Origin of the sequence: Nanhaiella sioensis (genome assembly GCF_046557775.1) — a bacterium.
Lineage (GTDB): Bacteria > Bacillota > Bacilli > Bacillales > SM2101 > Nanhaiella > Nanhaiella sioensis.
Genome location: NZ_JBKAEG010000001.1, coordinates 1,211,101 through 1,268,771, shown reverse-complemented (window position 1 = coordinate 1,268,771; position 57,671 = coordinate 1,211,101). Strand labels below are relative to the sequence as shown.

Genomic DNA, 57,671 nt, shown 5'->3' with positions numbered 1-57,671 from the left:
ATCAGCGTCTCATTTTAATTGATAAGCAAGGAGTAACAGGGAAGAAAACAGAATTTCATTCAATCCCATACAAAAGTGTAACTCATTTTAGTGTGGAAACAGCTGGTACATTCGATATCGATTCAGAATTGAAAATATGGATCTCAGGTTCAAGCCAACCAATTTCAAAGCAATTTAAAAAAGACAAAAACATTTATGATATTCAAAAGGCTTTAGCCACATATGTTATGAAATAACTAGCATAAAAGTAAATGAGGGGCTCAAATTTATAGAGCTTCTTTTTTACGACTAAAGAAGTAAGGGTATTTACGACTAATTTCTATCGATCCAGCAGTTGTTCATTGCTATAATTAGTAATAACTTTAGCTAGTCATTATAAGGGGATGAGGTGAGTGAACATTGACAGATGAACAGCGAATTCAAGAATTACATACACTTAAAACAATTGCTGAAACGTTAAATCAAGCTAATGATTTGTATCTCATGTTGGCTGATGTTTTAAAAGAGCTCCTTCAAGTAACGGGCCTCGATACTGGATGGATATTCTTTATAGATGAGAAAGAAAATTTTCAGCTCGTTGCAGATTATAATCTTCCACCTGGTTTAGTGTGGAAGAAGAAAAAGCCAATGTGTGAAGGTGGGTGCTGGTGCTTAGATCGTTATAATGATGGCCGACTTCAAAGAGCAGCAAATATTATTAATTGTAAACGAATTGAAGATGCAATTGAATATGACTGGGGTGACACTGAAGGGATTACGCATCATGCTACAGTACCTTTACGAGCAGGTGAGGAAAAATTTGGGCTGCTTAACATCGCTTCCCCATATAAAACTCATTTTACAGATGAAGAACTAGCTTTACTCGAAGCCGTGGCTTATCAAATAGGCTCAGCAATTAAACGTATTAAGCTTGTTGAAAAAGAGCAACAAGTTGCACTTATTGATGAGCGGAACCGTCTAGCGCGAGATTTACATGATTCAGTTAATCAACTTCTTTTTTCTTTACAATTAACTGCTCGTGGAACAAAGGAAATGACAGATGACCTGAAAGTGCAAGAAATGCTTACATATATGCAGGAAGTATCGCATGAAGCATTGCAGGAAATGCGTGCTTTAATTTGGCAATTGCGTCCACAAGGATTAGAGAATGGTATTGGTAGCGCTTTATGTGATTATGGTAAGGTACTAGGTTTAACGGTTTGTATTGATGTAAAAGGGATTATAGATTTACCGAATCATGTTGAAGAATGTTTATGGAGGATCGGCCAAGAAGCCTTAAATAATATTAAGAAACACGCAGGCACAAAAAACGCTACAATTGAATTAGAAATAACGAAAAAACAGGTAAAGCTAATGATTGTAGATAAAGGTTGTGGTTTTCAATACAACCCTAGACTAGAAATGCCTTCGCTAGGACTAGCAGGTATGAAGGAACGTATTGAGATGCAGAATGGGAGCTTAGGCATTCAAAGTGAGATTGGCAAAGGCACCAAGGTTGAAGTGACCGTACCTTTGTAGCTATCTAAAGACTCGTTATGTTGAGAATCTAATTTTGGAAGACTACGTCTAATTCAATAACTGAAAATATAATAAGGGGGAGAGGAAATGTCAATTAAAGTACTTATAGCTGACGATCACCATGTTGTACGGAGAGGATTATTATTTTTTCTTAAAACACAAAGTGACATCGAAGTTGTTGCTGAGGCAACAAATGGTCAAGAAGCGGTTAATCTTACACAAGAACATCAACCAGATGTTGTCGTTATGGACTTAATTATGCCTATTATGGATGGGATTGAGGCGACTAAAGCTATTAAAGATAAACATCCGAAAATAGCAATATTAATGCTTACAAGCTTCTCTGATCAAGATCATGTAATTCCAGCTCTACGAGCAGGTGCAAATGGCTATCAATTGAAAGATGTTGAACCTGATGAGTTAGTTAATTCAATAAGAGCTGTATATCGTGGAGAGAGTCAGTTACATCCAAAAGTGACTTCTCATGTCATGTCTCATGTTCAAAGTGGGGGTCAAGAAGAAGAGAATTTGATTGACCAATTAACAAATCGTGAGAAGGAAGTTCTCTCTGAAATTGCTAATGGGAAAAGTAATAAAGAAATAGCAGCAACTTTGTACATCACTGAAAAAACGGTCAAAACACATGTTTCAAACATTTTAGCAAAGCTTGAGTTAAGCGATCGGACACAAGCGGCGCTGTATGCAGTAAAGCGTGGTATTTGATACCACCTAGTAGACAAGCTTCGTCTGGTCATAATTTTATAAGACTATAGTCGTAGAATGATTTGTATTTCGTCAGTCAATATGAGTAGAGAATGTTCAATAAAAACACTGATTTAATCTTCTGAAGTGCTAGTTATACTATATATAACAACAGGCTCTTTTTATAACTTTGTTGCTTAGCTTCTACACTAGAAGATAGAGATGTCGTTTTACTCAACAGCCGTCGTTATTATATAAGTAAAGGTTATGAATTCTAGTTGTATACGTTGTATTTTTTAGTACAAAAAATAACAATCTAAGCGAAAACAGCCTAATAAAAAACAACATCATAAAAATGTCTAAAAATAACAAATGAAGGAGAATAATTTTATGAATATTGTAGTTATTAATGGAAGTCCAAGAAAATCTGGTAGAACAGGGGTTGCAGCAAGATTTATTTCAAAGGAATATAAAGCACAGTTAGTTGATCTAAGCGATGGCACTTTGCCACTATATAACGGTGAGAGTGAACAGGACACAATTGATGCAGTACAACAACTTAAAAACACTATAAAAAATGCAGATGGAATCGTGTTAAGCTCACCTGAATACCACAGTGCGATGAGTGGGGCCTTAAAAAATGCGCTAGACTTTTTAGGTGGAGAATACTTCCGTCATAAACCAGTTGCTTTATTAGCGGTTGCCGGAGGCGGAAAAGGTGGTATGAATGCATTAACTAATATGAGAACGACTGCCCGCGGGGTATACGCAAATGTAATTCCTAAACAGCTTGTATTAGACCCAGTTTACTTTGATCTAGAAAATGATGCGCTTACTGATGAAGGTAGCCAATTAGTTGATGGATTAATGACTGAACTACAGTTATATGTAAAAGCTTATGGGCAAGTGAATTCATTTTAAAAATTTTTGTTTAAAAACGAGAACTAACATCTGTTCTCTCCATACGACTAAACCGAAAGGAGGGACTGAATGAGCACACTTTTTCAAGATCAACGTTTATATAAAATCTTATCAGCTAATATATTTTCTTCTATTGGAACCGGAGTGACAATGATTGCCATTCCTTGGCTATTAGTAACAGAAAAAGGTGGAGCAGTCATATTGGGTTTTGCAACAATTTGTATGACCATTGCCCAATTTATACTAGCCCCATATATCGGATATATGATTGATAAGCTCTCAAGAAGAGCAATTTTAATTGTCGGTGAAGTGATTGGTTCAATCATAATCAGTTTATTTGCGATATATGGAATTGTGAATGGCAATGATTATGACCTATGGATGTTAATTGTATTATTTGCAATGGGTGGGCTTTATTATTCATTGTTTTATCCTACAATGTTTGCCTTTAATCAAGAAATCTTTACTAAAGAGCAATATAAATCATTAAATGGTGTCATGGAAATTCAAGGGCAGTTGTCAACGGTAATTGCTGGAGGGATTGCTACAATACTTATTAGTAGAGTGGATTTGTCGCTAATTTTATTACTTGATGCAATGACTTATGGTGGTGCAGCTCTAATGTTTTATTTAATACCATACAAAAGAGCTCAAGAGTCTGGTCAAAGTAATGACTCTCTATTGTATAAGCTTGCAGAAGGATATCATTATATGAAGAAATCTCCTATGTTGTTCTTGTTCTTTCTTGCATCATTTATGCCCTTCATTGGTGTGATGGTATCAAATTATTTGAATCCAATATATATAGCAAATGTCTTAGAAGCTGACGCGTCAGCATATGGAACATCGGGAATGATATATGGAGTTGGTGCAATTGTTGCTGGAATTTTCATACCTTTATTCGCAAAGAAAATAGGTAATGAACGATCTATCGTAACTACTGTATGTATATATTCGATAGCAATTACCATGTTAGCTATTTTTCCATACTTATGGGTGTTTTATATAGTGAAACTATTTACTGCCTTTGGGAACGCCGGTACTCGAGTAGCAAGGAACTCTCTACTTATGGAGTTAATTCCAAATGACAAAATTGGTCGTGTAGACAGTTTGTTTCGTGTAATAGGTTTAGGTATAAGAATTGTCTTGCTTATTGTTTTTACTAGAATCATTTCAGATACATCTGCAATCATACCATTTGGAATATTATCTGTAGTATTACTTGTTGCAGCTATGACTGTTATCATCACGTATGTTATTCTTTTCGATAGTCGAAGTCGATTAAATAAATCATCAGAATATATGTAATAAATACAAAGGGTGGAGCTCAAAATAAGGCTCAACCCTTTTGTTAATATAATTAAATTTATTACCAATAATCTTCAATGTCCTCTTGACTAGATGTGATCGCATGATCAACATATCTAAGAAGGGAGTACAGATTATTCTCAACAGCTGTATAATCTTTTGAAAAATTATAAGCATGTAGGAAGTGTTCAATTTTTTTTGATAAAAATTGGTCCTTTGTTCGGACCATCAGTATTAACAAGTTATCCCACTGCGAGCGATGTGTATAGTATAACGCCCTATCGTAATCCACGATGTTCATTGAGATCACCCTCCTATTCGGAGTTAACATTAGTATGTTTTACTTAATGAAATAATTTTCGCTGTAAATGTTGGACGATAATTTTAAAATAAGGGTGAAACTCAATTACCATCATTTATTGGACAACATTTATATATGTAGTGGCAAAAATAAATATAAATAAAAGTGTGGAAAAGAGGGTATCACAGAAGATGGTGCGATAGTTTACCTTTTCGAAAAAGTTAATTTCCTCCATACAGTTTTAATGAGGTTCGTTATTTTTTGAATACGTTCTATCTAACCGATTTCAATTCGTTATTTAAGTAATTTTTATTTTTAAATGGTGAGCTTTCATCATTTCGTCATAACACTCATACATTGTTGGTAAGAAGAGACAGGGGGAGTGAGTGGCAAATGAATGAAGGTGCACGTAAAGAATTGGAATATGCCATTGATGAAATTACAGAAATTGCAAAGGGTTTCGGCTTAGATTTTTATCCGATGCGGTATGAAATTTGTCCTGCAGATATTATATATACTTTTGGAGCATATGGGATGCCAACTCGTTTTTCGCATTGGAGCTTCGGAAAGCAATTTTATAAAATGAAAATTCATTATGACTTAGGGTTAAGTAAAATATATGAGTTAGTTATCAATTCAGATCCGTGTTATGCTTTTTTACTTGATACAAATTCACTTATACAAAATAAATTGATCGTTGCCCACGTATTAGCGCATTGCGACTTTTTCAAAAATAATGTCCGTTTTAGCAATACAAAAAGAGATATGGTAGAGAGTATGGCTGCCACAGCTGATAGGGTTAAATATTACGAATTAATTCATGGAAGGAAAGAAATAGAAAAATTTCTTGATGCGGTTCTTTCTATACAAGAACATATCGATCCATCACTCATGCGTCCTAAGCTAGCATGGCATTATGATAATGATAATCTAGAGGATAATATTCAGAAGCAACGAACACCTTATGATGATTTATGGACTTTGGATGAAAAGGACAAAAATAAGCCGCTTAATAACAAAAAGAAGAAAAAATTTCCTCCTAGCCCTGAAAAAGATATTATGCTTTTTATAGAAGAATACAGCCGAGAGCTAGAAGAATGGCAACGAGATATTTTAACGATGATGCGAGAGGAAATGCTATACTTTTGGCCACAATTAGAGACCAAAATCATGAACGAAGGCTGGGCATCGTTCTGGCATCAGCGCATATTAAGGGAGTTAGATTTATCGAGTGATGAATCAATTGAATTTGCCAAATTAAACGCTGGTGTAGTTCAGCCTTCAAGAACGAGCATTAACCCATATTATCTTGGGTTAAAAATATTTGAAGACATTGAGGAGCGTTACAATAATCCTACAGAAGAAATGATTGAACACGGTGCCAAACCACATTCAGGGCGTGAAAAAATGTTTGAAGTAAGAGAAATAGAATCAGATATATCTTTCCTACGTAATTATTTAACGAAGGATCTCGTTTTCCGCGAGGATATGTATTTGTTTCAGAAGCAAGGGAAGGATTATAAAATCGTTGATAAAGATTGGGAGAATGTACGTGACCAACTTATTAATATGCGAGTAAATGGAGGATTTCCGTACATTACCGTTAATGATGGGGACTATTTAAAAAATGGAGAGCTTTACTTAAAGCACTGGTATGAAGGAATCGAACTTGATTTAAAATATTTAGAGAAAGTGCTTCCTTTTATTTATCAGCTATGGGGCAGAGCAGTTCATATAGAGACAGTCATCGAAAATAAAAACATTTTATTTACGTATGAAGGAAAAAATGTTCACCGAAAGTATATGTAATAAGGTTAAGCATAATTAAGAGCATGATGGGTCGGATCATCTATACTTGAATCTATATTCCCTATTCAGGGGTCAAAGCAGAGGGTCGGACCCTTACGTATTAAGTATATAACGGTTCACATAAGTGTCATAAATAGTAAGTTTTTCAATGGATAACATATAGTAAGATATAGCGTAAGGAGTTATTTTTTTTCACTTTGTTTGTGAATAATATCACAAACTTTCGAATAGTATTATTCAATTATTGGGATTTTGATATGGAGGCTATGTGAAATGGGAAATTGTAACTGTAACCATAATCATGAAACGATGAAAGCAGCAGTAGTAAAAGAATTTAAGAAGGAGTTATCGGTAGAATGTGTTGAAAAACCGAAGGCTTCAAACGGACAAATATTAGTGAAAATAAAAGCTTGTGGTGTGTGCCATACTGATTTACACGCAGCTCATGGTGATTGGAAAGTAAGGCCCAAGCTACCATTGATCCCTGGTCATGAAGGAGTGGGAGAGGTTGTAGAGGTTGGCGAAGGTGTTACACACCTCAACGTTGGAGATAGAGTAGGTGTACCTTGGTTATATTCAGCTTGTGGACAATGTGAATATTGCTTAACAGGAAGAGAAACCTTATGTCTTAACCAGCATAATGCTGGGTATTCTATCGATGGTGGATATGCAGAATATTGTTTAGCAGCTGCTGATTATGTAGTTAAGGTACCAGAAAATTTAGGCTACGTAGAAGCTGCACCAATTTTTTGTGCTGGTGTGACAACATATAAGGCGTTAAAAGTTGGTGAAGCTAAGCCAGGTGATTGGGTTGCTATCTATGGTATAGGTGGATTAGGACATGTAGCCGTACAATATGCTAAAGCAATGGGATTCAAAGTAGTGGCTGTAGATACATTTAGTGAAAAATTAGATCTTGCTAAAGAGCTTGGAGCAGATGATACGGTTAACCCACTTGATGAAGATTCTGCAGAATACATCCAAAGGGAGTTCGGTGGCGTTCAAGCATCGGTTTGTACAGCAGTTTCAAAAAAAGCATTTGATGAAGCTTATCGTGCAGTAAAACGCGGTGGAAAATGTGTTGCAGTTGGACTACCTCCTGAAATGATTGAAATACCAATATTTGATACAGTTTTAAATGCTGTTAGTGTAGTAGGATCGATTGTTGGGACTAGAAAGGACTTACAAGAGGCTTTACAATTTGCTGCAGATGGAAAAGTGAAAACAACGGTCACGAAAGCTAAGTTAGAAGATATTAACGAAATATTTGCTGATCTTGAAGCGGGCAAAATTAACGGACGAGTTGTTATGGAAATATAAAAAGGCTCTTTTAGTAAACTTTTTATTTGTTGCTATTGTTATCCAATTAGTACCAAAAAAAGTGGTTCAACATGGTTAGTCATTGTTGTACAAAAGAAAAGATGCCACGAACTCTAGTTGAGTACGTGTTTGGTTCTTAGTACGAAAAGCAACAATTAATGCGAAAATAGCCTATAAAGTAGAAGAAAGCTCAAAAGCAAAAATTGCTTTTGAGCTTTACTATATTTATAAGGTTGCTTCAGCTGCATCAACGGTATGTTTTAATAACATTGAAATAGTTACAGGTCCAACGCCTCCTGGAACTGGTGTGATTGCACTAGCATATTGTAAACAGCTATCATAATCTGCATCACCAACATTTCCTTTGTTGTAACCCGCATCAAGCACGACAGCACCTTCTTTAAGCCATTCGCCTTTAATAAAATTAGGTTTGCCAACTGCAGCAACGACAATATCTGCTTGTTTAATAATATCTGCTAAATTTTGTGTTTTTGAATGACATGTCGTTACAGTCGCATTCCTGTTGAGCAGCATCATTGACACTGGTTTTCCTAATATAGGGCTTCGTCCAACAACAACGGCATGTTTACCTTCAATTGGCAAGGAATAAAAATCAATAATTTCTAAAATAGCTGCAGGTGTACAAGAAGGATATTTTCCAAAGCCAAACGATGTTTGTCCAAAACCGAGACTAGTAACACCATCTACATCTTTTTCAATATCAATTGCTTCAAAGGCAGCCCGTTCATCTATTTGGCTTGGCACTGGGTGCTGCAATAAGATGCCATGTGTAGAAGGATCATTATTAAGCTCCTGAATGATTTGTAATAGTTCTTCAGTTTGAGTTTCTTTTGGTAGATGAATGCGTTTTGAGAAAATGCCTAACCGGTCGCACGCATTCCCTTTCATTTTTACATAAGTGGCAGAAGAAGGATCATCTCCAACTAAAATTGTAGCTAAACAAGGATTAACGCCTCGCTCTTTTAATGCAGATACACGCATTGTTAAGCTGTCTTTTACAGAATTGGCAACCTTAGTTCCATCTAAAATCAATTTTTCTTCCAACTTTATCCCTCCTATATTATATACAAAGAGGCTGGAGAAAACGTAATAGTGCTTAATAGTCTAATATTTTCATGTATTCCTGTTTATTAAGAAGAGCCTAATTTGTTTTAATGTATGGTTCCTACATTCATATCAATAAAAACTCCTAGACTAAATTTGGCACATACGCTGATCCAGATGCCTCTGCCCAGACGACACGGCAATTTCTTTTACAGCTCCCTCGTGGTTCATTCCACAATTGTCGTCAGTAACTGTAAAGAATAACGGCTCTTTTTCGTAAACTTTGTTGCTAATGTAAAAACAGTATGCTGAGGATATCATATAGCTTTCAAGTAATTAATTAAATGAATAGGCTCCATATACGCTCGTTAATATACTGTATTTTCTTTGTACAAGAAGCAACAGTCAATGCAAGATATGATAGACCATGTTCATTGTATAATAAATCACGAACAATATCTACAAAATCATATCCTAATGTTCAGTTTTTTTATGTGTAAATCAAATTAATGTCACATTTCACGAACCCATTGTGAGATTTTGTTGGTCAAGTCTTGAGAAGTGTCTGAATTTGTATGGGATTTGAGTGAAGAATAAAGTATGCTTTTAAGCGTTTCAGCGTCCTGTTCATAATCAACTTTGAAAGACCACTCAATAATGGGAATAGCGATAATAGTATACTCTTCTTTTTTATTTTCGTATAAGTATATTTTTTCTTGTTGGTTATTGATTATAGCTTTGCGAATTTTCATCTTCATCATCCTTATTATCTATAATGTATGTTTTAGTAAATTGTAGCCTGCTCTATGTACAAATCTGTTGTTGCTATCATTATGCACAACGGAAGCAGCTCTTCTATACATTTATTTTTGATGAATTTCTATGATTTGTAAAGTCTGTATTAATGAATTTCATAAAAAACGAAATAAATGAATGCGTTTTCAATTATGTGAATAGGTGTGGCAGTTTTGTGAAATAAATGTGAAGTTTTATTTTGAAATTGTCAAAAAGTATCTTGTAGTGATGTTAATTAATGTGAGATTTATCACATTTTTCAATTATTTAAAATGGTACTTTTATTATGATAGTAATGTTTTTAAGATCTTTGCTCAAGGAGGGGGGATCATTCTGAAAGGTATGAATCTGCTAAAAACATTAATAGGTGGTCTAGCTGCTTACGAATTACTTTCACTTATGAAAGGTGGAAACAAAACTGTTCTTCGTCCTCCTGGAGCAGCTGAAGAAGATGAATTTTTAGCACTATGTGTACGTTGTGGAAAGTGTAATCAAGCATGTCCGTATGACAGCATTAAGATGGGTACTGAGGCGCATGGTTTCGGCTTAGGTACACCATTTATTGAAGCTAGAGAAAATCCTTGTAGATTATGTGAAGATTTCCCTTGTGTTGAGGTTTGTCCTACAACTGCTTTATCTGGAATTAACCAAGTTGAAGACGTTCAAATGGGAACAGCAATCATTGATCCCGAGCATTGTATCGCTTATGAGGGGATGCGTTGTGAAGTATGTTATCGCGAATGTCCGCTTATTGATGAAGCGATTAAATTAGATATTTACCTAAAACCCGGTGACGATATTCATGCAGTGTTCGCCCCAATCATTGATGTCGATAAATGTGTAGGATGTGGGATTTGTGAACAAAGATGTGTTGTTGACAATCCTGTTGCAATTCGTGTGAAGCCACGAGAAGTAAGAGGATTGTTTTAGCTTTTATAAAAAGAAACAGAATTTGTAATGGGGGAGGAGTTATTTAATGGAGTTAACACGCAGATCTTTATTAAAAGCAACTGCAGTTTCCGCAACATTAGCAGTTGCAGGCTGTAAAAAGGATGAAGCGACAACACCAGTAGAACCACAAAATGATCCTGTCGTACAGGAAATGTCTAACGTTGAACCTGATGAATGGAAATCAACGGTATGTCGCTTCTGTGGGACTGGTTGTGGAGTACTCGTTGGTGTAAAAGATGGTAAAGTTGTTGCCACAAAAGGTGATCCTGACAACCGTTCGAGTCGTGGCTTAAATTGTATTAAAGGGTATTACGTAGGAAAGATTCTTTTTGGCAAAGATCGCTTAACGAAGCCATTAATTAGAGAAGACAAAAGTAAAAAAGGGACGATGGAAGGTTTTCGAGAGGCATCTTGGGAAGAAGCTTTAGATTTAGTTGCAAATAAATTAAAAGAGAATCACGCTAAAGACCCTAAATCTATTGCCTTTTGGGGATCAGGTCAACAGACGATCACTGAAGGGTATGCATCAGTGAAGTTATGGAAAATAGGATTGTTAAATAATAATATTGATCCAAATGCACGTCTTTGTATGGCAAGTGCAGTTGCTGGATTTATGAAGACATTCCAATCAGATGAACCAATGGGATCTTATCGTGATTTAGATGAAGCTGATGTTTTTGTCACATGGGGAGCAAATATGGCAGAGATGCACCCAGTTCTATATTCTCGTCTAACTGCAAGAAAATTAAGTGGTACGAATGTCAAACATTATGACTTAACAACGAGACCATCCCGTACTTCTGAAACTGCGGAATCCGTACTTGTCTTTAGACCGCAAACGGATTTAGCTATTGCGAATGCTATCGCCAACTATCTCATAGTCAATGATGCGTATGACAAGAAGTTTGTTGAAGAACATTGTCAGTTCAAAGCAGGTACCGAAAACCTTGGTCATACATTCGATGACAATTATGAAGCTACAGAGGTTGGAAAGGTTGCAGGGAAAGACTGGAATATAACATTTGAAGAATATAAACAAATGGTGAGTGAATACACGCTTGAAAAGGCCGCAGAATTATCTGGTGTTCCAGCTGAACAGATTGAAGAATTAGCAAAAGAGTTCGCTGATCCGAATAAAAAAATCATGTCACTTTGGACGATGGGAATGAACCAGCATACAAGAGGGACTTGGATTAACAATTTAGTATACAACCTTCACCTTATGACTGGTAAAATAAGTAAACCTGGTAACGGCCCATTTTCATTAACGGGCCAACCAAGTGCGTGTGGGACAGCTCGGGAGGTTGGTGTATTTGCACATCGTCTACCAGCTGACTTAGAGGTGAAAAAACCGGAACATAGACAATTTAGTGAATTGATTTGGAATCTTCCAAAAGGATACTTAGATCCGATTGAAACACCAGGATATCATACGGTCAAAATGTTCCGAGAATTGGGTAACGGAAATGTTAAGTTTATGTGGAGTATGTCAAACAACTGGGGACAAACGATGCCTAAGCTCAACCGCTTCAGAGGGAATGACCCTGACGGAAAAGGTGTGAAGGATGGATTTATCGTCGTATCTGAAGTTTATCCGACTCGTTCAACTGAGATGGCAGATGTTGTTTTTCCAGCATCCATGTGGGTGGAGAGAGAAGGACAATTTGGTAATGCTGAAAGACGTAGTAATGTTTTTGAAAAATGTACCGAACCGCCAGGTGAGGCAAAATGGGATTTATGGGCAATTGTTCAAGTAGCAAAACGTGTGCTTGAAGGTAAAAAAATAGGTGATAAAGATGCCTTTGATGTTATATTCGGCAATATTTGGGATTATGACAAAAATGATTTACTTGAGGACCAGCATGAAGTAAACAAAATACTTTGGGAAGAGTACCGAATGTTCTCTAATCCACATACGCATGAAAATCCTGAAGTACAGGAGCTCGGCAAGCAATTAAAGACTAAAGCAAAGCAATTAGCACCATATGAAGAGTACTTTAAGCAACACGGTATTTGCTGGCCTGTTCGTGAAGTGAATGGCGAATGGCTCGAAACAAATTGGCGTTATTCGTATGGAAAACAAGAGGATGGTTTTGACCAATACAATATTGAGGAATTCGGTCAACCAGGAAGATATAAAGACATTGATTTTTATAAATCTACTGATCATAGACCTACGGTTTTCTTCCGTCCATTTGAGGATGCATCTGAGATTCCAGATAAAGAGTATCCGTTTTGGTTATGCACTGGTCGCGTGTTGGAGCATTGGCATAGCGGTTCGATGACAAGGCGTGTTCCAGAATTACACCGAGCAGTACCTGAGGCATTTTGTGAAATTCACCCTGAGGATGCAGAAGCATTGGGCATAAAAACAGGTGATATGGTCAAGGTTATTACACGTCGTGGTGAAGTGAAAGTGAAAGCTACGACAAAAGGGCGTGGAAATCCACCTAAAGGTCTTATCTACGTACCATTCTTTGCGGAAGAAACATTAATTAATTTAGCAACACTAGACACATATTGTCCGATTTCTAAACAACCCGACTATAAAAAATGTGCAGTTAAGATTGAAAAGGCTTAGGGGGTGAGCACATGAAAAAAAGAAATTTGTTATTATTTGTAATTTCTGTATTAGTCTTTAGTCTTATTGGTTGTTCAAATGATACTGCAGATCCGGTTCAGCAAACAGAACCAGAAGTAACTGAAGAACCTGTTGTTGAGACAGTCACATTACCACAATTATCATCTGATGACAGAGAAGATGCTGCATCGATGGTTTTACAAGGAGCACCACCAATGCAACCAGATGACCATATTGACAGATGGAACCCTGAGTTACGATATGAAAGCTGTACTGCATGTCATGGAAATGAAGCAACAGGTGCGCCTACACCGCCTGCCGACCATTATGTAGATGACAAAATAGGCAATCCAATCTATAGAGATAACTGTATTCAGTGCCATGCTACACAAAACGATACAAAACCTGCTTTTAACCAACCATAAATGAAAAATATTATATCAATACAACGAGGTATAGGTGGTTGTAAGTTGAAAAACTTTGCTGTCTACGAAAAAACAACAATACAGACAAAATATATCATAAAAAATATGTCATAATTAGTACAACAGGCCTCACAATTTCAATATGCTGTAACTGAGTAAAAATTAATCAGCATATAGATTTTATCTAATGTGAGGTCAGTTTTATTTATTTTTCACAAGATGTATGTGTAAAGGGGGAGATTTTATGGTGATTTCTGGCATCCTTATTGAGACGATTATAGGAAAAGCAAGGGAAGCTGCAACCGAACTTGAAAAAATTTCTGGAGTAGAGGTACATCATATTGAAGCTGAATCAAAGGTAATCATTACTCTAGAGGCAGATACGATTAATGATAGCTACGAAACATCGAAGTTATTTGAGGGAATTGAGGGTGTACTTACGGTATGTCTTGTGTATACAAATTTTGAGGGGCAACAAATCTCTGAGGTAGATGTTTTACAATGAAAGAGAAAATGACTAGGCGCAGTTTCTTTTCACTTAACATCAGTTCTACAATCGGCTTTATAGGGAATTTTATCGCACCACAAATAGAACAAGAGAGAGATTTTATTCGACCTCCAGGTGCAGAAAGTGAATTAGCCTTTTTAACTTCGTGTACTCGTTGTGGTATCTGTAAAGATGTATGTCCAGAAAATACGATATCTCTTTTTTCAATGAAACACGGAGCAAAGCTTACCAACACTCCCTATCTTGATCCTAATGATATTGCATGTACTTTTTGTGAAAAGTGTATTGATCATTGCCCTACAAGCGCGTTAAGTAAAGATGGCTTGATGCAAAACCCTGCCATAGGCAAAGCTGAAATCAAACAACAAAATTGTTTGGCTTTTCGTGAAGTGATGTGTGATTACTGTGTGAGGTCATGTCCTATTGATGGGGCATTAAAGATAATAGATGGGAAACCTACAGTTGATGATAAGCTTTGTAATGGATGCGGACTGTGTGTTTCTAGCTGTATTCAACAGTACAAAGGGATATTTGTAAATACTATATAAGCTTACTTTGGAGGGATCACGTATGTTATCGAATATTGGTGTACCAGGTCTTATCCTTATTCTCATCCTTGCTCTTGTCATATTTGGACCTAACAAGCTTCCGGAATTGGGGAGAGCAGTTGGGTCAACATTAAAAGAATTTAAAAAAGCAACAAAAGAATTAGTTGATGATACAGGCAAAGAAGTGATAGAAGCAAAGCAGGTTATTGAGGAAAGCACAGAGTCAGTAAAACAATAACGCTTTCAAGTACTTAAGGAAGGTCTGTTAATTTTCTAAAAAAATGGGTGTTTTCTAAGTAAACAATAATGTAATTTCAACTAGAGTTCAGATGTCTTCTCATCTTTAAAGTAATGTCAACCGTATAAAACCTTAAATATATATAATGAGAAAAAGGAACCTCATGTGAGGATGAGATGGATGAGATCGAAAAGAAAATCATATCATAAATGGACAGTTGTACGAAGGTTCGTGCAGTTTTCAATTTTATTGTTGTTTCTTTCTCCATTGTTTTTCGTAGAAGTTGAGGGTGATAACTTCTTTTTCGGTTCATTATCATCCTCTAGTTTATTTGGAATTGTTCTATCAGATCCTTTTGCTACACTACAAGTTATGCTTGCTTCAAAAACCTTTCATTTAACTTTTATCGGTAGTGCGTTAATTATTTTGCTGTTTTATGTACTGATCCGTGGGAGAGTATTTTGTAGTTGGGTATGTCCAGTCAATACGATGTTAGATTTCATTGATAAAATTAGGGGAATTATCCAGTTGCCTGATAAACACATGGATAGGCATTTAAAAGTATACTTTGCTGGACTTGTTCTACTATTATCATTCGTAATTAGTGTACCAGTATTTGAGGTTTTTTCACCAATCGGATTTACGATGCGAAACATGTTATTCACTGGTGGGGTTGGTTTTTGGCTATTGCTCTTTATCGTGTTATTTGACCTATTCATTTCTAAAAGAGGCTGGTGTCGATATATTTGTCCTCTTGGTGGCTTCTATCAAGCCATTGGTAGAGTTGGAATGTTTCGTGTGAAATTTGACCATGATTTATGTACGGGCTGTGATCGTTGTCGACAAGTTTGCTTCGCTGATCCAGATATCTTAGAACCTGCAATTAATCGTGAAGAGCAATATGTATCAGCAGGTGATTGTAGCCTTTGTGGCATGTGTGTTGATCACTGTCCAACAAACGCCTTAATAATAGCGATGCGAAAAAGCGATAATCTCAAAAACGAGTATTGGAACGATGAGCGGATAAAAGCATAAAAAATACTATGTTGAAGGATACCTTCCAACAACATAGTATTTTTCTTATCATTGCAACAATTCTCCATCAGTTTTTTCACTTCTTTTTCGGGATGGTAACAGTAATGGTAGTTCCCTCATTTATTTTACTTTGAATGTTAAGCGTGCCGTGATGAAGATCAATTATTTTTTGAGATATTGCAAGTCCAAGGCCTGTTCCTTCTTTGTGGGCATTTGTTTGGTAAAACATTTTCGTAATGTTAGATATTTCTTCTTCCTCAATACCGTTGCCTTCGTCCATTACAGTAACGATTACATTATCATTCGTTTCAGTACATGTAATAGTAATGCTACTGTTTTGTGGAGAATATTTAATCGCATTATCCAGTAAATTAATGAGCACTTGCTTCATACGATTCGGATCGATCTCACTTAATACTTGGGTATCTGAGGTATCGAAGATTATTGAAATATGTTTGTTTGATGCCTTTGCTTTCATTTGAGAAGTTACATCATTAATTAGGCTTGAAAGGTCTGTAGTTGATAAATTTAATCTAATCGAATCTCTGTTATATGCAGAGAAATCTAACAAGTCTTCTACTAAGCCTATTAATCGATCTGTTTCCTTTTGAATTATTGATAGTCCAAGAGTTGTCTCTTCTTTATTTGCTAAGTCCCCAGAGAGCATTGTTTCACTCCACCCTTTAATACTTGTAAGGGGTGTGCGAATTTCGTGGGATACTGAAGATATAAATTCGTTTTTCATTTTATCATTTTTCGTTAATTCTTCAGCCATATAATTAAAGGTCTTTGCTAGTGTACCAATTTCATCAATGTAAGATTCTTCTATTCTACTTTCAAAATTACCTTTCGCAATTTTTTTTGTTGCGCCTGTTAATTCATAGATTGGCTTAGCAATGGAGTTGGCTAAAGTATAACTAATAAGAAAGGTTGCAATCATAACGACAGCACCTATACTAATTGATATCCAATAAATATTTTGAACTGTCCGATCTACTTCTTCTAAGGAAGTAATATAGCGAATCACAGCATAAGGTTCACCTTCATCTATGAGGGGAGTAGAAACAGCGAGCAGTCTTTCATTTGCTACATCGTTATTCATATACCAAGAAATTGTTTTGCCCCTTAATGCCTCTTGTACATCTTTTGTTTTAATAAGCGATTCAATTCCAAAGCCACTTGATGTAGTTAAAACTCTTCCTTCTTCGTTAATGACTTGTAAATCTGCTCCTTCATGTATAAGGTTATCTCGAATAATGGACAAGTTCTGATCCAAATTCTGTTTTGTAATATTCATTTGTCGATTAGCTAAGGAAGCTGAAATTTCTGCATGGTTAATTAATGATTTTTCTATCCCATCATAATAATAAAAGTGAATGATACCGATAAAAATACCTTCAAATAGCGCTACTGTTAATAAAATAACGAGCGTATAATGTATAACAATGCGTCTCTTAATTCCAGTAATCATATTTCTTTATCGCTCCACTGGTATCCGTAACCCCAAACTGTGGATATAAGAGTAGGGTGAGAAGGGTCTTTTTCGATTTTTTGTCGCAGTCTACGAATATTTACATCAACTATTTTTGTATCACCTGGATAATCAAGCCCCCATACTTCATCAAGTAAATCATTGCGATTAAAAGGCTGTTCTTTGTTCTCGATAAGTAGCTTTAATAAAGCAAATTCGGTCGGTGTTAAGTCTATAAGTTGATCTCCTTTTTTAACTTGCTTTTTCTGAGGGAAAAGTTCCATAAATAAATCATTATTAACATTGTTAGATTGCGAAATTTTCTTAGTTAACATGTTAACCCTTCTAATTAACGATTTAATTCGAGCTAATAGTTCTTTCGGACTGAATGGTTTATTGACATAATCATCAGCTCCAGTAATTAAACCTTGTACACGGTCAACTTCTTGAACTTTTGCTGTTAGCATAATGATACCAACACTTTCATTCTGCGCTCTAATATGTTTACAAACCTCAAACCCGTCCATCCCAGGTAACATAATATCTAATAAAATAATAGAAATTTCTGGATGTTCACGAGCGATTGAAAGGCCTTCTTCACCGTTATCTGCTTCAAGGACGTGATATCCTTCTCGTTTTAAATTAATTGTTATAAAGCTCCGAATACTTTCTTCATCTTCTATTACTAATATTGTATACATGTGTCCACCCTCCAATCTCTTTCTGAAGTTAATAGTGAATTAGCTTAAAATGCTTCTGGAGTGTTTTATCAAAAAATGACGTATAAAAAACTCTCGTTTTTGTTCGAGCGAGCATGAATTCTTCTTTGGCTTGTTGTGCCTCAGATATAGGAGAAATAGTGATATCAAATAACTTTTCTCCATTGCTTGCTTTAATAAAGGTGATGCGAGAGCTTATATCACCTTGTAATAATGTAAAGTCACTATCCCATTCTGAAGGTATTTCAAAATAAAACCCATTTTCATAGTTATAATACCTTTCATTAACGAGGGATAGGGAGGTAAGGCCATCCCATTCATAATATGTGGTGATATAAGGAATCATCCGATAATGTATGTCCTCGTAAAAAGCTGGAACTCGCTCCTCGGCTATTTCCAATATGCCGTCATGATTAGTGTCCTCACTATTTATCATATTAAATTTGTAGAATCTAAATTGATCATTAAATGCTTGTTGTAGAGTGTTGTTTTCTACTGTAATGATCTCAGTACTGTAACTATTAGGACCAAGCGAATAATCAAGTAACACGCCTTTTTTTGATTCAGTCACAAAGCCATTAATGACATTGTAAAATCCAAGTGCGGAGTTTAACCTTAATTCATCAAGCACTATAGGTTGGTTATCCTGAAAGTTATATAGGGACAATATTGGGACTACATAAGGATTGGTAGATTCTAGTTCATATTTTACTACTATAAAATCTAATTGGTTATCTTGGTCTAGATCATCAATAACATATGTGTATAGAGGTGTATTAAGAATTTCTTTTAGCATACCCTCGTTATATTGAAATATGGACATTTGTTTTTCACTGTAGCCATTTTCACTTGTAGAACTGATAATTACTTCAGGGTGTCCATTATTTGTTAAGTCGAAAAATGTTAATTCTTCAATATATTGACCGTTAAGTTCAATTTGATCAACTACTGCCCAATCGTTGTTATTCTGTTTAAGTATTAAGCCAATTAATGTTTCAGACTGTTCTTTCTCTGTATAAAAAACTACACCTTCGTCATATTTATCGTCGTCAAGGTCTATTAAGGTGATGGTATTATTACTTTGCGTCTGCAATGGAGTAATTAATGTTGCATCGATAGGTAATAGCGCATCGATCGTGCTTTTTAAACTAGCTCTTTTCTTATCTAGTTGAGGTGGTTTCATTAGTTCGACGTTTGATTGAATAATATTACAGCCAGCTAGAAGAAAAACACTAAATAAGAACGAAGCATAATAAAACTTTTTCATTAAGGAATCCTCCTTAAATAATTGTTAATATATTCTAAATAAACTTTGTTATTTTAAGTTAAGACCTTTTTGTCGCATAGTTTGTTGTTTTACTTCCTAAGTAATGGTCACGTACATAACGAGAACTCGTGGCAGCTTTCCCTATAAAACAAGGACAACCGAATAAAAATCACTTCTTGCGGTTCTATTTAACAATAGCAACAAAGTTTATGAAAAGAGCCTAAATTAATGAAAACGTTTAAAGAAGCTATTGAATTAATATCCCTAAATTGAGGTCAGTTCTTACTTCTTTAGCACTCCATTACCTGGATAGTAAATTAAAGTGTTGTAGAAGCGATTCATCATCAAAGTTAGTATAATAAACTCTAGTATTTGTTCTTGCAATTTCTATTTTGTTTGGTAGTTCTTCTGCATCGGATATTGGAGATATGAAAATATCGAACAAAGGTTCATTTTCATTGATAGTAATAAAAGTAATTTGACTATCGTCGTCTGATAGATGCAATGTATAATTTTGTTCCCAGTCTGTTGGGATGTCAAAGTAGAAGCCATTACTATAGCTATAAAACCTTTCATTAATGAATATTAAGCCTGTTTTTCCATCCCACTGATAGAACCTAGTAATATAAGGAATCGTTGCATATGAGTTATTCTCATATCCGAATGGTATTCGAAGTGTTCCTATTTCTATTATGCCGTCATTATTTATATCCCCACTCTCGACGTGATAATCTTTCCACAAGGGATCTGGCTCTGTATAACTTCTTTGTAAATTGTTACGTAACGATTGGTTTTCAACAGTAATGATATTTGTAGAAGCAGAGCGGCTTCCAAGCCCAACATCAAGTAAAATTCCTTTTAGGGTAGGCGTAACAAGACCACTGACGACATTATAGTACGATCCTTCAAAAGGAAGTGAAATACTGTCAATAGAGACAAAGTTTTCACCTTCATAATGATACAAAGTGAGTACTGATGAAATGTCTTCATCGTGATAGATCGTAACGAAGTCTGCGATACCATCTTGATCTAAATCATCAATGACAATATTAGCTAGCTTGTCTGTATATATATTCATCATTTTTCCATTGTTTAATTTGAAAAGGTTATATTCCTTTTCTCGGGAGAAACGTGGGTATTCAACAGAAGAGCCTATAATTATCTCCGGAAATCCATCGTTAGTAATATCTGCAAAATCTAAATTAGTTAAATAAACACCATTTAATTGGATTTTATCTAAAACTTCCCAACCCTCATCCGTCTCCTTAAATATTAAGCTTATTAAGTGTTGTTTATCTTGTTCTTTTTGATAAATGATCACTGCTTCATCATTGCCATCTTTATCTAAATCTACGAGTGTGATCGTATTAAAATCGCCACTTTCTGTCGTACTAATCAATGTATCATCTTCACTTAACAATGAATCAACATAGCTTTTTAAACTTGCCTTTTTACTATCTAATTGAGGTGGCTTCATTAATTCGACATTTGGCTTAATAATATCACAGCCAGTTAGCAAAATAGCACCAAACAAGAACAATACAAAAAACTTTCTCATGAAGGAATCCTCCTGAATATATAAATAGTTTCCCAAAAGTTCTACGTATTATTTTTAAAGACTTCCGCTTTTGCTTGGGTAGTTGTTTTTTATGCTAAATAATCACTACTAATATAGAGAAAAACAATTAGGAAACAATTACAGAACTATTCCATCGGTATTATATCGAAAAACAGCGAATGAAGGGTAACAAAATAGTAACAAATTGTTTAATATGATTATGGAAAGTCGTAGATATGAGTTTATGGATGTTTATTAAGCTTCCTAGACTCGACAAGAAAGCTTGAATGATATGATGTATATTATGTAGTTTGACAATTATTTTTATTAAGGAGAGAGGAAGATGAATAAAGCATCACAATGTATTGGGATGATTTTGCAAGTCCCAAGGTCATGATGAGCAAAAATCAGTAAGTGCTTGGAAATTTGGAGCTAACCCAGACCATCTAGCTCAATTGGTGATAGATGGTATAAAAACAGCGACATGCTCTGGATTAATATTTTATGAAATTGAAAACGAGCCACTACCTGCTGTTGAAGATTATAGTATTGTATTAAATAGTAAGGCTCTTTTCGTAAACTTTGTTCCTTCTTTTACTTATATTTGAGTAGTTGATGTCTTATATTCTTTAGCGATGAAAAGATGCCACGAACGTTAGTTATAATCGTGCTTAGCTTTTGTTACGAACAACAACAATTCATGCGAAAACAGCACATAGTAAAGACGAACCTGTAGCAATTATTAAAACAGTAGAAGTGAAAATTATGCCAATGAATGAGGTTTCTGAGGATTTTGCTGTTGCAGAAGGCGAAGGGGATAGAACTTACGAATATTGGAAAGATGCTCACGTGAAATTCTTCTCTAATGAGTTAAGTAATTTAGGGATTGAATTTTCAGAGGATATGATCGTTGTATGTGAACGTTTTAAATTAATCGATGTAAAAAACAATTGATTTAACGCTTGGAATTTATTCCAAGCGTTATTGTATATTTCAGATTTGTTATACGTTATTTAGTTTTTTAAATAAGGTTCTCTTCGTAAACTTTGTTGCTATTTGTACTACAACATTTTTAGAACTCAATAATAGAAAAGATGACCTTAACGTTAGTATTTACGTGTTTATATCTAAGAACGAAAAGCAAAAATCAATGAGAAAAGCCTTTTCAAATATAGTTAGTTCGAAGAACGGATTTTAGTTAATCTTTGAACTTTTCCATAAGTTATCGTTCTCCATATCCATTCAAACGGTCCGAATTGAAATCGACGAAGCCAAATGTAGCTAAAAATGATTTGAACCGGAAAGATAATAATGGTTATGATAAGACCTTGCCATAAAGTGATTTTGGAGTATAATCCAAAGCCAAAGAATAGAATAAAACAAATTATTGTTTGACCAAGGTAGTTGGTCAGCGCCATTTGACCTGCATAACGCAGTGGCTGTAATAACTTTTGCCATAATTCACTTTCTAGCAACAGTATAATTGTCACAATATAAAAAATAGAGAGTAGCATTCCGCTAAAACTTACAAAAAAGTAGTTCTGCGCACTAAACATAAAATTTACTGATTCATGCTGGCTGTACAGATAAATGATCATAGCTAATGATGGAATACTAAGCAGCAAGGTGATGAGCTGAGTTCTTTTAAGCTGTTTTTTTAATGCTGATACTCTTCGGAATAAATCGATTTTACCAGCGAACAAGCCGAGTAAAAATGTCCCTAATATGTCTGGTAAGATTAGTGGAAGATTAACTAATAGCATTGGGACCTCGTTGGATATTCTCCAGTTCATTAATTGAACATAAGAAAATGTTTGAAAGGCATACTTTTTTTCAATCCCCTCTGTCATTGTCTCTTGAACAATTTGTTCATTTAAATCTACATCTGTGAATGATTCAGATAGTTGGGCAAATAACGCTGAGACACCCATGAGCAACTGAAATGAAAGAAGAAGGACGAAAGCCCAAATCAATATTGTTTTTGCTTTTCTACGATAGAATAGTAGTAGAAAAAAGCCTGCTATCGCATATGTATGTAGTATATCTCCATGCCAAAAAAGGAGGATGTGAAGTACTCCAAATAGTAAAAGTGCTAATAATCTTTTTGAAAACAACCAATTAACGTTTGCACCCCTCGCTTCTGCACGAGTCATAAAAATATAAAATCCTAGCCCAAATAGAAACGAAAAAATCGTATAAAATTTTGTTTGAACGAATAAGTCAAATAATAGTCTTATCGTTTTATCGATTCCTGTATATGTCATAAATTCACTGCCAGAAAAAGAAGGCATATTTACTAAGAATATACCAAAAAGTGCAAAACCTCTAATAATGTCTAATGATACGATCCTATCTTTTCCTAAAGTGGATACGCTATTCATGTTATTTCCTCCTTATATAGACATAATGTATTACAATTATATAGTATTAATTAGGAAAATGTTACAATAATGAAACTAAAGCTAGTTATAAACGTATAATAATAGACCTATATCAAATAGGAGGGGATATGATGGAAGTTTCATTGCAAATTGAACACCTTACGAAGGACATAGGTAATAAGAGAATTATAGATGATTTGACATTTGAGGTTTATCAAGGTGAAGTATTTGGTTTTCTTGGTCCGAATGGTGCTGGAAAAACTACGACTATACGGATGCTTGTCGGCTTGATGTCTATCACCTCAGGTGAGGTTCATATTAAAGGAGTAAACCTAAAAAAGAACTTTGAAGAAGCTCTTAGTCATGTAGGTGGAATAGTTGAAAATCCTGAAATGTACAAGTATTTATCAGGTTATCAAAATTTAGTTCATTACTCACGAATGATCAAGGGTATAACAAAGGAACGAATTGACGAGGTTGTTCGTTTAGTTGGACTCGAAAACAGAATAAAAAATAAAGTGAAAACCTATTCTCTCGGCATGCGCCAACGCCTAGGATTAGCACAAGCATTGTTACATAAACCATCATTGCTAATATTAGATGAACCTACAAATGGGCTTGACCCTGCAGGGATTCGAGAGGTAAGAGATTATTTACGTAAATTAGCGAGAGAAGAAGGATTAGCGGTGATTGTCTCAAGTCATCTGCTATCCGAAATGGAGCTGATGTGTGATCGAATTGCGATCATACAGCATGGTAAGTTGATCGGAGTTCAGCAGGTGAATGAATTTGTGAACGAGGGGGAAAAACTGAGAGTGTCGTTTTCAGTCGACTCTGTCGATCAAGCACAAGCAACGATTGACGCAGAATTTCCGGCTATTACATCTCATATTCAACACGATAGAGTAGAAGTTGAAATTGAAAGAGAAAGTATACCTGAGCTTGTTACAAGTCTTGTACATAAGCAAGTGAAAATATATGAAATTGAACAAAAATCAAAATCTCTTGAAGATAGATTTTTAGAAGTGACTGGAGGGAATGTCATTGACTAATATGCTCTCACTTATTAGAAATGAGAATATGAAAATATATCGTCGCATATCTACATGGATACTGCTGGGCATATTAATTACATTTGTAACCATTTTTGGAGTAGCCTTAAAAGTAAATGCCCCTGAAGCAATTACTATGTGGACATTCATAGAAGAATCAAGTGGTTTAACAGTAATCATTACATTGTTTACTGTTATAATTGCTGGTGGAATTGTTGCTACAGAATTTACACAAGGTACGATTAAGCTACTCCTCATTCGTCCTGTTAGTAGAACGAAAATACTGCTCTCAAAATATTTGTCGACGATGCTTTTTGCTTTAACGACGCTCATGCTATTATTTGTTACCGCCTTTTTGTTAGGTGGATTATTATTTGGATTTGAAAGCTTTACAGATCCATATATTGCCCCTGATATTACAGTAGAAAAATCTATGCTCGCGCATGTATTAAGCTTATACGGTTTAAATTTCGTGGACGTTTTGATGATGTCAACATTTGCGTTTATGATATCTACTGTGTTTAGAAGTAGCTCATTATCAATAGGATTGGCTATATTCTTAATGTTTGCTGGTTCTACAGCTGTCATGCTTTTAATAGGTATTGGATATGAAGAATGGGCAAAGTATCTATTATTTGCCAATACAGACCTTACCCAACATATTAACAATCGTCCATTAGTAGAAGGGACGACAATGAGATTTTCAATCAGTGTCCTCATTGTATATTTTGCTACCTTTGTTGGGCTATCTTGGATTGTCTTTAACAAAAGAGATGTAGCTGCATAGTACTTGTCTGTCCAATATGTTGTTATATGTAAAGCATCCAAAGGAAAATTGACCTTTGGATGCTTCTTCGATGATAGAGAAGCTAGTGTGTAAGTAATATCGTTTGAAAAATAATAAAGTTGTTACAAACATCATAGTTACATAAAAATGATAGTAACCGTATTCCATATAATGAACAGGTTGTGTAACAACTAGGAATTATGGAATTTTGAGATGATAATTATTAAGTTAAAGGGCAGGGTCATTTAGAATTAAGGAGTGATTAAAATTAGAAATACTTCAAAATTGTTAGGCATAGTAGGAGGTTTCTCCAGCATATTTTTATGGATTATATTTAACTATTATAATCCTTATTCAAACCTAAAAGATACTGAACCGATGATAATTACATTTGTAATGTTGTTCCTTCCTGCTTGTTTAGCAATTGTAGCTTCTATAAAACTTAAAAAACATTTAATGTTAATCGCATTTTTGTGGTCACTTCCAATCAGTTTATATACAATGGGTACCCCTGGGATTTTTGCTTTATTTGGAGTCACGAGTATTACTTATTTAATTAGTTTTCTTTTAATGATATTAGTCAAGAAAAGGGATGCATTAGGCCATTGATTTTATTCTAGTAGCCTAATTTTTAGATATTACCTTAAAAGGCTCTTTATTAAAAACGCATGTGAAATTATGAAGTGTTTAACAGGGGTGACCAAGACTCATGCACATATTGAAGTGTGTAGGTACTGACGCCATTCAAAGAGAGTTAGCATGATGACAGTACACCGTTACTCCAAGAGTGTGCAACGGTGTAGTAGGGTAGATTTAAGTGGTAGACTTCGTTATATTTATTTTCACTTGTAAATGAAAGCTTGCAGTTAAATCAATGTCATAAACATTTGCTATAGCTATTACGTAATAAAGAACATCATATAATTCCTCTTCAATCGTCCCTGATTGTTGTAAGCTTTGAACTTTAAGAATAACCTCAGACAATTCTCCAACTTCTTCAACTAGCTTAAGAAGGCTCTTTTCGTAAACTTTAATGCTATAGATCTTAAAATTGAAGATGAAAACGTCGCTTTCTCAATAGTCATCGTTTATAGAAGAAAAGATACCCGAAACCTAGTTGATTTTTGGCAAAGAAACAACATTCTATATGAGAACAGCCTTTGAGAAAGTATGCATATTTCATAGAGGATTATGGGCTTTATGTCGTAAATAGGCTGTTTCATATTTATTTAACATCTTTTGTTGCTATTTAATTCAAAATAACTGGTTTAACTTGTTTTGTATAATTGAAGTACAAAAAGGGATTCGCACCAAAGAGATTAATGCTGCCGTCCTTCATAACAAATACATGATAATGAAGACCTGGTCCTTCTATTCCGTATGCATAAAGTGATTCGGTTAAAAGTATATCATCTAAATTATTAATGTGGGTTATTAACGGGGTTCCCACAATATTATGGTCTTTCATCTCACCGGAATTATCGATTGTAACATTTCCTGTAATTAAATGAATATTCTCAAGTACTTTCTCATGTGTGAAGTTATTGTCTTCATCTAGATTTATTCCATATAAGTTTCCCTCTGAATCTAACGCACGTACTGAACCTGCTAGAACAGTTTTATTGTATCCGCTATCTGGAGCATAATCATAGCTTAAGTCAACGATATTGTGCAAATTCTCAATCGGTTTCATAATAATTGTGTCATCTAATATTTGATCTTCGTAATAAACCGTTCCGTTGGTTGTTAAAATAAACGTTTTATTAAAGCTGTAAATATTTTTGATTTCTGTATGTTGGTCTTTTTCAAAGGTAATTGTTTTATAGTGGTTATTGTTAAAGGTCCAATGATATAATTTATCATCCTCACTTTGAATTGCTATGTCTGATCCATATGCATATATGTTTTTAATAGGGAAATCAGTTTCCAAAGTGTCACAACCTTCTTCACTTAAATCAAAGATTATTTTGCCACTAAAAGTTAAAAAAATCGGTTGTCTCATATTGCTTATCATCGTTTGTACATCTTCAGAGATGCCTAATTGTTTTAGCTCGACATCCTCGGTTACTGTCCAAACCTGTCCTTTACGGAGTATATATATTGTCTTATTAGTGGGAAGAATTTGGTCAATGTCTGACATAGTTCCGATTGCAGTAAGGTGTTGAAAGATAGTCGGGGAAGTTCCAAGCTGTCCGGTCATATTATTTCCCCAAGAATAAACATTTCCATTACGACTCAATGCTAATACGTGATCTGTACCTACTTGTATGTCAATAATGTCATTCAAGCCTTCAATCTGTATTGGAGTGTCCAGTTCAAAAGAATTAGAATGAATTATATGTCCATTTTGATCCCCCCACCCCCAAACCGTTCCATCGTTCTTTAATGCAAAATTAGCATGAGTATTATGAGCTATCTTTTTTACATCGTCCAGTTTTTCAAATGGTGTTAACTTAGGTGGTGACTCATGTTCTTTTTGGTAGATTAGCCATTTTCCTGATTGTAATTTTATAAAGGTACTATTGATGTTAAATCCTTCAGCGACGTCAATTACAGTATCAGCAATATTTACTTGATTAGCAATTGGCTCCTTCTCATTACTAAATAAATTATTATTATATTCTTCAGTCCATAAAGTACCATCCGTTTTTATTGCAAAAAGAGTATTGTCAAAATTAAAGAGTTTACTCACATTTGTTATATTTGATAAAGGAGTTGCTGAGAAAGTGTTTGTATTATATTGAAAGCTGACATGAATAATCGTACCATCCTCTGTTAAAGCAAAAAGCGTGTCTGATCTTACTTCATTAATACGTACAATATTTGTTAATGAAGATAACATAAATGGTTTGCCACCTTCATTTAAATACCATACTTCACCTGATTCGGTTAAAATAAATTCACCTGATATTGAAGTGGCTTGTGGAATATCGTTTATAAGTTGAGGAAAGGCCGGGTTCCTATCTCTAGGATACTCATTTCTAGAGCCCCAAGCATATACGTTGCCATTTTCATGTAATGCATAAGATGTTCCATAATGTGATCCATAACTTGCTTCATCGATAATTGTTTTAGTTGATATTGCTTTTATATCCGCTAATAATTCTCCTTCAATGAATGGCTCCGAAAGAAGTAACGATGTGTTGCTGTTATCTTGCTTTAAAAACATGTCAGCAATGCAAGGTGTAGTTGTAAATTGAGCCTTTGGTTCTTCATCGAAAGTTTCTTCAACAATACTATTGTCTTCCTTTACTTGATCTCCTTGAGTGGAGTCAATAGAAATTGATTCCTCTTGATTTTGATTAGTAGCTTGATCTTGTTGAATGGGACGATTACATGCTGTGCTCAAAAAGATGACTAATAATATAACACAGTTAAGTAGTACTCTTTTTGTAAGCATCTTTTGCTCCTCCTTATGTAAATGTAAGCATTCGGACAAATAAATATAGGTCCCCTTTACAAATTATAGTAAATTCATTGTTAATTATATATTAAGCTATGATTTGATAAAATGATTATTTTGAGTTTTCAAATATTATTATCGTGCTTCTATTTAACACATAATCTAATGAAATATTGTCTTTTGTAAGAGGCTCTTTCAACCGATAAGAAAAAGTGCCAAGAATGCTAAATAAATACTAAAGTACGAGAAATAACAATTAACGCAAAAAGAGCTATATAAAAAAGTATAGCTAACCTCAAAAACTTTGTTGCTACTGTCACGAACTTAGCACTTCTAGAAGAATTCTGATTGCATTTCATCTAACGAAGAAAGGGTGCTTCTAGCTCAAATTTTTATACGTGTATGTTTTAGTACAATCAAAATAAAACACAAAGCTGCAAGATCATATCATTACAATGATATTTCGATGACTATGGAATAAAATGCACTTTACAATGATGTTGTATATATAAGCTCTTTTCGTAAACTTTGAGGCTTTTTCACTTACATTTGAGTAACTGATGTGTATGATATGATTTTTTAAGTTGTTAGAGAAGAAAAGGACCTGAAATCTAGTTGTGTACGTGTTTACTTCGTAAGACGAAAAACAACAATGAATGCGAAAACAGCCTATATAAAAGAATCATAGGGAGATGTTATTATGGATGCAAAAGCTTTAATCCTTCTTGATCTAAAAGAATGTAGGCGTAGATTCCTCACAGTTGCTAGAGGATTTTCAGATGATTTATTATGTTGGAAGCCTGATGTCGAAGCATTAACAGTTGGGGAAACCATTAGGCATGTACTTTTGCATGATTTCTCATGGCTTACCATCTTACGTGAGCATAGATTACCTTCTGAAGAAGAAAGGAAACAATTGTGGGGAAAACCATTCGTTACTATTGAAGGTGAAATAGCTGGCAGTAATATATATCATGATAAGTTACTATCGTATGTTAATGAAATACCTTCTTCAACATATAATTCAAAGATGATTAAATGGCCGCATAAAGATATTGAAAGGTCGTTGGGAGATACACTAGAAAGAAAAACATATCATGACGCAGTACATACTGGACAGTTACTTCAATATATGAGAATGCTGCAAATTGATCGACCTGATATTTGGGATTAGATCAGGTAGCAGTATCTGCCTTTCGCTATATGTGAGTATATTTTTTAAATCAGGTGGAGGGTTCCTCCACCTGATTTGCTTATTCAAAATCTAATATCGTTTAATCGACAGACTTATCTATGCGATTTACAGTCTCAGGTTTACTTATAGGAAAGGCAATGACGAATTTAGTACCATGTTGTTTTTTACTGTCAACGGAAATTTCACCACCATGTAAATTTACGAGTTGTTTAACGATAGCTAAACCTAATCCAAACTCTCCGTAAGGATTATTTCTACGTGAAATATCCGCTTTGTAAAAACGGTGCCAGATCATTTCAATTTCTTTAGAATCTATGCCGATCCCTGTGTCCTCGATTTCAATGATCACCTCGTTATATCCCTTCTTGCCTCTTAGCCAGATCGTACCATCAGACGTGAACTGAATGCTGTTTTTCGTAATGTTTATTAAAATTTGCATTAGCCTGTCATAATCAGCATGGATATAAATGTCCTCATCAACATGTATTATTACTCGGTTATTTTTTTGCTCTGCTTGAGTAATTAAATGCTCTTTAATAATTTCGAATATATCTAACAACTGTATGTCGACTTTATTTAGTGGAATTTGAAGTGAACGAATATTTTCATAATCCAAGTTTTCATTTACAAGTCGAATAAGCCTCTTTGACTCTGTACTAATTAAATTCAGGCCTTTATCTTTTTCTTGCTCTGGAATCATGTTATTTTTTAAACCTTCAATTATGCCACTTATTGTCGTTAATGGTGTTCGCAATTCGTGTGATACATCTGCAATAAATTGTCTACGTCGTTTTTCTAGTCGATTAATTTCGTCATTTGACTCTCTTAACTTTGAAGCCATTTGGTTAAAGTCTGCTGCTAATTCACCTAGTTCATCTAGGGTTCTATCTGGCACATTAACATTATAGTTTCCATCTGCAATCATGGAAGTAGCCTCACGAATGTGTTGGATTCGTCTAACATGCAATTTTGATAATAACCAGCTTAATAATAAAGAAATGGATAATGAGATAATAACTGTGTACAGTAAAGCTCTATTTAAAGAACTAATCATATCCTGTGTATTACTAATAGGTGCAATTAATAAGATGCCTCCTTGCACTTTTTGATCAATAACATAAGGAATAGCAACCAATGATGCTTCTTGATCAAAGCGTTGTATATCATGCTTTATAACTACTGTTTCGCCGTTGGATATTTGCTGTAATTCTTTTTCGTCTAACTGTATTTGTTTAAAACGATCAACAAAGGGTGATAGAATGGATCCTTTATTATCAAACATGATTAATCGAATGTTTCTTGCCCTTAATACTTCGTTATATTGCTTTAAAGGTTTCTCAGTCTCAATGCTGCTTTGGTCTATAACACTTAAAATTTCATCACCAAATGACAGTAATTCATCAACTTTGTTTTGGAATATTAAGTTTTCGACAAAGTGAGTAAATAACAAACTTAAAATTAACAATGCAATAATTAAAATACTAATGTGACTTCCAATAAGTTGATATATATATTTAATTCTCATTACTTTCAACCAATTCATCAAATTTATAACCTACACCCCATACTGTGTGGAAAAAAGGACGCGAGTTGGTACCTAGTTTTTTGCGTAATCTTTTAATATGTACATCAACAGTTCTTTCGTCACCATAATATTGATAGCCCCAAACTTTTTCTAATAAATGCTCTCTTGAAAACACTTGTCTTGGATGTTGAATAAAGAAGTACAAAAGATCAAATTCTTTTGGTGTTAAATTTGAAATTAATGTATCATCTAAAAATACTTCACGTGTATTTTTATTTATTTTTACAAAGTCAGTTTGAATCTCATCCGTTTCAATACTTTGAGGTTGTCCTTGATGATATCTGCGGGTAACTGCTTTTATGCGTGCCATGAGTGTAAGTGGACTAAATGGTTTCGTTACATAGTCATCAGCTCCCATATCCAAACCTAGTACTTGATCTGACTCACTATCTTTAGCTGTTAACATAATGATAGGAACGGTACTTTGCTCTTCTCTTATTTTGCGACAAATACTTACACCGTCCATATGTGGAAGCATCCAATCGATAATCAGCAAGTCCCAATTTTCTTTTTTGAATTGGTGATAGCCTTCTAGTCCATCATTTACAAATTTTCCAGACAACCCTTCTTTTGAAAAAAACATTTCTAGCATAGAGCAAACACTTTCATTATCCTCGATGACTAGAATCTTCATCTTACACCTCCACTAAAAATTACTTTATTTAAAGTTAAATTGAATAATGACTATTTTCAACCTCTATGTAAAATATTTCGTTTTCGTTAAAGGTTACGAAATAGTTCATTCATAGTTTGGACATATATAGGCGTTAAGATTTATACATCCACATAAAAAAGTCCAAAGATTGGAGGAGATTATCAATTATTAATAATTGCTTTTTTTGTTACTTTTACAAACTAGAATAACTAGAAAAGGTATGGGATTATCCTCGTTTTTACTATGAACGCTAGTTTTGTGCGTTGTAAAAGTAATACGAAAACATCCCTAAAAAAAAACAGACATATTAATTAGATATAAATAATTGCAAATGATTAGGAGGAGTAAGAATGAATTTCTTAAAACGTGCTTTCTTGAGTGTAACTGCTCGTAAAGGAAAAAGTATGTTACTAGTATTTGTTTTTTCAGTGATTTGTGTTTTAGTACTGGCCGGTCTATCCATTCAAACTGCAGCCCAAAAATCTAGCGAATTAGCAAGACAACAATTAGGTGGAGAGGTCACCTTACAAGTCGATAGAGAAAAGCTTATGGCAGAAGGAGGACAACAACAAAGTGAAGGTAGACAGCAAGGGCGTATGCAATCTGTCCCAGTTCCAGTAGAATCTGCTACAGCATTGTTATCATTAGATAACATAAAAGGATATAACTATTATTCTTCTGCATCTGGGTTGGCTGAGAATTTTGAACCGATTGTAAGTGAAACGATTGATGAAGAGGAAACTAATACAGGACAAGGGGGCTTTAATAACCCTGGAAATATGCGTGGAGTCCAGGCAGATATAAGTGTTCAAGGGGTATTATTTACAGATTCGGTGGAGACCTTTTTAAATGATGAAGCATCGATTGTTGAAGGTCGCCATTTGACGGAAGAGGACATAGGTGAGGACGTTGCAGTAATAGAACAAAATTTAGCTATAGCAAATGATTTAGCTATTGGTGACACGTTAACGATTCAAAGAACAGATGAAACTAGCTCGGTAATGCTCGAGATTGTCGGAATCTATGAAACAACAGAACTAGTAGATGATCAAGCAGCAAGTTTCGATTTTTTGAACCCATATAACAGAGTATACACACCTTATACTACTGCTTCTAGCTTGAAGAGTGAAGACTATGAAGACGCTATAGATTACGCAGTATATTTTATGGACGACCCTGCAAATATTCAAAGCTTTATTGATGAAGCATCTCTTGAAAGTACTATCGATTTTGATGTTTTTAAGCTAGATGCTAACGATCAATTATATGAACAGATGATTGGTCCTATAGAAAATGTTGCATCATTCTCAACCAATGTTGTTTATTTAGTAACGATTGCCGGTGCAATTATTTTAGGGTTAATTGTCATGATGTCAATTCGTGAACGAAAATATGAAATGGGTGTTTTATTAGCAATAGGTGAGAAAAAATGGAAGCTAATGGGACAATTCCTAGTAGAAATTTTAGTTGTAGCAGTTATAGCACTCGGTATATCTGCTGTAAGTGGAAATGTCCTAGCAGGACAAATAGGTGACCAGCTGTTATCACAAGAAATACAACAATCTGAAGAAACAGCCTCAAACCCTGCTTCTTTCGGACAGAGAATGCCAAGGCAAGTACAACAACAAATAGATGTTGAGCCAGTTGATGAGTTACAAATTGATGTGACAGCCGGAGATTTAAGTATGCTAGGGGTGATTGGCTTATTAATTGCAATATTATCAACGTTAATTCCATCTATGTCAATATTAAGCCTTCAGCCAAAAACAATTTTATCAAGGCAAGATTAACTGAGGAGGAAATAAAATGGGTGCCCTATTGGAATTTATAGACGTAAATTATTGGTATGAACATGAAAATGAAAAGCAGACAATCTTAAATAATGTTAATGTAAGTTTTGAAAAGGGGAATTTTTATTCGATAGTTGGACCTTCTGGCTCAGGTAAAACAACCTTTTTAGCTATGGCGAGTGCACTAGATATGCCGAAAAATGGGAAAATATTATATGAAGGAAAAGATATAAAAAAAATTGGTTTATCTAACTTTAGAAACAAATATGTGTCGATCGTCTTTCAGTCATATAATTTACTACCTTATATGACAGCTATTCAAAATGTTATAACCGCAATGGAGATTACTGGATCAGATGAAGCAAATAAAAGAGATTTTGCACTGAGTATGCTTAAAAAGGTAGGTATTACTGAAAAACAAGCTGGACAAAAGGTGCTTACGTTAAGTGGGGGACAGCAACAGCGTGTTTCTATTGCACGGGCACTGAGTTGTAAATCAGATTTAATAGTCGCTGATGAGCCTACTGGAAATTTGGATGAAAAGACTGCTAAAGATATCGTTAAACTATTTCAAGATTTAGCACATGAAGAGGAAAAATGCGTCATCGTTGTTACACATGATAACAATATTGCAAATGTTTCAGATGTTACAGTGAGAATTTCAAAAGGTAACTTTAGAGTCATATATAACAATCAAACTTCTTCAATTAAGTAAGTAGCAAGTTGCTCCCCACTAATCTTTAGAGGAGCAACTTTTTTTCTATGTAATTTCTCTTAAATTGAATAAGTTAGCCACTCGCCCTTAACTCCACCCATTTTTTTATAGAAGTTTTGAGCACGGGTATTATCAGGTGCTGTCTCCCAAGACATAAAAGCAAAGTTATTTGTATCCTTGTAATCTACACACTTTTGAAAAAGCTTCTCTGCAACCCCAGTTCCTCGATAGTTATTTCTTACATATAAATCATTTAGTACGACAACCTTTTGTGCACTTAATGTACTGTATGAAAAGTATAATGTCGCAAAACCAATTAATTCTCCATGGTGCTCTGCGACAAATTGGATTCCTTCTTTTTGTTGAGTGAGCATATTTATTAGGTTGTCGATCTTACTTGATGGTGGCTGCTCCTTATGATAAAAATCACAAATATACTCAAGCATTAAAGCTTTTATTTGTTCGTTGTCCTCTACATGCATTGGTCGGATAATAGTTTGGTTCATCATATCCATCTCACATTTCACTCCCTTTTTAAATTAGTAGTTTAGATGTATATATTATATTCTTTATCTAATTAATATAATAACTAGAATTTTAAAAAAATTATGCAATTTTCGTTACCCCATTTCTTAAATGTGGAATTTTTAAAGTAATTAATACTTTATTGATATCTGATCCTCTTCATTTGTCTAAATAAGAAAGGCTGATTTCGAGTTCATTGTTGCTTTTTGTAATAAGAGCTATAAACTCTAAAGACGATAACAATCATATCATACACATCAGTTACTCAATGTTTTCGAAAAGAGTCATAAGAAAAAAACACTCCTTAGTATCTACCTATGTAATACTTTGTTAATCTTTTCGTTATCCTTTTATAAGGTTCTTTCTATACGCTATGAACAATGATGAACTACATTTATAGAGAGGGGTATAAAAGTGAAAAAAAACAAATGGAAAATAACGATGATCCTATCGGTGAGCCTAGTTATCATTGTTGGCATGTATTTTTTATTTGGATCTAATCAGCAGGCAGCTAGTGTGAAACAAAGTTATAATGAATCAATGTATGCGAAAGCGACGTTTGCAGGTGGTTGCTTTTGGTGTATGGAGCCACCGTTTGAAAAGCTTGATGGTGTGATAGATGCCGTTTCAGGATATACTGGCGGTCAGCAAGAAAATCCAACATACAAAGAAGTGTCTGCTGGAACAACAGGTCACATTGAGGCAGTTGAGATTATTTACGACCCTGAGAAAGTAACCTATGAAACTTTATTAGAGATATTTTGGAGACAGGTCAACCCAACAGATTCAGGTGGGCAGTTTGTTGATCGTGGAGAACAGTATCGAACAGCAATCTTTTATCAAAATGAAGAACAAAAAGAGCTAGCAGAACAGTCAAAAAGCAGCTTGAATGAATCTGGACGATATAACGATCCAATTGTAACAGAGATTCTACCAGCTGCAACATTTTATAAAGCAGAGGAGTATCATCAAGATTACTACAAAAAGAATAGCTTAAAGTATAAGTTTTATCGACATAACTCGGGAAGAGATCAATATTTAGATGAGACTTGGGGAGATGACAGAGAATTTGACATTCCTAAAGCATTTATCAAGCCTTCTCAAGAAGAGTTAAAGGAGAGCTTAACACCTATACAATATAAAGTAACCCAAGAGGATGGTACAGAAAAGGCATATGATAATGAATTCTGGGATCATAAAGAGGAAGGTATTTATGTTGATATTATTTCTGGAGAACCATTGTTTAGTTCATTAGACAAATATGATTCAGAAACTGGGTGGCCGAGCTTTACACAACCTCTTGAACCAAATAATATTGTTGAACATGAAGATCGCAGCTTGTTTATAACACGTACAGAAGTAAGGAGCAAAAATGCAGATTCCCACCTTGGTCATGTGTTTACTGATGGACCGAAACCTACAGGCTTAAGATATTGTATAAATTCAGCTGCCCTACGATTTATATCAGCAGATGATTTGCAAGAAGAAGGGTACGGTGAATATATGAGTTTATTTAAGTAAAGATATAGAGAGCAAGATGAGGGGTTTGGATAGTAAACCAGTGAGTTTGGATAGTAAACCAGTGAGTTTGGATAGTAAACCAGCGATTTTGGATAGTAAACCAGTGAGTTTGGATAGTAAACCAACGAGTTTGGATAGTAAACCAAAGAGTTTGGATAGAAAAGCAGCGAATTTGGATAGTAAACCAGAAAGTTTGGATAGAAAAGCAGCGAATTTGGATAGTAAAATAGAGAGTTTGGATAGTAAATCAACGAATTTGGATAGTAAACAGAGGTTTGGATAGTAAACAGAGGTTTGGATAGAAAAGCAGCGAATTTAGATAGTAAACCAGTAAGTTTGGATAGAAAAGCAGCGAATTTGGATAGTAAACCAAAGAGTTTGGATAGTAAACCAGCGAGTTTGGATAGTAAACCGAGGTTTGGATAGAAAAGCAGCGAGTTTGGATAGTAAAATAGTGATTTTGGATAGAAAAGCAAAGAGTTTGGATAGTAAACCAGAGAGTTTGGATAGAAAAGCAGCGAGTTTGGATAGTAAATCAACGAATTTGGATAGTAAACCAGTAAGTTTGGATAGTAAATAGAGAGTTTGGATAGTAAACCAGAGAGTTTGGATAGTAAACCAGAGAGTTTGGATAGTAAACCAGAGAGTTTGGATAGTAAACCAGAGAGTTTGGATAATAAACCAGAGAGTTTGGATAATAAACCAGTAAGTTTGGATAGAAAACCAGCAATTTTAAACAGTGATAAGTGAATTTGCTAGTAAATCTAGGCTAGTGGATAAGAATCTGGTTAGTATGATGAATAACCTAGTGAGTTAGGCGAGGATCTCAGGGGTTTCACTTCAATAGAAAAAACCCCTATTGATTCTATGTTTCAGCGGTATATTCATCACCATGGGAATCTTTTGGCTCTTCTAAAGCAAACATGCAATATATAAAACTTAGTAATGCACCTACAGACAGAATAATAAAAAATTGTCTAGGAGTAACGAAAGTGAGTAATGTTAAGTAGACAACGGCTCCTACATTTCCATAAGCACCTGCCATGCCGGAAATTTGGCCAGTCATTTTACGTTTAATAAAAGGGATTACGGCAAAAGTAGCTCCTTCTGCTCCTTGGATAAACATAGAGGTTAAAACAGTGATGGTAACAGCCAGAACAATAGGCCAACTTGAGTTGATAAATGCCATCCCAAGTAACCCTATGGATATTCCAAACATATAAGCGAGCATGATTAGCTTTCTACTTCTAACATGATCAGATATCCATCCACCTAACGGCCGTGCAAATAAATTAACAAATGCAAAAGATGAGGCTATTAATCCCGCTGTTGTCGGGGTTAAAGAGAATGTTGTTAAGAAAAAAGTTGGTAACATCGAGACGATTGCTAATTCAGCACCGAAGTTTGCAAAATAAGTTGTGTTAAGAGCAGCGACATTTTTAAAGCGATAGCCTCCTGATGTTGTTTCCTTTGATTTTAGCAAAGGTATATTTACTCTTAATATTTGAATGATTTGATAAGTGAGTACAATGAACAAAATAACATAAATAACATATAAGGTATTTTGCGGAATGAAGTTTAAATTTTTTAATCGCCATGCGAGTAATCCTAAAACACCGACTAATGGAATTGTCCAAATAATTAATTGAATTAAATCACCCCAAGAGCTTACTTGCATTGCTGCTATTTTTTCTGATCGAAGAAATTTTTTGCCTTCAGGTGTGTCAGTTACGATAAAGAAATAAATGATACCATAGATGAGGCAAATAACGCCTGTATAAGCAATTGCATATCTCCAGCCGTTGTCACCGCCGATAATTTGTATAGCTATCCAAGGCAACAGAACAGCAGCTGCAGCCGAACCAAAATTGCCAAATCCAGCGTAAAAGCCTTCTGCAAAGCCAACTTTTTTTGGAGGGAACCATTCGGAAATGATTCGAATTCCAATGACAAAGCTTGCACCAATACCACTTAAAACTAGTCGAGATACGAAAAGCTGCATCCATGAATTTCCGAATGCAAAAACAAAGGTAGGAAAAGCCATGATAATGAGTAAGGCAGAAAAAACGATTCTAGGTCCATATTTGTCAAGTAACATCCCAACAACTATTCTTGCTGGGACAGTTAGAGCAACGTTTATAATAGCTAATGCCGCGAGGTGATCATCTGTCAACCATCCTACAGATTGGACCATCGTTGTGGCTAGAGGTGCCATATTAAACCACGTAAAAAAAGAAATGAAAAAAGCTATCCACGTAAAATGTAATACTCGAATTTGTTTGTTTTGAAACTTCATTAATTCACTAGGTTTCATGCGGAATTCTCCCCCAAATAATTACAAATAAAAGTTGATTAACATTTAATTTCAGCATTTTTTCGAGAATAATAATACCAGCAAATTATTAAGCTGATCGCGTAATATACAAGAAATATATATAAAGCAAAATTGGCAGAGCCTGTTGTGTCAATTGACCAGCCAAATATTTTTGGGATTAAAAATGCACCGTAAGCTGCGATTGCTGCAATAAAACCTAACACTGGTGAGGACTCTTTTGCTGGGAAAATAAAAGGAACCATGCGGAAAGTAGAGCCATTTGCTATTCCCGTAGTAAAGAATAGTATAAGAAACATGATTAAAAATCCGGTAAAATGATGAATTTGTAAGAAGTATATTACACCTATCGTAGCAATAATCATAATAATAATATCCCAAAATGTAATAAGTGCACCACTGCCTACTTTGTCTGATATCCACCCTCCTACTGGACGGACTGCTGCTCCGATTAATGGCCCTAAAAATGCTAATCCGACTGCATTTTGTTCGGCAAATTCATTTTGAATTAACAATGGAAAAGCAGCGGCATATCCAATAAATGATCCAAAGCACATCGTATACAACCAAGTCATTATCCAAGTGTGCTTTCTTTTGAATATAATAGCTTGTTCCTTAAAAGATTGTTTTGTTCCCGGTAAGTTGTCCATGCCGACTACCGCAGCTAGTGTAATGATAATAATCGGAATTACCCAGACGAACGCTGCATTTTGAATCCAAATGGTTTCACCATTATCTAATGTTTGCGATGTCCCAGTAAAAGTCCCAATAATGCTTGCTGTTATGACGATTGGAGTGAGAAATTGCACGACACTAACACCTAGGTTACCAATACCAGCATTTAATCCCAAAGCCGCCCCTCGCTCTTTTTTAGGATAAAATGGATTAATATTTGCCATGGATGAAGAAAAATTCCCGCCACCGATACCACATAATGCTGCTAAAGTTGCCATCATCGTAAAGGACGTTTCTGGATTGTTGACTGCAATGCCAATTCCTACAGTTGGTAAAAGCAAAAGCGCTGTGCTAATGACTGTCCAATTTTTTCCTCCAACAATCCCAGGCATAAAAGTAAAAAAAATACGAAACGTAGCTCCTGTTAATCCAGGAAGGGCTGCCAACGTAAATAATTCAGATTGGGTAAAAGAAAAGCCTACATCATTTAATCTGACAGCAACGACTGACCATATTTGCCAAACAACAAATGCTAGAAGTAGGGCAGGGATGGATATCCTTAAATTCCTTCGAGCATGTCTTCGACCTTCGCGCTCCCAAAAATCTTCATTTTCTGGTTCCCAATTCGTAATTCTAGCCATGCAAATCCTCCGTCCTAAATATTAATCTATGTTATCATTCCTTTTGGTTAATATTTGTATACGTTTATATTCTAAATAAGGAAAAACATTCATTTTTATGAACCGAAATGCTATAAAAGCATGTCAATAAGAGTACATTTACTGTTTTTCACCCTAAGCAACAACAACCTTCGCAACTTGAATTTATGTCCTTTTCTTCTGAAAAAACGGAAATAAGACCCGTACGTTCCAATAAATTCATAATAAAAGAGCAACCTTTAGATAATCTTAAAGGTTGCTCTTTTGTAATGGCAGTTTTCGCATTTATTGATCTTTGCACTAAATCTAGGTTTTATGGTATTTTGGTTAATTTTTAATTATGGTGGTCGATAGATTTCACCTTATTGCCATTATTAGTAAAGAAAGCAGTAACATTTATCGAAGGAGTCTAGGTAATTAAGACAAAAGTATCTCCTCATCATGATTATGTATATCCAAAACAATTAATATAGCTTTAAAATGGTCAATCACTTCTTCAGTTAACCCTTCGTTTTTTAGCATGTCTTTTACGTCCGTTACTAATATTCGTAACAAGTCATGGTCTCGCTTTAACATAGTTAATGATTCTTTTAAATTTGGATTCTTATTAAGAAGATCAACATAAAATCCTTCCTCTTCAGAATCTGCGTGAGCAATCGTTCTAGTTTCCCAATGTTCAACTAACACTTTTGCAACAGTTTGTGCGTATTGGTGTTGGTCGTCTTTATATAGCTTCACTAGCATATCAAGTAACTCTTTCCCCTCAGTGACTGCTCCTTCATGAATTGATTGATGGGCGTCCAATTTTCTTAATGATGGTCCTGACATCTTCATTCACCTCATTATTCGTGTTGTTAATGGTTAACAGTATAAACACCTTATTAACTTTTAAACATCTAATCATCTAATCATTTAAGAATATTTACTAAATGATTTGGGCAAAAGAATCTCATAGCGATGATTTCTAAATAAGGAAGGATGCGGAAAATGAGTAAAAAGAAGCTCCCACTTCTAAAGAAACTTACATATTTCGGGAAAACAACTGAGCTTACAGACCACAGTGAACTATCACCATATGATAGGGAAACGGAGAAATACTATCGTAGAAGGTGGCAGCATGACAAAGTAGTTCGGTCCACACATGGTGTGAATTGTACTGGCTCTTGTAGCTGGAAAATACATGTGAAAGACGGGATTATCACGTGGGAAACTCAACAAACTGATTATCCTTCAACAGGCCCTGATATGCCTGAATATGAACCAAGAGGTTGTCCTAGAGGGGCTAGTTTTTCATGGTATATATATAGTCCTTTAAGAGTGAGGTACCCATATGTAAGGAGCAGTCTTATTAAATTATGGCGGCAGGCAATGAAGGAGAATTCCAATGCTATTGATGCTTGGGCGAGTATTATCGAAGATCCTGACAAGGAAAGGCGATATAAATCTACAAGAGGAAAGGGTGGGTTTGTTCGTACCTCATGGGACGAAGTAAATACACTTATCGCTGCACAGTTATTATATACGATTAACAAGTATGGACCAGATAGAATTTTTGGCTTTTCTCCGATTCCAGCTATGTCAATGGTTAGTCACGCAGGCGGTGCACGATTTTTATCATTAATAGGTGGTGCCATCCTTAGTTTTTATGATTGGTATGCTGACCTTCCTCCAGCATCACCACAAGTATGGGGTGAACAAACAGACGTACCGGAAAGTTCAGATTGGTACAATTCTAGTTATTTACTAATTTGGGGCTCTAATGTACCACAAACTAGAACCCCTGACTCACATTTTATGGTAGAAGCGAGATATAGAGGAACGAAAGTCGTCTCAATTAGTCCTGATTATGCTGAATACGTTAAATTTGCAGACCATTGGTTGGCTGTTAACCCAGGCATGGATGCTGCCTTAGCAATGGCAATGACTCATGTCATACTTAAGGAATTCTACGTCGACAAAAATACGCCTTATTTCGATAACTACGCAAAAATGTATACTGATCTCCCTTTCTTAATCAAGCTTGAAAAAAAAGGAGAATCCTATGTAGCTACTCGTTTCTTAAGGGCTAGTGATATTGGAAAGAATGTAACTCATGCTGAATGGAAGCCGGTCGTTATAGATAGTGAAACTAACCAACTTCTTATACCTAATGGAACAATAGGACATCGTTGGGAGGATAAAGGTAACTGGAATCTTAACTTACAACAGCCATCAGAAGATGGACAGTCCATTTCACCATTATTAACGCTTCTAAATAAAGAAGATGAACTGCTTTCGATATCAATTCCTTATTTTGATGAAAATGAGAAAGCCACGCTTGAACGGACTATACCTGTAAGAATAGTTAGTGATGGAGATGGCCAAGTTCAATATGTGACAACTGTATTTGATCTATTACTAGCAAAAACAGGCGTAAGTCGTAATTTACCAGGAGATTATCCAACAAATTATGATGATCCAAAGCCATATACCCCAGCTTGGCAGGAAGATAAAACGGGAATTAACAAAGAGGTTGTTGCACAAATTGCAAGAGAGTTTGCGCAAAATGCAATTGATTCAAATGGTCGATCCATGATTATTATGGGTTCTGGAATTAACCATTGGTATCATTCAGATGTCATTTATCGAGCGGTGCTAAATCTTGTATTGCTCACTGGATCTCAAGGCGTGAATGGTGGGGGATGGGCTCATTATGTAGGGCAAGAGAAGGTGAGGCCATTAGAAGGCTGGCAAACCGTTGCAACTGCACGTGATTGGGGTGGACCACCACGCTTACAAAACGGCACATCATTTTTTTACTTTGCAACGGAGCAGTGGAGGTATGAGGATCAGTCAGTTGCTGACCATATTTCTCCAACGATTGATAAACCAAGATATGAACATTTAGCAGATTATAATGCGTTAGCGGCTAGATTAGGGTGGCTACCCTCCTATCCACAATTTCAGGAAAATACTATACATCTTTATAAAAAAGCAAACGCAAAGACAAATGATGAAGCTGTGAAGTATGTTGTAAAAAATTTAAAGAACGGCAAACTTAAGTTTGCTATTGAAAATCCGAGTAATCCTGCTAACTTTCCTAGGTCATTAATTGTATGGCGCGCTAATTTATTAGGCAGTTCTGCTAAAGGTCATGAGTATTTTTTGAAACACCTCTTAGGAACACATCATGGCTCTTTAAGTGTTGAAAATGATGAATTACATACTGCTGAAGTCGATAGCCAAGAAGTTTCAGCTGAAGGGAAACTCGATTTGTTAGTTAATATAGATTTTCGCATGACTGGAACGGGGTTGTATTCGGATATTGTCCTGCCTGCTGCTACTTGGTATGAGAAATATGATATTAGTAGCACAGACATGCATCCATTCGTACACCCATTTAATCCAGCAATAGCACCCCCTTGGGAAAGTAAATCTGATTGGGATACATTCAAAAATTTGGCAGAAAAATTTTCTGAATTAGCAAAAGAGATTTTTCCAGAGCCAACGAAAGATATTGTTGCAACACCTTTATTACATGATACGAAAGATGAAATTTCACAATTATTTGGGCAAATACCTGATTGGAAGCATGATGATGTAGAACCAGAGCCTGGCGTAAATTTACCTCGTATACATGTTGTAGAACGGGAGTACACAAAGGTATATGAGAAATATATTGCATTAGGTGGTGTAATTAAGAACAGCATTGGTGCTAAAGGTATTGGTTGGGATGCAAAGGAAGAGTACGAAAAGTTAAAAGCAATAAATGGTGTAGCAAGACAAACAAAGGATTACAAAGATTGTCCGAGTCTGTATACCGATCGAAATGTAGCTGAAACGATTCTAACGTTGTCCAGTACAACGAACGGCTCTCTTGCAATGAAAGCATGGGATGTCATGGAGAAGAAAACTGGGCAGCAGTTAAAAGATTTGGCAATCGAACGAGCAGAAGAGCACATTTCCTTTGATGAAATTACTGCTCAGCCTCAAAAAGTCATTTCATCACCAGTATTTAGCGGCACAGAGACTGGAAATAGACGTTATTCACCTTTTACGACAAATGTAGAACGTCTCATACCATGGAGAACATTAACGGGTAGACAACATTTCTATTTAGACCATGAAACCATAATAGAATTTGGTGAAGAACTACCTACATTTAAAGCACCTCTTCGTAAATTAACATTTTTAGATCAAGATCACAGGCCGAATCACGGTAATGAAATTGAGTTGCGTTATTTAACACCGCATTTCAAATGGTCATATCACAGTACTTATGGTGATACGTTACCGATGCTTACGTTATTTAGAGGTGGTCCACACGTCTGGCTTAATCATGAAGATGCCAATCATGCAGGGATTAACGACAACGATTGGCTAGAGATGTATAACAGAAATGGTGTCGTAGTTGCCCGAGCAGTTACGAGTCACCGTTTGCCTAGAGGGGTAGCTTATATGTATCACGTCCAGGACAGAACGATTAATGTGCCAGGTTCACCAACTACGAAGTTGCGAGGAGGAACATTTAACAGTCCAACGAGAATTCATATTAAACCTACACAAATGATTGGTGGGTATGCTCAGCTAAGCTATGGCTTTAATTATTACGGCCCAACAGGTAATCAGCGAGATGAAATGGTCATGATCCGCAGGCTAGAGAAGGGTGAGGTGAACTGGCTTGAAAGTTAAAGCACAATTTGGAATGGTTATGAATTTAGATAAGTGTATTGGATGTCATACATGTAGTGTTACTTGTAATAATACATGGACAAATCGGCCTGGTGCTGAATATATGTGGTGGAACAATGTCGAAACAAAACCTGGCATTGGTTATCCTAAGGAGTGGGAAAATCAGGAAACCCATAAAGGGGGGTGGGAAGTAAGGAACGGAAAATTGGAGCTGAAGGCTGGTGGCCGAGCGAGTAAGCTTCTCAACATTTTTTACAACAAGGATTTGACACAAATTGATGACTATTATGAACCTTGGACTTACGATTATGAAACATTGATTAATAGTCCAGAGCGTGAGCATCAGCCTGTGGCACGACCGAAATCACAGCTAACAGGTGACTATATGGATATACAGTGGGGACCAAACTGGGAAGATGATTTAGCAGGTGTTCATATTACAGGTGAAAATGATCCTAATATACAAGGGATCGAGGACAAGATTAAGTTTGAATATGAACAATCGTTCATGATGTATTTACCACGCATTTGCGAACATTGTCTTAACCCATCTTGTGTATCATCATGTCCTTCTGGATCAATTTATAAAAGAGATGAAGATGGCATTGTCTTAGTTGATCAAGATTCGTGTCGGAGCTGGCGATTTTGTATGACAGGTTGTCCTTATAAGAAAGTATATTTTAATTGGAAAACAAAGAAGGCAGAAAAATGTACATTTTGCTTTCCGAGAATAGAAAGTGGGTTACCAACAATTTGCTCTGAAACGTGTGTAGGAAGACTTCGATATATAGGCCTAGTCTTTTATGATGCAGAACGTGTGAAAGAAGCTGCATCCGTAAGTGATGAGAAAAAGTTATATGAATCTCAGTTGGATATTTTCTTAGACCCACATGATCCGGAAGTGATACGCAATGCCATAAATGAGGGAATTCCAGAAGATTGGATTGAAGCTGCTCAAAGATCACCTGTGTATAAGTTAGCTATTGAGCAAAAGATTGCACTCCCACTTCATCCTGAATACCGTACGTTACCGATGGTTTGGTACGTTCCGCCACTAAGTCCGATGATGGATGCACTCGGTGGTCAAGTTGACTCAATTGATCCAAGAATTGTGTTTCCGACAATTAAACAATTTCGCATTCCAATCGAATATTTGGCTAATCTATTAAGTGCTGGAGATACAAAGGTTATTGAGGGTGTATTAAAAAAATTAGTGGCGATGAGAAGTTATATGAGAAGTGTAAATATCCAAAAATCATTTGACTCAAATATTTTAGAGTCAGCTGGCTTAACCGAACAGTCAGCTCGCGACATGTATGAGCTGGCTGCTATAGCGAAATATTCCGATCGATACGTTATACCCTCATCTCATAAAGAAAAGGTTGGAGATATGTATTTTGGTCAAGGGTCAACTGGTTATGACTATATGGAAGGGTGCAATGATTGTAGTGTAAGCGAGAGTAACGAGGATTTATATTTGTATGGAGAAAAATATTGGAGTGATATACAGCATGCTCAAGATGGAAGACAGTAAGACTATATTTAAACTTGCGTCAATTTTTTTACATTACCCTTCAAAAGAATGGGTGGGTGATGAAGAGATTATTAAAGCAATTCATAGCATCGGCGATAACAAAGTACAGCAAGCCTATAGTGATTTTGTTCAATATACTGCCAACCATTGTTTGACTGAGTTGTGTGAAACATATGTCAACACTTTTGATTTTAATGACAAAACAACACTGTATTTAACGTATGACGTGTTTGGTGATAACCGTGAAAGAGGTCAAGCATTCGTTAAACTTAGGTTTGAATTTGCGAAAGAGGACTTTTATATCAAAAATGATGAATTACCCGACTTTTTTCCTTTAATTTTAGAATTCGCATCGGAATCTTCTGAAGAGAGTGCTATGAAAATGTTTAATATTCATCGGAAGTCGATAGATCGTTTACAAAAGGAATTAACAAGTCTAGCAAGTCCTTATGAACATGTATTAAACGGTTGTATACTAGCTATTGATTCATTAATAGAACAAAAACAGGCAGGGTAGCTTGAATATAAAGGAACTCTCACTAAGGCCATGGAGGGATGGAAATGTCATTTTGGGATCAATTTTGGTGGTTAATATACCCTTATATTGTAATAGCCATATTTGTGTTGGGCCATATTTATCGGTACAACACCGATCAGTTTGGGTGGTCAGCGAAATCTAGTGAGTTTTTGGAAAAGAAGAAATTAAAATGGGGAAGTTTACTTTTTCACTGGGGAATTATTATCGTTTTCTTTGGCCATGTTGCAGGGTTGCTCGTTCCAAAGGGATTTTATGATTATGTTGGAATTTCAGAGGAAATGTATCATTTCGGGGCAGTGTGGTTTGGCGGTGCAGCTGGTGTAGCTACGGTAGTTGGTGGGTTTTTATTATTTTTGAGAAGGATCACAGTACGTAGAATTTTAATTAACAGTTCAAAAAGCGATTTGGTCGTGTTAGTTGTCTTAGGGGCGGTTGTTCTTACAGGTTTTACAAATACAGTTGGTTATACGGCAACAGGAGGAGAATTCGATTATCGAGAATATATAGGACCGTGGATAAGAGGGATTTTAATGTTTCGACCAACTCCTGAGCTGATGATAGGCGCACCGTTCGGGTTTAAAATACATATCATCAGTGCAGTAGCACTTTTTGCGATTTGGCCATTTACGAGGCTTGTACACGTGTGGAGTGTTCCTCTTACATATTTAAATCGCAAATATATTGTATATCGTAGTATGACTAAGAAGGGATAAACGGTGCTGTTGCGGCATTATTTAAGGCATTTTCATGTGTATGCTCAGGCAAAGCATCGACCTTCATGATTCATATTATTAAGTCTCATCGACACACCCGAAGGCGAATAGTGCCTTCATTAGAGCATGTCGGAGAAGACAGCAGCGCGTTTGAGCTTCTAGCTCCACTCATGCTAACGGCACGAGGAAATAAGCCAATTCTTCAAGAAGGTTAAAAAGCTATCTACTAGTCAGCTAATCTTATATTTGTCTAAGTGAATACTATGATGGTAATTGTGAATAATAACAACGGGAATTTAAACTAATGTATACAATTAGGAGGGTAGCCAGCATGATAAATATGGTCGTTGTTAGTATGTTTGTAATGTCTTTACTAGGTGGTGGCTTTTTATTTCATGAAGGGACTTTTGCGAAAATGACTGATGAAGTCATTATAGCTGAATCAAAAGGTACCAAGAAAGCTGAAGAACAGCCGAGTAAGGATATGGAAAATTTAGAAGAAAAAATGAAGATGCAAATGGCAAAATTTAAAGCTCCAAATGACGAGGGCTTATATGATTTGTTTACGAACAAATTTGAAGGTCCAGCATGGACATTTGAGAGCGATGATTATAATGTAATGCTGTTTCAAGGGAAACATAATGATAAGCATTATAAAATTTACTTTTTCTATAAAGAGGAAACGATCGATATGTATGTAGATGGTGAAAAGAAAACGAGAGAAGAATTTGATGAATGGTTAAAGAAGCTTATTAATACGTAAATATTAGAATAAAATAATCAATCAAAACTCCCTGACATCACCATCAGGGAGCTTTTTCATTATTTCCTAAGGGAGTCTAAAGATACTTGTTTATTAATAACTTGCTAATTTCGTTAACAATAATTGGTATGATAGAAATGACAATAACGATAAACCATTGCTCTAGTGATAGGTAAGTAAGGTTAATGAATGGATGGAAAAAAGGTATATTGACTAATAGAACTTGTATTCCGAACCCGACGATAAAAGCTCCTATTAAATATTTATTTAAGAAAAATCCTTTTTGAAAGATCGTTTCTTTCTCATGTTTTAAATTAAAAGAATGGAAAAGCTGAGCAAAGCTTAATGTCAGAAATGCCATCGTTTGTGCGCGAATAATTGATTCAGCTGATGATTGTGATTGCTCTGTAAGAAAACTTACTTCACCGTTTAATCCTATTGAAAAGGCAATTAATGTAGCAATACCTATAACCAATCCATTAAGTAATGTGTATCTAATTTCCTTATTTGTTATGATTCGTTGTTTCGGATCTCTAGGTTTGTGATTCATAACATCAGCATTCCCTTTTTCAAAGCCAAGAGCAATTGCTGGAAGAGTGTCGGTAATTAAGTTTACCCATAGAATATGGATGGCAGTTAAAGGGGCTGGCCAACCCATTAGAATACCAAAAACGAGCGCCACAATTTCCCCTAAATTACACGACAGCAAATAAAGGATCGACTTTTTAATATTTAAATATATATTCCTACCTTCTTTAACTGCTGATACAATTGTTGAAAAGCGATCGTCAGTTAAAATAATATCCGATGCTCCTTTTGCTACATCTGTACCCGTTATCCCCATCGCTACACCTACATCAGCTTTTTTGAGTGAAGGTGCATCGTTAACTCCATCTCCAGTCATTGCTACAATATTACCATTAGATCTAAGTGCATCAACGATACGCACTTTATGTTCAGGCGAAACACGAGCAAACACTTTAGTGTCTAATATGCGCGATTTTAATTGCAACGCTGTTAACTTATCGAGCTCTTGACCTGTCATTGTTTCGTATTCATGTTCAGCTATTCCTAATTGTTTTGATATAGCTAACGCAGTCTTATGGTTATCTCCAGTTATCATCACTAGCTTTACGCCTGCTTTTTTACAAAGCTCAATTGATTCTTTGACATCTAAACGCGGAGGATCAATCATACCTACGAGTCCAATAAATATAAATTGATCTTCTTGAATTTCATCATATTTCTTCTCATTCGTTATCATTTTATAAGCAAAGGCTAATACGCGTAGAGAAGCGTTCGCCATTTCTTTAGCTTGTTCAAGAATATCGTCTCGGTTATCATTTGACATAGTACAAATCTGATCATCAATTAAGATATTAGTTGATTTCGGAAGGATGCTCTCAAGAGCCCCTTTTGTCAACATAAGAACATCTTCATTAACATGATGCACTGTTGTCATCAATTTTCGGTCAGAGTCAAATGGTATTTCGTATAATCGTTTAAAACGATGATCAAAATCAGCTTTTAAATACTTGAAATTTATTCCTGCTGCAAGGAGTGCTACTTCAGTAGGGTCACCTATTTGTTCTTTCTCATATAATGATGCATCGTTACATAATAGCATGACTTTTATTAACATATTTGAGGACTTTGATTGAACATTCAAGTCCGACCAGTCTATGTATTTCCCATTAATAAAAGTTTTAGTAACCGTCATTTTATTTTGAGTTAATGTGCCAGTTTTATCTGAACATATGACACTAACAGATCCTAATGTTTCTACTGCAGGAAGTTTTCTTACAATCGCATTCTTTTTAATTAGTCTTTGAACGCCAAGAGCTAGAACAATCGTTACAATTGCAGGTAAGCCTTCTGGTATAGCTGCCACGGCTAAGCTTACAGCTATTAGAAAGATCTCTGTTACATTTCTTTCTTGAAAAAAACCTATAAGAAAAACGAGCATAGAAATGATAATTGCTGCAAAACCTAGTAGTTTTCCAAGCTCATCTAATTTTTTCTGCAAGGGAGTTAACGACTTTTTTTGCTCTCTTAATAAGCTAGCAATTTTGCCTATCTCTGTATCCATGCCAGTACCTATTACGATACCTAATCCCCTTCCGTAAGTAGAAAGAGTAGACATAAATCCCATATTTTGTTGAATTGAAAGTGGAATATTATTAGTACTTAAACACGCTGAGTTTTTTTCAACTTGAAGGGACTCTCCTGTTAGAGCAGACTCTTCAACCTTTAAGTTTACAGTTTCGAAAAACCTAACATCTGCAGGAATGTAACGTCCTGTATCTATAACGACAATGTCTCCTGTAACAATGTTTTTGGAAGGGATTTCTTGAATGATGCCGTCACGTTTCACAATCGCTTTAGGTGTTGACATTTTTTTTAATTCTTCCAATGCTTTTTCTGCCTTATATTCTTGAATAATTCCAATTACTGCATTGATACCGATGACAATAAAAATGACGATTGCATCACTAATCTCCCCGACGATAAATGAAACGATAGCTGCAGCTAGTAGAATATAGATTAAAGCACTATTAATTTGTCCCCATAACAACTGCAACAAAGTTGATTCTTGTTGCTCTTTAAATTCATTTGGCCCATTACGTTCTAGTCGTTGTTTAGCTTCAATACTAGATAGCCCTGAATCAAGATTTGTGTCTAACTCAGTAGCGATGTCATTCACTTCTTTTGCATACCACACGCAAACCATCCTCTCGAATAGAAAATACCTTTGTACATATTCTCCGATAGCATAAACTATTCATGCTAAAAATAACAAAATTCAATAAAATGTAAAAATTAAAAACTATAATGTCTATTAAAAATAATGATTTTGACCATTTTATTTTATATAGAACAGATGCCGTTGCTATATTTCAATATAGACATACCTTGGTAGTGTAAGTAAATCCGCTATAGAAGGAGGGAAAGAAATGGAATATACAGATAAAGATTACGACAAGTTGCTTGCGATTTTAGCTCAGCTCCAAGCGCAATTCCAGGCACAATTACAATTACAAGCAGAGATTCAAGCACAACTTCAAGCGCAGCTCCAAGCTCAAGCTCAGGCGCAGGCACAAGCGCAAGTCGATAAAGACAAAATTTGGGTTAAAAATGGAACTGCATCTATTGAATTACCTGACTGGTGGTGCGACAAAGGAGACGCTTAATTGATAGTTCTTTATATAGAAATAAAGGAGGGGAGAAGGCATGGGAAGTAGAGATGATGTGTTTAATAAGATTATTGAGTTACAGGCACAACTCCAAGCTCAATTAGAAGCACAAGCACAGTTTCAAGCGCAATTACAAGCACAGCTTCAGGCTCAGGCGCAATTACAAGCTCAGGCACAAGCACAGCTAGATAAAGATGAAATTGAGATTAAAAACGGAGCTTCTAGTATCGAGTTTTGCAAAAAAGGTAAAAAAGATGACAAGGATTAAGCTGAAAATGTATGGATCAGTTTGATAGTTGTAATTATATTACTTTGGTCATTTAAACTAGCTTAAATGCTAAAGTCTCATCTCATCAAACTGAATTGAAATAGTTGAAAGACCTCATTTCAATTAGAAAGTTAATGAATCAGGTAGAGGATCGTCACCACCTGATTCATTAACAGTTAAGACTTCCTGCACAGCAATTTATATTTTTCGTATTCGACATAAACTCGAATTCAGCGAGATCGTGATACTTTTCTTCTTAAACCAATCTCCATTAACTAACATTTCCAGCTAGCTGTATCAATTTAGTTAAAATCAATAAAGTTACGATTCAAGCCATAGTTAATATATTTAATGGTTATTGCTAACAAGTGTGTGAAAAAAATAAATAATGAAATTCTATTGAATATGTAAAAACATGAATATTTTCGTGGCAAAATAGGAGGCTGTCTATACAAGAAGCCAAACCTTTTCGTATACATATAAACAAAGGGGGGATTTAAGGGTGATAAACCAAAGAGAAGTTGAGCAGCTTATTGATAAAACTGTAGCAAAATATATGAGTGAATTTTCGAAGCAAATTGAAAGTCTTTTAACAGCAGACCTTAGAAATGAAAATGGAAACTCAAAAATTATAAAGAGTGGAAATTCATTTGTATATGTTGATAATTCAGCTGTGGCATATGCAATTGTGCTATTATTCCAGCATGTTTCATCTAACGGAACGACTAATAATAAAGATATCCAGGGTTTAGTAGACCGCTTAGAAGGCATGATTACACATAATCGTGAAGAGCTTGAAAATTTAGTACAGTCATTTAAAGAAGAGTAGGTTTACATGTAGAAGCAGGAATAGAGGTGATAAAATGATGAAAAAGAGAGTTTACATGAATAAAAGAAATCTTTCCTCATTAAAGCTTAATAATGATGGAAAAATACGGGTTGTCGAACAAGCTCAGCCTATGGATAGTACAGAAGTTGAGCTATGTGTAAGCAAGACTGAAAATCAATTAATGATACCAACTAGCTCTAATAATACTCTTACACCCTATACTGCTGAAAGTTATGAAACACATTTACCGATAACAAAATCTTATGAGCAACCAACTCATACTTTTTCAAAGCGAATTAGCATAAGGTCGGAAAATGGAAATTCCATTATTAAATATTAATTTTGTACTGATTTTGTTAGGGTCTTTCTTAAACTATGTTGCTTTTTTTACTTAAATTAGAGCATCTGATGTATATTTTAGATGATTATTAGTCCTTAAAGGTGAAAAGATGCCGCAGCTTTTAGCTCTTATTACGAAAAGCAACAATGAATACGAAAACAGCTTTTAGTAAAAATATATGAGGAGTGATTTAAGTACGTTATTTAATACTCCTTTACATATGTTGATTTTGCGTCTAACTTGTTAATTTTTCGTAAAAAGAAAAATTATTATCAAGTTTTTTGTTTTTTTTGTTATAATACATATGCATTTAATTTGTATTATGAGAAGGGAAGGTACGTTAGATGAAAAAATCTAAGAAAAAACTAGCACTTAGTACCGCTTTAGCACTTAGTATGACTTTGCCACAAATGGCGCCAGCTGTTACTCATGCGGCTGAAAATGAAGATATTGTTAAGCTAAGAGTAATGGAAACAACAGATATACACGTAAATCTAGTAAACTACGATTATTATAAAGATGCAGAGGTTCAAGACTTTGGGCTTGCAAAAACAGCAACACTGATTAAGCAAGCACGTGAGGAAGCGAAAAACAGCTTATTATTCGATAATGGGGATCTCATTCAAGGAAATCCTCTAGGTGATTATGTCGCAAAAGTCGATGTGCTTGAAGATGGTGAAACACATCCTGTATATAAAGCGATGAACTTATTAGATTATGATGCTGGTAATATTGGAAATCATGAATTTAATTACGGTTTAGACTTTTTAGAGACAAGCTTAAAAGGTTCAAATTTTCCGTATGTAAATGCGAACGTATACATTGACGATCAAGATGGTGATGCAACAAATGATGAGAATTATTTCACACCATACCTTATTTTAGACCGTGAAGTAGTCGATGAAGATGGCGAAACACATACGCTTAAAGTAGGTGTCATTGGATTTACACCTCCACAAATTATGAACTGGGATAAGAAAAATCTTGAAGGAAAAGTCATCGCAAAGGATATCATAGAAACTGCTGAAAAGTTTGTCCCAGAAATGAAAGAAAAGGGTGCTGATATCATTGTTGCCATCCCTCACTCAGGCATAGGGAAAGCAACCGATGAAGGAATGCAAGAAAACGCAACATTTGAATTAAGTAAAGTAGAAGGTATTGATGCAATTCTATTTGGACATTCTCATTCCGTCTTCCCGAGTGAAACATATGCTGACATAGAGGGTGTTGATGCTGAAACTGGTAAAATTAACGGTGTAGCATCTGTTATGCCTGGTTACTGGGGAAATCATTTGGGATTGATCGATTTCACACTTGAAAAGAAAGATGGTAGTTGGACTGTTGTAGATTCACAATCTTCTGTACAAGCTATCTATGATAAAGAATCAAATACGCCATTAGTTGATGCAGATCAATCAATTGTTGACGCAGTGCACGAGGAACACGAAGGAACTATTGATTGGGTTAACAGCCCAGTAGGAACGACAACAGCACCAATTAATAGCTACTTTGCACTCGTTCAAGATGATCCTTCAATTCAAATCGTAACGAATGCACAAAAATGGTATGTCGAAAACTATGTTCAAGGTACTGAATATGAGGGTTTACCAATTCTTTCAGCAGGTGCACCTTTCAAGGCTGGTGGACGTGGAGGAGCGACTTATTACACTGATGTTCCAGCAGGAGAAATTGCGATTAAAAATGTAGCAGATATGTATTTATATCCTAATACGCTACAAGCTCTTCTTATTAATGGTGAAGATGTGAAAGAATGGCTAGAAATGTCAGCTGGACAATTTAATCAAATTGATGCATCTTCTACTGAAGAGCAAGAGTTAATTAATGTTGCATTCCCGACTTATAACTTTGACGTAATTGATGGTGTTTCTTATCAAGTCGATGTAACACAACCTGCAAAGTATGATGATAAAGGAAATATCGTTAATCCAGATGCAAGCCGTATCGTAAATTTACAATTTGAAGGCAAAGAAGTTTCAAGTGAACAGAAATTTATTGTTGTAACAAATAACTATCGAGCTACTGGTGGTGGTAATTTCCCTGGGATTAGTGCTGACAAAGTTATCATTGAATCACCGGATGAAAACCGCCAAGCGATAATCAATTACATTTTAGATAAACAAACAATTAACCCTTCAGCTGATATGAATTGGTCATTTGCACCAATTAATTCTGAAGTAAATGTAACATTTGAGACGTCTCCTGAAGCTACAAAATATATAGAGGGAGAAAAAATCGCTCATATTGAAACGCTTGAAAGTGGTTTTGCGAAATTCTCAATTGATTTAGTTGGAGATCAAGAAGGTAACAACGACAATAACGACAGTGATACTGAAAGCAAACAATTTACTGATGTACCTGAAAATCATTGGGCGAAACAGTACATTGATGAATTGACAGCTATGGAAATTATCAAGGGAAAATCTGCAACAATATTTGACCCGAATGCAAATGTCACTCGTGCTCAATTTGCATCATTAATTGTACGCTCTCTTGGTTTAACTGCTACAAATGAATCACCATTTACAGATGTTTCAGCTGAACAAGCAGCAGAAATTACTGCAGCGTTTGAAGCAGGCATTGTAACAGGAAAAACAGCAACAATATTTGACCCAAGTTCATCAATTACTCGTGAACAAGCTGCAGCTATGTTAATACGTGCTTATAATGTGAAGATGGATACAACACATATGCCATCTACAGAATTATCATATAGTGATGCAAGTAGCATTGGAGATTGGGCAAAAGATTATGTTGCCTCAGCAAATGAGTTAGGCATGATGACCGGTTACCTAGATGGTTCTTTTGGTCCAAACAATACTGCTTCACGTGCACAAGCAGCGAAAGTTATTTATATGTTATTACAACAATAACAAATGATAGAAAAAAGGATGACCTTTTCAGTGTCATCCTTTTTTCCGTTTAACTAATAATATGTTCAAAACAGTAGATTATAATTGTTTAAGGAAATATTCTCTTAAAGGTATTTTTCTACCCTCAAAATCCCAATTGTGATATATGGTGAAAATATGTTGTATATCTCCATGTGCTCTCTCTTCCACTAAATTTTTTACTAGCATATTGCTTCTCCAATAATCAAACATTATACTTGCCAAACTGCCTTCATATGAATTATATCCAAAATCTTCGATAGAATGTCCGCCGTACTTCTCACTAAATGCGTTGACTAAATCTCTTTCAACTTGATATATTTCTTGAAAGTCTTCTTCGCTTAATAAGTGCTTTCTTGGTATGTAGAAACACATTCCCTCTTCAAACCAAAAATCGTCTTCACGATCATCATTAAAATCTCCAAGAAATAAATCAGAGTGATGTGTAAGTTCGTGTGCTAAAATCACTAATATATGTTCTAGTGAAAGATTGTTATAGAACCTACGAATGTCTGGTAGATCTTTTTCTTCTAACTGCCGTATAAATAATTTCTTCCATTCGCCTACATCTGGAGTCATATATATTACATCTTGCTTGGTGAATGCTGGTATCGGTATATTTGAGAAAAAACTAGTAACAAGGTCTTCAGACGTCCATACTACACCTTTTGGCAGCTGAGATAACGAGTATTTATCTTCTAATATTTTACTATAATTCTTTAGAGCGTTAAATAAATAATGAGCATTATCTTTAATATCTTTAACTTTTTCCTCTTTTTCAAATGCAAAAACTTGTTTCATATGGAAATTTCCCCTTTAATAGATCACTACTTGTTATTTGATAAATATGTTTTATTTATATTTTAACACAATATTCCATTAATATTTTTAATGCTCGCATCTACAATTAGCTAGAAAACAGACAATAACAAAGAAATGTATTATATTATAAATTAGTGAGGATGATATATGACAAGCAGATTTAATCTTTACATTTTTTTAACTACAGCTTAATATAGGTAAGTCTATAATATGTTTATATAGATTTTTTTTAGTAAGATTCTTGTCTTCAAATTTGTTGTTATTATTAACAAATTGGTACCTAATGAAGTTGCTTTATATGTTGGTCATCATTTTTATAGAAGAAAAGATACCGTAAACTCTAGTTGAATACGTGTTTATTACATAATAAGAATAATTTTGTTGCTATTGTTACGAAATTTGGTCTGTAACATATGTTTTATACGTTTGTTATCGTTTCAGAAAAGATAAGATGCTATGAACTCTAGTTGTGTATATGTTTAAATCTTAGTACGAAAAATAACAACCAATGCGAAAACAGTTTTTAAATTACTCTAAAAAAGTTTAAAAGAGTACTCTAGTCATATCGTGCTGTACGATAAACAACAATTTAAGTATTAAAAGCATGAGGACCTTATTCTAACTGGCATTGAAACATTATTTGATACATATATCTTTTTGGAGGTTGCACATTTATGAATAGTCTTAACAATGAACCATCTAAAGGGAAGAGGTTACGAGAAATTTTCAAAATCTCCTCTTTATTAGGATTCACCTCGTTTGGAGGACCTGTAGC

Annotated in this window: 51 protein-coding genes, 2 pseudogenes and 1 riboswitch (2 of these 54 only partly in view); of the genes and pseudogenes, 34 read left to right on the top strand and 19 right to left on the bottom strand. The window is 35.2% G+C overall.

Annotated elements, in window-relative coordinates:
* From V1503_RS05870 to V1503_RS05850, 5 genes are all read left to right on the top strand, one after another.
* Positions 1-236, top strand: the 3' portion of a protein-coding gene (locus V1503_RS05870) for a PH domain-containing protein (RefSeq protein ID WP_410625531.1). It extends 142 nt beyond the left edge of the window; only the last 236 of its 378 coding nucleotides appear in the window; its start codon lies beyond the left edge, outside the window; it ends in the stop codon at positions 234-236.
* Between the two features lie 163 nt (positions 237-399).
* Positions 400-1,518 carry a GAF domain-containing sensor histidine kinase gene (locus tag V1503_RS05865; RefSeq protein WP_250886732.1) on the top strand — a complete coding sequence of 373 codons (1,119 nt, stop codon included), beginning with the start codon at positions 400-402 and terminating at the stop codon, positions 1,516-1,518.
* 87 nt (positions 1,519-1,605) lie between these two features.
* Positions 1,606-2,241 (top strand): response regulator, encoded by a 636-nt coding sequence (locus V1503_RS05860; RefSeq protein ID WP_250886731.1) that lies wholly within the window; start codon positions 1,606-1,608, stop codon positions 2,239-2,241.
* A 369-nt stretch (positions 2,242-2,610) separates the two neighbouring features.
* On the top strand, positions 2,611-3,141 hold the full coding sequence (locus V1503_RS05855; protein ID WP_214483587.1) for an NADPH-dependent FMN reductase: 531 nt from the start codon (positions 2,611-2,613) through the stop codon (positions 3,139-3,141).
* A 69-nt stretch (positions 3,142-3,210) separates the two neighbouring features.
* Positions 3,211-4,449, top strand: coding sequence for an MFS transporter (locus V1503_RS05850; protein WP_320258815.1), 1,239 nt, complete (start codon positions 3,211-3,213; stop codon positions 4,447-4,449).
* A gap of 61 nt (positions 4,450-4,510) precedes the next feature.
* On the opposite strand, the gene V1503_RS05845 is transcribed toward V1503_RS05850, so the two are convergent.
* Positions 4,511-4,750, bottom strand: coding sequence for a YhdB family protein (locus tag V1503_RS05845; protein WP_214483585.1), 240 nt, complete (start codon positions 4,748-4,750; stop codon positions 4,511-4,513).
* Between the two features lie 393 nt (positions 4,751-5,143).
* Between V1503_RS05845 and V1503_RS05840 the strand changes: the two genes are divergently transcribed.
* Positions 5,144-6,559 carry a SpoVR family protein gene (locus V1503_RS05840; protein WP_320258814.1) on the top strand — a complete coding sequence of 472 codons (1,416 nt, stop codon included), beginning with the start codon at positions 5,144-5,146 and terminating at the stop codon, positions 6,557-6,559.
* A 309-nt stretch (positions 6,560-6,868) separates the two neighbouring features.
* Positions 6,869-7,879: an alcohol dehydrogenase AdhP gene (adhP, locus tag V1503_RS05835; protein WP_410629391.1), complete on the top strand. Its 1,011-nt coding sequence runs from the start codon at positions 6,869-6,871 to the stop codon at positions 7,877-7,879.
* A gap of 225 nt (positions 7,880-8,104) precedes the next feature.
* Here adhP and V1503_RS05830 read toward each other — a convergent pair whose 3' ends face one another.
* Entirely contained in the window at positions 8,105-8,944 is an 840-nt protein-coding gene (locus tag V1503_RS05830; RefSeq protein ID WP_410625526.1) for a bifunctional 5,10-methylenetetrahydrofolate dehydrogenase/5,10-methenyltetrahydrofolate cyclohydrolase, read from the bottom strand.
* A 178-nt stretch (positions 8,945-9,122) separates the two neighbouring features.
* Positions 9,123-9,206: riboswitch (ZMP/ZTP riboswitch) on the bottom strand.
* A gap of 250 nt (positions 9,207-9,456) precedes the next feature.
* Positions 9,457-9,696 carry a YueH family protein gene (locus V1503_RS05825; protein ID WP_410625524.1) on the bottom strand — a complete coding sequence of 80 codons (240 nt, stop codon included), beginning with the start codon at positions 9,694-9,696 and terminating at the stop codon, positions 9,457-9,459.
* A 385-nt stretch (positions 9,697-10,081) separates the two neighbouring features.
* Here V1503_RS05825 and V1503_RS05820 point away from each other — a divergent pair, with 385 nt between their 5' ends.
* From V1503_RS05820 to napH, 7 genes are all read left to right on the top strand, one after another.
* A complete protein-coding gene (locus tag V1503_RS05820) occupies positions 10,082-10,669 on the top strand; it encodes a 4Fe-4S dicluster domain-containing protein (RefSeq protein WP_320258811.1) in 588 nt (195 codons plus the stop codon).
* Between the two features lie 46 nt (positions 10,670-10,715).
* Positions 10,716-13,271 carry a nitrate reductase catalytic subunit NapA gene (gene napA, locus V1503_RS05815; RefSeq protein WP_410625522.1) on the top strand — a complete coding sequence of 852 codons (2,556 nt, stop codon included), beginning with the start codon at positions 10,716-10,718 and terminating at the stop codon, positions 13,269-13,271.
* Positions 13,272-13,282: 11 nt separating this feature from the next.
* On the top strand, positions 13,283-13,696 hold the full coding sequence (locus V1503_RS05810; protein ID WP_410625520.1) for a nitrate reductase cytochrome c-type subunit: 414 nt from the start codon (positions 13,283-13,285) through the stop codon (positions 13,694-13,696).
* Between the two features lie 244 nt (positions 13,697-13,940).
* A complete protein-coding gene (locus V1503_RS05805) occupies positions 13,941-14,201 on the top strand; it encodes a chaperone NapD (RefSeq protein WP_214483579.1) in 261 nt (86 codons plus the stop codon).
* On the top strand, positions 14,198-14,752 hold the full coding sequence (locus V1503_RS05800) for a 4Fe-4S dicluster domain-containing protein (RefSeq protein WP_410625518.1): 555 nt from the start codon (positions 14,198-14,200) through the stop codon (positions 14,750-14,752). Before V1503_RS05805 ends, V1503_RS05800 begins: the two co-directional genes overlap by 4 nt.
* A gap of 22 nt (positions 14,753-14,774) precedes the next feature.
* Entirely contained in the window at positions 14,775-14,990 is a 216-nt protein-coding gene (locus V1503_RS05795; RefSeq protein ID WP_214483577.1) for a twin-arginine translocase TatA/TatE family subunit, read from the top strand.
* 180 nt (positions 14,991-15,170) lie between these two features.
* Entirely contained in the window at positions 15,171-16,025 is an 855-nt protein-coding gene (gene napH / locus V1503_RS05790) for a quinol dehydrogenase ferredoxin subunit NapH (RefSeq protein WP_410625515.1), read from the top strand.
* Between the two features lie 76 nt (positions 16,026-16,101).
* Here napH and V1503_RS05785 read toward each other — a convergent pair whose 3' ends face one another.
* From V1503_RS05785 to V1503_RS05770, 4 genes are all read right to left on the bottom strand, one after another.
* Positions 16,102-17,496 carry a sensor histidine kinase gene (locus V1503_RS05785; RefSeq protein ID WP_410625513.1) on the bottom strand — a complete coding sequence of 465 codons (1,395 nt, stop codon included), beginning with the start codon at positions 17,494-17,496 and terminating at the stop codon, positions 16,102-16,104.
* The gene (locus V1503_RS05780; RefSeq protein ID WP_410625511.1) at positions 17,493-18,197 is read right to left on the bottom strand and encodes a response regulator transcription factor; all 705 of its coding nucleotides are present in this window, start codon (positions 18,195-18,197) and stop codon (positions 17,493-17,495) included. Before V1503_RS05780 ends, V1503_RS05785 begins: the two co-directional genes overlap by 4 nt.
* Before the next feature lie 28 nt (positions 18,198-18,225).
* Positions 18,226-19,482: a hypothetical protein gene (locus V1503_RS05775; RefSeq protein ID WP_410625509.1), complete on the bottom strand. Its 1,257-nt coding sequence runs from the start codon at positions 19,480-19,482 to the stop codon at positions 18,226-18,228.
* A gap of 301 nt (positions 19,483-19,783) precedes the next feature.
* Positions 19,784-21,040 (bottom strand): hypothetical protein, encoded by a 1,257-nt coding sequence (locus V1503_RS05770; RefSeq protein WP_214483572.1) that lies wholly within the window; start codon positions 21,038-21,040, stop codon positions 19,784-19,786.
* A gap of 404 nt (positions 21,041-21,444) precedes the next feature.
* On the opposite strand from V1503_RS05770, the pseudogene V1503_RS05765 reads away from it, so the two are divergent.
* Together V1503_RS05765 and V1503_RS05760 are read left to right on the top strand one after the other, a co-directional pair.
* Positions 21,445-21,603 (top strand): annotated as a pseudogene (locus V1503_RS05765) (ASCH domain-containing protein); the annotation flags it as partial.
* 157 nt (positions 21,604-21,760) lie between these two features.
* Positions 21,761-21,994 (top strand): annotated as a pseudogene (locus V1503_RS05760) (ASCH domain-containing protein); the annotation flags it as partial.
* A gap of 221 nt (positions 21,995-22,215) precedes the next feature.
* On the opposite strand, the gene V1503_RS05755 reads toward V1503_RS05760, so the two are convergent.
* Positions 22,216-23,421: a DUF418 domain-containing protein gene (locus V1503_RS05755; protein ID WP_410625507.1), complete on the bottom strand. Its 1,206-nt coding sequence runs from the start codon at positions 23,419-23,421 to the stop codon at positions 22,216-22,218.
* 131 nt (positions 23,422-23,552) lie between these two features.
* On the opposite strand from V1503_RS05755, the gene V1503_RS05750 reads away from it, so the two are divergent.
* Positions 23,553-24,473: an ABC transporter ATP-binding protein gene (locus V1503_RS05750; protein ID WP_410625505.1), complete on the top strand. Its 921-nt coding sequence runs from the start codon at positions 23,553-23,555 to the stop codon at positions 24,471-24,473.
* 1 nt (position 24,474) lies between these two features.
* Complete coding sequence (locus V1503_RS05745; protein ID WP_410629390.1) at positions 24,475-25,260, top strand: ABC transporter permease; 786 nt, start codon at positions 24,475-24,477, stop codon at positions 25,258-25,260.
* Positions 25,261-25,610: 350 nt separating this feature from the next.
* Here the strand turns inward: V1503_RS05745 and V1503_RS05740 are convergent, their stop codons facing one another.
* The 3 genes from V1503_RS05740 to V1503_RS05730 form a co-directional block, all read right to left on the bottom strand.
* Complete coding sequence (locus V1503_RS05740; protein WP_214483566.1) at positions 25,611-25,799, bottom strand: hypothetical protein; 189 nt, start codon at positions 25,797-25,799, stop codon at positions 25,611-25,613.
* A 274-nt stretch (positions 25,800-26,073) separates the two neighbouring features.
* On the bottom strand, positions 26,074-26,295 hold the full coding sequence (locus V1503_RS05735; RefSeq protein ID WP_410629389.1) for a MazG nucleotide pyrophosphohydrolase domain-containing protein: 222 nt from the start codon (positions 26,293-26,295) through the stop codon (positions 26,074-26,076).
* 214 nt (positions 26,296-26,509) lie between these two features.
* Positions 26,510-28,660 (bottom strand): RCC1 domain-containing protein, encoded by a 2,151-nt coding sequence (locus V1503_RS05730; protein WP_410625502.1) that lies wholly within the window; start codon positions 28,658-28,660, stop codon positions 26,510-26,512.
* 703 nt (positions 28,661-29,363) lie between these two features.
* Here V1503_RS05730 and V1503_RS05725 point away from each other — a divergent pair.
* Positions 29,364-29,837 (top strand): DinB family protein, encoded by a 474-nt coding sequence (locus V1503_RS05725; protein WP_410625500.1) that lies wholly within the window; start codon positions 29,364-29,366, stop codon positions 29,835-29,837.
* A gap of 100 nt (positions 29,838-29,937) precedes the next feature.
* Here V1503_RS05725 and V1503_RS05720 read toward each other — a convergent pair whose 3' ends face one another.
* Positions 29,938-31,383, bottom strand: a complete 1,446-nt coding sequence (locus tag V1503_RS05720; protein ID WP_410629388.1) for a sensor histidine kinase — start codon at positions 31,381-31,383, stop codon at positions 29,938-29,940.
* Positions 31,373-32,077, bottom strand: coding sequence for a response regulator transcription factor (locus V1503_RS05715; RefSeq protein WP_320258799.1), 705 nt, complete (start codon positions 32,075-32,077; stop codon positions 31,373-31,375). Before V1503_RS05715 ends, V1503_RS05720 begins: the two co-directional genes overlap by 11 nt.
* Positions 32,078-32,448: 371 nt before the next feature.
* Here V1503_RS05715 and V1503_RS05710 point away from each other — a divergent pair, with 371 nt between their 5' ends.
* Together V1503_RS05710 and V1503_RS05705 are read left to right on the top strand one after the other, a co-directional pair.
* A complete protein-coding gene (locus V1503_RS05710; protein ID WP_410625498.1) occupies positions 32,449-33,888 on the top strand; it encodes an ABC transporter permease in 1,440 nt (479 codons plus the stop codon).
* 16 nt (positions 33,889-33,904) lie between these two features.
* Complete coding sequence (locus V1503_RS05705; RefSeq protein ID WP_214483560.1) at positions 33,905-34,603, top strand: ABC transporter ATP-binding protein; 699 nt, start codon at positions 33,905-33,907, stop codon at positions 34,601-34,603.
* A gap of 59 nt (positions 34,604-34,662) precedes the next feature.
* On the opposite strand, the gene V1503_RS05700 is transcribed toward V1503_RS05705, so the two are convergent.
* On the bottom strand, positions 34,663-35,118 hold the full coding sequence (locus tag V1503_RS05700; protein ID WP_410625495.1) for a GNAT family N-acetyltransferase: 456 nt from the start codon (positions 35,116-35,118) through the stop codon (positions 34,663-34,665).
* Between the two features lie 424 nt (positions 35,119-35,542).
* Between V1503_RS05700 and msrA the strand changes: the two genes are divergently transcribed.
* Positions 35,543-36,649 (top strand): peptide-methionine (S)-S-oxide reductase MsrA, encoded by a 1,107-nt coding sequence (gene msrA, locus V1503_RS05695; RefSeq protein ID WP_410625493.1) that lies wholly within the window; start codon positions 35,543-35,545, stop codon positions 36,647-36,649.
* A gap of 40 nt (positions 36,650-36,689) precedes the next feature.
* On the top strand, positions 36,690-36,932 hold the full coding sequence (locus V1503_RS05690; protein WP_410625491.1) for a hypothetical protein: 243 nt from the start codon (positions 36,690-36,692) through the stop codon (positions 36,930-36,932).
* Between the two features lie 582 nt (positions 36,933-37,514).
* On the opposite strand, the gene V1503_RS05685 is transcribed toward V1503_RS05690, so the two are convergent.
* From V1503_RS05685 to V1503_RS05675, 3 genes are all read right to left on the bottom strand, one after another.
* Entirely contained in the window at positions 37,515-38,963 is a 1,449-nt protein-coding gene (locus tag V1503_RS05685) for an MFS transporter (RefSeq protein ID WP_410625489.1), read from the bottom strand.
* A 38-nt stretch (positions 38,964-39,001) separates the two neighbouring features.
* A complete protein-coding gene (locus V1503_RS05680; RefSeq protein ID WP_410625488.1) occupies positions 39,002-40,297 on the bottom strand; it encodes an MFS transporter in 1,296 nt (431 codons plus the stop codon).
* A gap of 435 nt (positions 40,298-40,732) precedes the next feature.
* The gene (locus V1503_RS05675; RefSeq protein WP_214483556.1) at positions 40,733-41,143 is read right to left on the bottom strand and encodes a hemerythrin domain-containing protein; all 411 of its coding nucleotides are present in this window, start codon (positions 41,141-41,143) and stop codon (positions 40,733-40,735) included.
* 159 nt (positions 41,144-41,302) lie between these two features.
* Between V1503_RS05675 and V1503_RS05670 the strand changes: the two genes are divergently transcribed.
* The 5 genes from V1503_RS05670 to V1503_RS05650 all read left to right on the top strand — a co-directional run bounded on the left by V1503_RS05670 (position 41,303) and on the right by V1503_RS05650 (position 48,534).
* On the top strand, positions 41,303-44,986 hold the full coding sequence (locus V1503_RS05670; protein WP_410625487.1) for a nitrate reductase subunit alpha: 3,684 nt from the start codon (positions 41,303-41,305) through the stop codon (positions 44,984-44,986).
* Positions 44,976-46,520 (top strand): nitrate reductase subunit beta, encoded by a 1,545-nt coding sequence (gene narH, locus V1503_RS05665; protein WP_410625485.1) that lies wholly within the window; start codon positions 44,976-44,978, stop codon positions 46,518-46,520. The genes V1503_RS05670 and narH overlap by 11 nt, the downstream gene beginning before the upstream one ends.
* Positions 46,468-47,037: a nitrate reductase molybdenum cofactor assembly chaperone gene (gene narJ, locus V1503_RS05660; RefSeq protein WP_410625483.1), complete on the top strand. Its 570-nt coding sequence runs from the start codon at positions 46,468-46,470 to the stop codon at positions 47,035-47,037. Before narH ends, narJ begins: the two co-directional genes overlap by 53 nt.
* A gap of 44 nt (positions 47,038-47,081) precedes the next feature.
* Complete coding sequence (gene narI, locus V1503_RS05655; RefSeq protein WP_214483552.1) at positions 47,082-47,771, top strand: respiratory nitrate reductase subunit gamma; 690 nt, start codon at positions 47,082-47,084, stop codon at positions 47,769-47,771.
* 331 nt (positions 47,772-48,102) lie between these two features.
* Positions 48,103-48,534, top strand: a complete 432-nt coding sequence (locus V1503_RS05650; protein ID WP_320258787.1) for a hypothetical protein — start codon at positions 48,103-48,105, stop codon at positions 48,532-48,534.
* A gap of 76 nt (positions 48,535-48,610) precedes the next feature.
* Here V1503_RS05650 and V1503_RS05645 read toward each other — a convergent pair whose 3' ends face one another.
* A complete protein-coding gene (locus tag V1503_RS05645) occupies positions 48,611-51,256 on the bottom strand; it encodes a calcium-translocating P-type ATPase, PMCA-type (RefSeq protein ID WP_410625480.1) in 2,646 nt (881 codons plus the stop codon).
* Between the two features lie 232 nt (positions 51,257-51,488).
* Here V1503_RS05645 and V1503_RS05640 point away from each other — a divergent pair, with 232 nt between their 5' ends.
* From V1503_RS05640 to V1503_RS05620, 5 genes are all read left to right on the top strand, one after another.
* Positions 51,489-51,725 (top strand): hypothetical protein, encoded by a 237-nt coding sequence (locus V1503_RS05640; RefSeq protein WP_214483549.1) that lies wholly within the window; start codon positions 51,489-51,491, stop codon positions 51,723-51,725.
* Between the two features lie 40 nt (positions 51,726-51,765).
* The gene (locus V1503_RS05635) at positions 51,766-51,996 is read left to right on the top strand and encodes a hypothetical protein (RefSeq protein ID WP_214483548.1); all 231 of its coding nucleotides are present in this window, start codon (positions 51,766-51,768) and stop codon (positions 51,994-51,996) included.
* Positions 51,997-52,498: 502 nt separating this feature from the next.
* Complete coding sequence (locus V1503_RS05630) at positions 52,499-52,825, top strand: hypothetical protein (RefSeq protein ID WP_214483546.1); 327 nt, start codon at positions 52,499-52,501, stop codon at positions 52,823-52,825.
* A gap of 37 nt (positions 52,826-52,862) precedes the next feature.
* Positions 52,863-53,165 carry a hypothetical protein gene (locus V1503_RS05625; protein ID WP_320258786.1) on the top strand — a complete coding sequence of 101 codons (303 nt, stop codon included), beginning with the start codon at positions 52,863-52,865 and terminating at the stop codon, positions 53,163-53,165.
* A gap of 344 nt (positions 53,166-53,509) precedes the next feature.
* Positions 53,510-56,056 carry a bifunctional 2',3'-cyclic-nucleotide 2'-phosphodiesterase/3'-nucleotidase gene (locus V1503_RS05620; protein ID WP_410625476.1) on the top strand — a complete coding sequence of 849 codons (2,547 nt, stop codon included), beginning with the start codon at positions 53,510-53,512 and terminating at the stop codon, positions 56,054-56,056.
* Positions 56,057-56,134: 78 nt separating this feature from the next.
* On the opposite strand, the gene V1503_RS05615 is transcribed toward V1503_RS05620, so the two are convergent.
* The gene (locus V1503_RS05615; protein WP_410625474.1) at positions 56,135-56,875 is read right to left on the bottom strand and encodes a hypothetical protein; all 741 of its coding nucleotides are present in this window, start codon (positions 56,873-56,875) and stop codon (positions 56,135-56,137) included.
* A 695-nt stretch (positions 56,876-57,570) separates the two neighbouring features.
* Between V1503_RS05615 and V1503_RS05610 the strand changes: the two genes are divergently transcribed.
* A protein-coding gene (locus V1503_RS05610; protein ID WP_320258783.1) for a chromate transporter crosses the window boundary here: on the top strand, positions 57,571-57,671 show its beginning. The gene runs 1,096 nt beyond the window's last position; only the first 101 of its 1,197 coding nucleotides appear in the window; its start codon is at positions 57,571-57,573; its stop codon lies off the right edge, out of view.

Bases quoted from the DNA above. Each gene is read 5' to 3' on its own strand.
- V1503_RS05860 (WP_250886731.1), top strand. From the start codon at position 1,606: ATGTCAATTAAAGTACTTATAGCTGACGATCACCATGTTGTACGGAGA.
- V1503_RS05855 (WP_214483587.1), top strand. From the start codon at position 2,611: ATGAATATTGTAGTTATTAATGGAAGTCCAAGAAAATCTGGTAGAACA.
- V1503_RS05850 (WP_320258815.1), top strand. From the start codon at position 3,211: ATGAGCACACTTTTTCAAGATCAACGTTTATATAAAATCTTATCAGCT.
- V1503_RS05845 (WP_214483585.1), bottom strand. From the start codon at position 4,750: ATGAACATCGTGGATTACGATAGGGCGTTATACTATACACATCGCTCG.
- V1503_RS05840 (WP_320258814.1), top strand. From the start codon at position 5,144: ATGAATGAAGGTGCACGTAAAGAATTGGAATATGCCATTGATGAAATT.
- adhP (WP_410629391.1), top strand. From the start codon at position 6,869: ATGAAAGCAGCAGTAGTAAAAGAATTTAAGAAGGAGTTATCGGTAGAA.
- V1503_RS05825 (WP_410625524.1), bottom strand. From the start codon at position 9,696: ATGAAAATTCGCAAAGCTATAATCAATAACCAACAAGAAAAAATATAC.
- V1503_RS05820 (WP_320258811.1), top strand. From the start codon at position 10,082: ATGAATCTGCTAAAAACATTAATAGGTGGTCTAGCTGCTTACGAATTA.
- napA (WP_410625522.1), top strand. From the start codon at position 10,716: ATGGAGTTAACACGCAGATCTTTATTAAAAGCAACTGCAGTTTCCGCA.
- V1503_RS05810 (WP_410625520.1), top strand. From the start codon at position 13,283: ATGAAAAAAAGAAATTTGTTATTATTTGTAATTTCTGTATTAGTCTTT.
- V1503_RS05805 (WP_214483579.1), top strand. From the start codon at position 13,941: ATGGTGATTTCTGGCATCCTTATTGAGACGATTATAGGAAAAGCAAGG.
- V1503_RS05800 (WP_410625518.1), top strand. From the start codon at position 14,198: ATGAAAGAGAAAATGACTAGGCGCAGTTTCTTTTCACTTAACATCAGT.
- V1503_RS05795 (WP_214483577.1), top strand. From the start codon at position 14,775: ATGTTATCGAATATTGGTGTACCAGGTCTTATCCTTATTCTCATCCTT.
- napH (WP_410625515.1), top strand. From the start codon at position 15,171: ATGAGATCGAAAAGAAAATCATATCATAAATGGACAGTTGTACGAAGG.
- V1503_RS05785 (WP_410625513.1), bottom strand. From the start codon at position 17,496: ATGATTACTGGAATTAAGAGACGCATTGTTATACATTATACGCTCGTT.
- V1503_RS05780 (WP_410625511.1), bottom strand. From the start codon at position 18,197: ATGTATACAATATTAGTAATAGAAGATGAAGAAAGTATTCGGAGCTTT.
- V1503_RS05775 (WP_410625509.1), bottom strand. From the start codon at position 19,482: ATGAAAAAGTTTTATTATGCTTCGTTCTTATTTAGTGTTTTTCTTCTA.
- V1503_RS05770 (WP_214483572.1), bottom strand. From the start codon at position 21,040: ATGAGAAAGTTTTTTGTATTGTTCTTGTTTGGTGCTATTTTGCTAACT.
- V1503_RS05755 (WP_410625507.1), bottom strand. From the start codon at position 23,421: ATGAATAGCGTATCCACTTTAGGAAAAGATAGGATCGTATCATTAGAC.
- V1503_RS05750 (WP_410625505.1), top strand. From the start codon at position 23,553: ATGGAAGTTTCATTGCAAATTGAACACCTTACGAAGGACATAGGTAAT.
- V1503_RS05745 (WP_410629390.1), top strand. From the start codon at position 24,475: ATGCTCTCACTTATTAGAAATGAGAATATGAAAATATATCGTCGCATA.
- V1503_RS05730 (WP_410625502.1), bottom strand. From the start codon at position 28,660: ATGCTTACAAAAAGAGTACTACTTAACTGTGTTATATTATTAGTCATC.
- V1503_RS05725 (WP_410625500.1), top strand. From the start codon at position 29,364: ATGGATGCAAAAGCTTTAATCCTTCTTGATCTAAAAGAATGTAGGCGT.
- V1503_RS05720 (WP_410629388.1), bottom strand. From the start codon at position 31,383: ATGAGAATTAAATATATATATCAACTTATTGGAAGTCACATTAGTATT.
- V1503_RS05715 (WP_320258799.1), bottom strand. From the start codon at position 32,077: ATGAAGATTCTAGTCATCGAGGATAATGAAAGTGTTTGCTCTATGCTA.
- V1503_RS05710 (WP_410625498.1), top strand. From the start codon at position 32,449: ATGAATTTCTTAAAACGTGCTTTCTTGAGTGTAACTGCTCGTAAAGGA.
- V1503_RS05705 (WP_214483560.1), top strand. From the start codon at position 33,905: ATGGGTGCCCTATTGGAATTTATAGACGTAAATTATTGGTATGAACAT.
- V1503_RS05700 (WP_410625495.1), bottom strand. From the start codon at position 35,118: ATGGATATGATGAACCAAACTATTATCCGACCAATGCATGTAGAGGAC.
- V1503_RS05685 (WP_410625489.1), bottom strand. From the start codon at position 38,963: ATGAAACCTAGTGAATTAATGAAGTTTCAAAACAAACAAATTCGAGTA.
- V1503_RS05680 (WP_410625488.1), bottom strand. From the start codon at position 40,297: ATGGCTAGAATTACGAATTGGGAACCAGAAAATGAAGATTTTTGGGAG.
- V1503_RS05675 (WP_214483556.1), bottom strand. From the start codon at position 41,143: ATGTCAGGACCATCATTAAGAAAATTGGACGCCCATCAATCAATTCAT.
- V1503_RS05670 (WP_410625487.1), top strand. From the start codon at position 41,303: ATGAGTAAAAAGAAGCTCCCACTTCTAAAGAAACTTACATATTTCGGG.
- narJ (WP_410625483.1), top strand. From the start codon at position 46,468: ATGGAGAAAAATATTGGAGTGATATACAGCATGCTCAAGATGGAAGAC.
- narI (WP_214483552.1), top strand. From the start codon at position 47,082: ATGTCATTTTGGGATCAATTTTGGTGGTTAATATACCCTTATATTGTA.
- V1503_RS05650 (WP_320258787.1), top strand. From the start codon at position 48,103: ATGATAAATATGGTCGTTGTTAGTATGTTTGTAATGTCTTTACTAGGT.
- V1503_RS05640 (WP_214483549.1), top strand. From the start codon at position 51,489: ATGGAATATACAGATAAAGATTACGACAAGTTGCTTGCGATTTTAGCT.
- V1503_RS05635 (WP_214483548.1), top strand. From the start codon at position 51,766: ATGGGAAGTAGAGATGATGTGTTTAATAAGATTATTGAGTTACAGGCA.
- V1503_RS05625 (WP_320258786.1), top strand. From the start codon at position 52,863: ATGAAAAAGAGAGTTTACATGAATAAAAGAAATCTTTCCTCATTAAAG.
- V1503_RS05620 (WP_410625476.1), top strand. From the start codon at position 53,510: ATGAAAAAATCTAAGAAAAAACTAGCACTTAGTACCGCTTTAGCACTT.
- V1503_RS05615 (WP_410625474.1), bottom strand. From the start codon at position 56,875: ATGAAACAAGTTTTTGCATTTGAAAAAGAGGAAAAAGTTAAAGATATT.